The sequence below is a fragment of the Novipirellula galeiformis genome, assembly GCF_007860095.1.
Classification (GTDB): Bacteria; Planctomycetota; Planctomycetia; order Pirellulales; family Pirellulaceae; genus Novipirellula; species Novipirellula galeiformis.
In genome coordinates, this window is record NZ_SJPT01000005.1 from 519,043 (window position 1) to 576,713 (window position 57,671).

46 protein-coding genes (2 of these 46 only partly in view) are annotated in these 57,671 nt (G+C 56.3%); 23 read left to right on the forward strand and 23 right to left on the reverse strand.

What is annotated here, in order from left to right; all coding sequences use genetic code 11:
- On the reverse strand, positions 1–722 hold the beginning of the coding sequence (locus tag Pla52o_RS15960; RefSeq protein WP_146595574.1) for a peptide chain release factor 3. The gene continues 925 nt to the left of window position 1, outside the view; only the first 722 of its 1,647 coding nucleotides appear in the window; it begins with the start codon at positions 720–722; its stop codon lies off the left edge, out of view.
- A gap of 1,028 nt (positions 723–1,750) precedes the next feature.
- Here Pla52o_RS15960 and Pla52o_RS15965 point away from each other — a divergent pair.
- Positions 1,751–3,133 (forward strand): Gfo/Idh/MocA family protein, encoded by a 1,383-nt coding sequence (locus tag Pla52o_RS15965; protein WP_146595575.1) that lies wholly within the window; start codon positions 1,751–1,753, stop codon positions 3,131–3,133.
- A gap of 166 nt (positions 3,134–3,299) precedes the next feature.
- On the opposite strand, the gene Pla52o_RS15970 is transcribed toward Pla52o_RS15965, so the two are convergent.
- The 3 genes from Pla52o_RS15970 to rpmA form a co-directional block, all read right to left on the reverse strand.
- Positions 3,300–4,337, reverse strand: coding sequence for a hypothetical protein (locus Pla52o_RS15970; RefSeq protein ID WP_146595576.1), 1,038 nt, complete (start codon positions 4,335–4,337; stop codon positions 3,300–3,302).
- Positions 4,321–5,595, reverse strand: coding sequence for a hypothetical protein (locus Pla52o_RS26960; RefSeq protein ID WP_197169275.1), 1,275 nt, complete (start codon positions 5,593–5,595; stop codon positions 4,321–4,323). The genes Pla52o_RS15970 and Pla52o_RS26960 overlap by 17 nt, the downstream gene beginning before the upstream one ends.
- A gap of 415 nt (positions 5,596–6,010) precedes the next feature.
- Positions 6,011–6,256 carry a 50S ribosomal protein L27 gene (rpmA, locus tag Pla52o_RS15985; RefSeq protein ID WP_146595578.1) on the reverse strand — a complete coding sequence of 82 codons (246 nt, stop codon included), beginning with the start codon at positions 6,254–6,256 and terminating at the stop codon, positions 6,011–6,013.
- A 189-nt stretch (positions 6,257–6,445) separates the two neighbouring features.
- Here rpmA and tsaD point away from each other — a divergent pair, with 189 nt between their 5' ends.
- The 3 genes from tsaD to Pla52o_RS16000 all read left to right on the forward strand — a co-directional run bounded on the left by tsaD (position 6,446) and on the right by Pla52o_RS16000 (position 9,201).
- Positions 6,446–7,483: a tRNA (adenosine(37)-N6)-threonylcarbamoyltransferase complex transferase subunit TsaD gene (gene tsaD / locus Pla52o_RS15990; protein ID WP_146595579.1), complete on the forward strand. Its 1,038-nt coding sequence runs from the start codon at positions 6,446–6,448 to the stop codon at positions 7,481–7,483.
- Positions 7,473–8,108, forward strand: coding sequence for a futalosine hydrolase (gene mqnB / locus Pla52o_RS15995; RefSeq protein ID WP_231612395.1), 636 nt, complete (start codon positions 7,473–7,475; stop codon positions 8,106–8,108). Before tsaD ends, mqnB begins: the two co-directional genes overlap by 11 nt.
- Before the next feature lie 235 nt (positions 8,109–8,343).
- Positions 8,344–9,201: a 1,4-dihydroxy-6-naphthoate synthase gene (locus Pla52o_RS16000; protein WP_146595580.1), complete on the forward strand. Its 858-nt coding sequence runs from the start codon at positions 8,344–8,346 to the stop codon at positions 9,199–9,201.
- Between the two features lie 90 nt (positions 9,202–9,291).
- Here Pla52o_RS16000 and Pla52o_RS16005 read toward each other — a convergent pair whose 3' ends face one another.
- On the reverse strand, positions 9,292–10,080 hold the full coding sequence (locus tag Pla52o_RS16005) for a sugar phosphate isomerase/epimerase family protein (protein ID WP_146595581.1): 789 nt from the start codon (positions 10,078–10,080) through the stop codon (positions 9,292–9,294).
- Positions 10,081–10,103: 23 nt separating this feature from the next.
- Here Pla52o_RS16005 and Pla52o_RS16010 point away from each other — a divergent pair, with 23 nt between their 5' ends.
- The gene (locus Pla52o_RS16010) at positions 10,104–13,109 is read left to right on the forward strand and encodes a COG1470 family protein (protein WP_146595582.1); all 3,006 of its coding nucleotides are present in this window, start codon (positions 10,104–10,106) and stop codon (positions 13,107–13,109) included.
- Positions 13,110–13,139: 30 nt separating this feature from the next.
- Here the strand turns inward: Pla52o_RS16010 and cysN are convergent, their stop codons facing one another.
- From cysN to rsmG, 3 genes are all read right to left on the reverse strand, one after another.
- Complete coding sequence (gene cysN / locus Pla52o_RS16015) at positions 13,140–15,083, reverse strand: sulfate adenylyltransferase subunit CysN (RefSeq protein WP_146595583.1); 1,944 nt, start codon at positions 15,081–15,083, stop codon at positions 13,140–13,142.
- Between the two features lie 118 nt (positions 15,084–15,201).
- Positions 15,202–16,113 carry a sulfate adenylyltransferase subunit CysD gene (gene cysD / locus Pla52o_RS16020; RefSeq protein WP_146595761.1) on the reverse strand — a complete coding sequence of 304 codons (912 nt, stop codon included), beginning with the start codon at positions 16,111–16,113 and terminating at the stop codon, positions 15,202–15,204.
- Between the two features lie 217 nt (positions 16,114–16,330).
- Positions 16,331–16,996 (reverse strand): 16S rRNA (guanine(527)-N(7))-methyltransferase RsmG, encoded by a 666-nt coding sequence (rsmG, locus tag Pla52o_RS16025; protein ID WP_146595584.1) that lies wholly within the window; start codon positions 16,994–16,996, stop codon positions 16,331–16,333.
- Between the two features lie 150 nt (positions 16,997–17,146).
- Between rsmG and Pla52o_RS16030 the strand changes: the two genes are divergently transcribed.
- Positions 17,147–17,551 carry a gamma-glutamylcyclotransferase family protein gene (locus Pla52o_RS16030; protein ID WP_146595585.1) on the forward strand — a complete coding sequence of 135 codons (405 nt, stop codon included), beginning with the start codon at positions 17,147–17,149 and terminating at the stop codon, positions 17,549–17,551.
- A 24-nt stretch (positions 17,552–17,575) separates the two neighbouring features.
- On the opposite strand, the gene Pla52o_RS16035 is transcribed toward Pla52o_RS16030, so the two are convergent.
- Entirely contained in the window at positions 17,576–18,583 is a 1,008-nt protein-coding gene (locus tag Pla52o_RS16035) for a helix-turn-helix transcriptional regulator (RefSeq protein WP_146595586.1), read from the reverse strand.
- Between the two features lie 189 nt (positions 18,584–18,772).
- On the opposite strand from Pla52o_RS16035, the gene Pla52o_RS16040 reads away from it, so the two are divergent.
- Positions 18,773–19,756 carry a 2-hydroxyacid dehydrogenase gene (locus tag Pla52o_RS16040; protein ID WP_146595587.1) on the forward strand — a complete coding sequence of 328 codons (984 nt, stop codon included), beginning with the start codon at positions 18,773–18,775 and terminating at the stop codon, positions 19,754–19,756.
- Positions 19,757–19,957: 201 nt separating this feature from the next.
- On the opposite strand, the gene Pla52o_RS16045 is transcribed toward Pla52o_RS16040, so the two are convergent.
- The 4 genes from Pla52o_RS16045 to glgC all read right to left on the reverse strand — a co-directional run bounded on the left by Pla52o_RS16045 (position 19,958) and on the right by glgC (position 26,109).
- Positions 19,958–21,610: an AAA family ATPase gene (locus Pla52o_RS16045; RefSeq protein ID WP_146595588.1), complete on the reverse strand. Its 1,653-nt coding sequence runs from the start codon at positions 21,608–21,610 to the stop codon at positions 19,958–19,960.
- Complete coding sequence (locus tag Pla52o_RS16050) at positions 21,600–23,621, reverse strand: peptide MFS transporter (RefSeq protein ID WP_146595589.1); 2,022 nt, start codon at positions 23,619–23,621, stop codon at positions 21,600–21,602. The genes Pla52o_RS16045 and Pla52o_RS16050 overlap by 11 nt, the downstream gene beginning before the upstream one ends.
- 103 nt (positions 23,622–23,724) lie before the next feature.
- Positions 23,725–24,651: a GGDEF domain-containing protein gene (locus Pla52o_RS16055; protein WP_146595590.1), complete on the reverse strand. Its 927-nt coding sequence runs from the start codon at positions 24,649–24,651 to the stop codon at positions 23,725–23,727.
- 201 nt (positions 24,652–24,852) lie between these two features.
- Positions 24,853–26,109 carry a glucose-1-phosphate adenylyltransferase gene (gene glgC, locus Pla52o_RS16060; RefSeq protein ID WP_146595591.1) on the reverse strand — a complete coding sequence of 419 codons (1,257 nt, stop codon included), beginning with the start codon at positions 26,107–26,109 and terminating at the stop codon, positions 24,853–24,855.
- 593 nt (positions 26,110–26,702) lie between these two features.
- On the opposite strand from glgC, the gene Pla52o_RS16065 reads away from it, so the two are divergent.
- From Pla52o_RS16065 to Pla52o_RS16075, 3 genes are all read left to right on the forward strand, one after another.
- Complete coding sequence (locus Pla52o_RS16065) at positions 26,703–28,178, forward strand: Do family serine endopeptidase (RefSeq protein WP_146595592.1); 1,476 nt, start codon at positions 26,703–26,705, stop codon at positions 28,176–28,178.
- Positions 28,179–28,338: 160 nt separating this feature from the next.
- Positions 28,339–30,402, forward strand: a complete 2,064-nt coding sequence (mutL, locus tag Pla52o_RS16070; RefSeq protein WP_146595593.1) for a DNA mismatch repair endonuclease MutL — start codon at positions 28,339–28,341, stop codon at positions 30,400–30,402.
- A 301-nt stretch (positions 30,403–30,703) separates the two neighbouring features.
- Complete coding sequence (locus tag Pla52o_RS16075) at positions 30,704–31,606, forward strand: response regulator (protein ID WP_146595594.1); 903 nt, start codon at positions 30,704–30,706, stop codon at positions 31,604–31,606.
- 25 nt (positions 31,607–31,631) lie between these two features.
- On the opposite strand, the gene Pla52o_RS16080 is transcribed toward Pla52o_RS16075, so the two are convergent.
- Positions 31,632–32,801: an aldose 1-epimerase family protein gene (locus Pla52o_RS16080; protein ID WP_146595595.1), complete on the reverse strand. Its 1,170-nt coding sequence runs from the start codon at positions 32,799–32,801 to the stop codon at positions 31,632–31,634.
- Positions 32,802–33,069: 268 nt separating this feature from the next.
- On the opposite strand from Pla52o_RS16080, the gene Pla52o_RS16085 reads away from it, so the two are divergent.
- The 6 genes from Pla52o_RS16085 to Pla52o_RS16110 all read left to right on the forward strand — a co-directional run bounded on the left by Pla52o_RS16085 (position 33,070) and on the right by Pla52o_RS16110 (position 40,550).
- Positions 33,070–34,320: a hypothetical protein gene (locus Pla52o_RS16085; protein ID WP_146595596.1), complete on the forward strand. Its 1,251-nt coding sequence runs from the start codon at positions 33,070–33,072 to the stop codon at positions 34,318–34,320.
- Positions 34,321–34,484: 164 nt separating this feature from the next.
- A complete protein-coding gene (locus tag Pla52o_RS16090) occupies positions 34,485–35,510 on the forward strand; it encodes a sugar phosphate isomerase/epimerase family protein (protein ID WP_146595597.1) in 1,026 nt (341 codons plus the stop codon).
- Positions 35,511–35,606: 96 nt separating this feature from the next.
- Entirely contained in the window at positions 35,607–36,737 is a 1,131-nt protein-coding gene (locus Pla52o_RS16095; RefSeq protein WP_146595598.1) for a Gfo/Idh/MocA family protein, read from the forward strand.
- Positions 36,737–36,997, forward strand: coding sequence for a DUF4404 family protein (locus Pla52o_RS16100; protein ID WP_146595599.1), 261 nt, complete (start codon positions 36,737–36,739; stop codon positions 36,995–36,997). Before Pla52o_RS16095 ends, Pla52o_RS16100 begins: the two co-directional genes overlap by 1 nt.
- Before the next feature lie 147 nt (positions 36,998–37,144).
- A complete protein-coding gene (gene fdhD, locus Pla52o_RS16105) occupies positions 37,145–38,041 on the forward strand; it encodes a formate dehydrogenase accessory sulfurtransferase FdhD (protein ID WP_146595600.1) in 897 nt (298 codons plus the stop codon).
- A 151-nt stretch (positions 38,042–38,192) separates the two neighbouring features.
- Positions 38,193–40,550 (forward strand): FdhF/YdeP family oxidoreductase, encoded by a 2,358-nt coding sequence (locus Pla52o_RS16110; protein ID WP_146595601.1) that lies wholly within the window; start codon positions 38,193–38,195, stop codon positions 40,548–40,550.
- A 54-nt stretch (positions 40,551–40,604) separates the two neighbouring features.
- Here the strand turns inward: Pla52o_RS16110 and Pla52o_RS16115 are convergent, their stop codons facing one another.
- Positions 40,605–41,861, reverse strand: coding sequence for a hypothetical protein (locus tag Pla52o_RS16115; RefSeq protein ID WP_146595602.1), 1,257 nt, complete (start codon positions 41,859–41,861; stop codon positions 40,605–40,607).
- Positions 41,862–42,070: 209 nt separating this feature from the next.
- Here Pla52o_RS16115 and Pla52o_RS16120 point away from each other — a divergent pair, with 209 nt between their 5' ends.
- The 7 genes from Pla52o_RS16120 (at position 42,071) to Pla52o_RS16145 (ending at position 47,994) form a co-directional block, all read left to right on the forward strand.
- On the forward strand, positions 42,071–42,550 hold the full coding sequence (locus Pla52o_RS16120) for a nucleoside deaminase (protein ID WP_146595603.1): 480 nt from the start codon (positions 42,071–42,073) through the stop codon (positions 42,548–42,550).
- 392 nt (positions 42,551–42,942) lie between these two features.
- The gene (locus tag Pla52o_RS26965; RefSeq protein ID WP_197169276.1) at positions 42,943–43,116 is read left to right on the forward strand and encodes a hypothetical protein; all 174 of its coding nucleotides are present in this window, start codon (positions 42,943–42,945) and stop codon (positions 43,114–43,116) included.
- Positions 43,117–43,364: 248 nt separating this feature from the next.
- Positions 43,365–44,033 (forward strand): hypothetical protein, encoded by a 669-nt coding sequence (locus tag Pla52o_RS16125; protein ID WP_231612396.1) that lies wholly within the window; start codon positions 43,365–43,367, stop codon positions 44,031–44,033.
- A 210-nt stretch (positions 44,034–44,243) separates the two neighbouring features.
- Positions 44,244–44,495: a helix-turn-helix domain-containing protein gene (locus Pla52o_RS16130; protein ID WP_146595605.1), complete on the forward strand. Its 252-nt coding sequence runs from the start codon at positions 44,244–44,246 to the stop codon at positions 44,493–44,495.
- Positions 44,492–45,931, forward strand: coding sequence for a DUF3631 domain-containing protein (locus Pla52o_RS16135; protein WP_146595606.1), 1,440 nt, complete (start codon positions 44,492–44,494; stop codon positions 45,929–45,931). The genes Pla52o_RS16130 and Pla52o_RS16135 overlap by 4 nt, the downstream gene beginning before the upstream one ends.
- Before the next feature lie 41 nt (positions 45,932–45,972).
- Positions 45,973–46,326 carry a hypothetical protein gene (locus tag Pla52o_RS16140; RefSeq protein ID WP_146595607.1) on the forward strand — a complete coding sequence of 118 codons (354 nt, stop codon included), beginning with the start codon at positions 45,973–45,975 and terminating at the stop codon, positions 46,324–46,326.
- Between the two features lie 183 nt (positions 46,327–46,509).
- Positions 46,510–47,994, forward strand: a complete 1,485-nt coding sequence (locus tag Pla52o_RS16145; RefSeq protein ID WP_146595608.1) for a tyrosine-type recombinase/integrase — start codon at positions 46,510–46,512, stop codon at positions 47,992–47,994.
- 51 nt (positions 47,995–48,045) lie between these two features.
- Here Pla52o_RS16145 and wecB read toward each other — a convergent pair whose 3' ends face one another.
- The 8 genes in view from wecB to Pla52o_RS16185 are tightly spaced (at most 9 nt apart) and all read right to left on the reverse strand, a layout consistent with a single transcriptional unit that may run on beyond the window.
- Positions 48,046–49,137 (reverse strand): non-hydrolyzing UDP-N-acetylglucosamine 2-epimerase, encoded by a 1,092-nt coding sequence (gene wecB, locus Pla52o_RS16150; protein WP_146595609.1) that lies wholly within the window; start codon positions 49,135–49,137, stop codon positions 48,046–48,048.
- The gene (locus Pla52o_RS16155) at positions 49,134–50,255 is read right to left on the reverse strand and encodes a hypothetical protein (protein ID WP_146595610.1); all 1,122 of its coding nucleotides are present in this window, start codon (positions 50,253–50,255) and stop codon (positions 49,134–49,136) included. Before Pla52o_RS16155 ends, wecB begins: the two co-directional genes overlap by 4 nt.
- Positions 50,255–50,902, reverse strand: a complete 648-nt coding sequence (locus tag Pla52o_RS16160; RefSeq protein WP_146595611.1) for a hypothetical protein — start codon at positions 50,900–50,902, stop codon at positions 50,255–50,257. Before Pla52o_RS16160 ends, Pla52o_RS16155 begins: the two co-directional genes overlap by 1 nt.
- Positions 50,899–53,148, reverse strand: a complete 2,250-nt coding sequence (locus tag Pla52o_RS16165; protein WP_146595612.1) for a hypothetical protein — start codon at positions 53,146–53,148, stop codon at positions 50,899–50,901. The genes Pla52o_RS16160 and Pla52o_RS16165 overlap by 4 nt, the downstream gene beginning before the upstream one ends.
- 9 nt (positions 53,149–53,157) lie before the next feature.
- The gene (locus Pla52o_RS16170; RefSeq protein ID WP_197169277.1) at positions 53,158–54,288 is read right to left on the reverse strand and encodes a phage head morphogenesis protein; all 1,131 of its coding nucleotides are present in this window, start codon (positions 54,286–54,288) and stop codon (positions 53,158–53,160) included.
- Positions 54,281–56,359 carry a phage portal protein family protein gene (locus Pla52o_RS16175; RefSeq protein ID WP_146595614.1) on the reverse strand — a complete coding sequence of 693 codons (2,079 nt, stop codon included), beginning with the start codon at positions 56,357–56,359 and terminating at the stop codon, positions 54,281–54,283. Before Pla52o_RS16175 ends, Pla52o_RS16170 begins: the two co-directional genes overlap by 8 nt.
- Positions 56,360–56,361: 2 nt before the next feature.
- The gene (locus Pla52o_RS16180) at positions 56,362–56,874 is read right to left on the reverse strand and encodes a hypothetical protein (RefSeq protein WP_146595615.1); all 513 of its coding nucleotides are present in this window, start codon (positions 56,872–56,874) and stop codon (positions 56,362–56,364) included.
- A protein-coding gene (locus tag Pla52o_RS16185; protein WP_146595616.1) for a hypothetical protein crosses the window boundary here: on the reverse strand, positions 56,874–57,671 show its 3' portion. It continues 891 nt past the right edge of the window; 798 of the gene's 1,689 nt are visible here — the last part of the coding sequence; the start codon falls outside the window, past its right edge; it ends in the stop codon at positions 56,874–56,876. The genes Pla52o_RS16180 and Pla52o_RS16185 overlap by 1 nt, the downstream gene beginning before the upstream one ends.

Sequence of the window (57,671 nt, forward strand, 5' to 3'; positions counted from 1 at the left end):
GCATCGATGAGATCAGGGCGGATCGCCGGTTGGATCGATTCCAAGTCCGACCACGAGACCACCTTTGACGAGATTCGACGATTGGCGCGATGCTCATCAAATAAATGAACCGAATCATTATGAAGATCGACGAAACCGCGAAAGTCTTCGCCGCTGCCAAGCGGCCAATTTTGTGGCACCGGTTCGATCGAGAACTTGCGTTCAATCTCATCAAGGATTTCGAGCGGCGAGCGTCCGCGACGATCCACTTTGTTGACGAAGGTGAGCACGGGAATTTTTCTCAATGCACAAACGCGAAACAGTTTTTCCGTCTGCGACTCGATCCCCTTCGCGAGGTCGATGACCATCACGGCCGCATCGGCGGCCATCAGCGTGCGATAGGTGTCTTCGCTGAAGTCATGGTGACCGGGAGTATCCAAAAGATTGACCTGAGCCCCCGCAAACTCAAACGTAAGCGCGGTCGAGCTTACCGAAATGCCACGCTCCTGCTCCATCTCCATCCAATCGGACTTTGCCGTCCGCTCGGATTTCCGGCCTCGAACCGCCCCGGCGATCTCAATCGAGTTGCCAAACAGCAATAGCTTTTCGGTCAACGTGGTCTTGCCCGCATCCGGGTGCGAAATGATCGCAAACGTTCGTCTTCGCAGCCGCTGCGTTTCAATTTCTGCAATCGATTGAGCCGATCGGGCGACGGTGCTGGGTCGGGTAGGGAGGGTGCTCATATTTAAAACTGCATCAAAGTTGAAATGAAGTGCCTTGAAACACTCCGTTTGCTGCCCATGACGCAACGGCCATGAGTTGGGTGGATGAAAATCGACGGGTGGCAATCGCAGTCGGTCGGTTGCGATCGTGGCAGGGTGGATTCGAGGATGCTTCCTCAATCAATCCCGACAAACCGGCAGGCCCTGACGAGGGCTAGGATGCAGAAGAAGCACAGCGATTAGAGTGACTGTCGAGTAAAAAAGACAGTCGTACGGCGTCTCTCGCACTGCGTTGCGTTGCAGCGGTTCGCCGTTGGCTTTGGTGCTAAGGGGGAGTGGTCATGAAGAAACGATAACTTGCGAAAAGGGACGCGGCAACTGCAAATCTCGCATTCGGAGCATCCTACCCACCCCCCAATCATCGCAACGGTTGGGGATTTCATAGGACGGCAACGTGCATTCCCTTGGACCTATTTTGCGGACGAGCCAGTGGCCTTAGTTCGCCGCAGGTCGCTTTAGACGATTTCTTCGCACTGAGCGACACACAGGTGGCAGCCTGGGGGGACAAGCGGGGCAGAGCCCCGCCGGACATCGCATTTTGCCGAGGCCAACGCTGCGACCTCCAACGGACTGGCGGTCGCAAAATGGATCCCCCCCCCAGCCAAGCTGATCAGCTGCCGCAATCTTTCGAGCAACGCATCCAATCAATCACCCAATCACCCAATCACCCAATCACCCAATCACCCAATCACCCAATCACCCAATCACCCAATCACCCTGTCACCCTGTCACCCTGTCGCCCTGTCGCCCTGTCGCCCAATCGCCCTGCAAAGTGAAACGCAAAGAAGCAAACGAGCAACCGGCGGACCGACCCTGATTGCCTGCCTCCCCCACCTCGTTGCCCCTACTTGTTATTCCCGAGGCCGTGTTCGTCCGCGAAAGGTCGAATCGCGGTGGACAACCGGTTACCATGGGGGAGGGGCACAATTCAGTGCTACAACAAGCTCTCACCAATCGCCCAACCTTTCGCTGCTCAAGAGGACAACGAGATGCCCGATCGCTTCGAGACCCACAGCCAAGTCAAGGAAAACAGCCGACTGACTCGACGACGATGGATCGCCACCGCCGGGGCCGCCATTGCTGCGCCTGCAATCGTGCCGAGTTCGGTCCTCGGCGCGAATGCTCCGAGCAATCGCATCAACGTCGCTTTGATTGGATGCGGTAACCAGAGCCGAGCCGATTTACCGAGCATGTTGCGACAACCGGATGCCCAGGTTGTTGCGGTATGCGACGTCAACCGTGGCAGCGACGGCTACGCTCGCCCGGAACATTTCCTGGGGCGTGAACCGGCGCAAAAGAAGGTCAACGAATACTACGCTCAAAAAACTCGTTCGGGCGAATTCAAGGGCTGTGATGCTTACGCGGACTTCCGCGATGTACTCGCTCGCGAGGACGTTGACGCAGTCATGATCGTGCTACCAGATCATTGGCATGCGCTGGCCACAATCAAAGCCTGTGAAGCGGGCAAGGACGTGTACTGTCAAAAGCCGATGTCGCTCACCATTCACGATGGCCAGCAAATGATCAAAGCGGTTCGCAAGCATGAACGCATTCTGCAAACGGGAAGCCAGTACCGCTCCAACTCGGTGGTCCGCCGTATGTGCGAGCTGGTTCGCAACGGTCGGATCGGCGAAGTCAAACGAGCGGTTTCCATCATCAACGGCAGCGGTGCCGGCCCCGCCCCCGGTTGGAGCGAGATGCCCGTTCCCGCAGGATTCGACTACGACATGTGGCTAGGCCCCGCCCCCATGGCTCCCTATCACATCGACCGCTGTCTGTACCGATTCCGTTTCCACCAGGACTATTCCGGTGGCCAAGTCACCAACACCGGTGCCCACGCCACGGACATCGTTCAGTGGGCGCTCGGCAAGGACGGTACCGGTCCGGTGGAATTTGAGAACCAAGAAGGAACGGTCTGGCCACCACAGGGACATCTCTACACGACCGCCATGAAGGCTCACTTTCGAGCGCGTTACGCCGATGGAATTGAGTTCGTCTGCCGTACGCAAGATCCAGGCTTCGGAGCCCGTATCGAAGGAACCGAAGGATGGGTTCAATTCACGGTAAACAACATGAAGGAGGTCGAAGCATCGTCCGATGCCATCAAAAACTCCGTCATCGGCCCCGACGAGATCCATCTGCCGGTGAGCAAAAATCATTACCGAAACTTCCTCGACTCCGTGAAGTCGCGAAAGGATCCGATCGAGCCGGTCGAGGTGGGCCATCGCACGGCATCCATCTGTCACGCCGGAAATATTGCCATGCGTCTGAATCGAAAACTGCAATGGGATCCTAACGCAGAACGGTTTCTCGACGACGATCAGGCCAACGAGATGCTGCAAAGGCCCTATCGAAAGCCGTGGCAGCTATAGCACGAGCGTCAAACGAGTCTGGCGGAATCGCAATCGCCCGCTGCGATTGTGTGCCCCTACACTCGCCCCAGAGCCCAAATCAGAACGAGCTCCGTCCAACATCGATGTTGGAGCGGTGGGGGAAAAGACGCGGGTGAGCTTTGAGCTTTGTGCCGAAAAAGCAAGCTCACGCCTCGTCTTCGGAGGGAAAATTCCTGAGCAGCGTTTGCTCAGTTTTCTGTTTTTCACGCTTGTGCGTGTGCCAAAGCTTCAACGCCATCCACAGTGCGGCGAAGGTGCCCGCGAAAGCCAACGCGGCATAAAACAGCGGTTGCAGAAAATGATTGGAGAGGTGTTCCGCAGCCTTTCCCGTCGATTCGATCGAGCGTCCAACCAGCCCTGATTTTGAAACCACGATCGGGTTGCCATCGGCATCAAAAACCACTTCGTCGCCCCCGAGAATGCGCTCGGGTTCGGCCAGGATGACCGTGGTGGTCGCGACGGTGAACAGCGTCTTTCCTGGATTCGCTTCCACGAAACGTCCTGCAAACGCAACCACCTTTTCCGTGTCGTTGCGGATCAGTGACAGGACACCGCTTCGCTGAGCCGTCGGCAGGGCCGCAATCTCGTCGGCATGTCTCGCCACCACGATGGCTTGGTCGCTTGACATCCGGGTTGCCAATTCAGCCCCCTCGTCACCGAAATGTTTTAACAGCACTAACCCGGCACCAGGATGCTTCAATTCGGTCGCGAGCGCCTTGGAGCCAAAACGCGTTACCGCGGCGCCGAGCGTTTTGCCGGACTCACCGGCCGCCAGCTTGGCCAGCGCCGTGCGCACTTGTGACTCAGGAAGCTCCTGGAGTGCTTTAGCCACTGGCAAAATCGTGGCGGTATTGTCGAGCGCAAAGAGCACCTCGGGGCCATGCTTGGCGGTCAGCTTGGCGACTTGCTCGACCGCTTCTTCGCCACCCTCGCGGGCTGCGATCGTGGCCACACGCTCCATCACTTCCTTGCTGGCATTTTTGGCCAGAAACTCGCTGGCCTGCTCGGCACCCTCCTTGCCAAAGTACTTCGCCACCGCTTTGACTACCGATGTCGGAATCGAGCTAGCAACCCATCCACTCGCAACGGCTTCCCGATGCCTCACCATCGCCAGGGCCACGACCAGGGTCGCAATCACGACGTAGCAGCGGAGAAAAGAGAGTGCGTTAATAGGCTTCATCATGGGATTTACCTGGAGAGACGATTTTGGCAAAAAATTGGTCGCGATAGGCATCGGCTAACTGGTCACACACGATCGGAAGCGTCGACTTCAATCCAGTGGCATGGTGCTGGGATCCCAGCACCCGTGTTAGTTGTGCCGCGTCGATGGTCGGCGGATCTCGTGGGGCGCCTTCGAGCAGCGTCCGCTCGAGCTGCTCAAGATAATCGTGCAGTTGCTCGCTGACTTTGAGTTCAAAGTTTTCGGTCATCCACCAATCGATGATCAACCCCACCGCCAACCCCACTCCGAGCCCGACGACGGTTCCCACCGGTCCCACCAAGCTGCCACCGCCTGCGCCGGTCGCAGCGGCCCCCGCGGCTGTGCCTGCCCCAGCGGCGGCGCCGACTGCGGCCGTCGCCGAAAAACGAGCTAACAAACCTGCAGCGACCGTCGTCGCCGCGTAGCTACCCGCTTCGCTGATCAAAATCACCACGATCGCGTTGTAAACACTGGTTGCACCTTGGTCGGCCGAGAATGATTGCAGCCGCTGCGAAACCAACTCGTAAAACGGTTCATAGGAATCGAGTTGGACCTCCGGAAGATCGGCGATCTCAAGCGACGCATGCACGTTGACCAGCATTCGTTTCTGGTTGGCATCGATCTCTTTGCGAAAATCTTCCAAGATCCCTGCAATGTCGGACGCTAAGACCTGTTCGGAGAACAGATGCGTTTCAAACTTCTTGGCTACGTAGTCTTCGATCCGGTTGTCCTCGTTCCACCAACTCGCGGGCATCCGTTTGACGATGCCCAATCGCGTCGAGATGCTTGTCAAATCGTTCACAAAGGGAGCCACCCCGCGATGATAGCGGCGGACCAGCCGTTGGACTCGCTCGATACAACGCTCGGCGGCTTCGCGATTCAGGCGGTCGGTGACCTCGATCTCCGGCTCGACTTCACGATCAAAGAATGCCGCGCGGAGCACATCACGCGACGGCTCGATGACCTTGGGAACAATGATCTCGAACTCGTTTTCAATCACCGGCTCGGGCTTCGACACATTGATCGCGCTATAGGTCGCGATGCCCACCAAGCCAGCAATCACGGCAGCGAGCAAGACCGTCGCGGCGGCAGGGTTGCGTTTTCCCAAATCCTGGCTGGCGGGATTTCCAATCGGGCGTCCAGCTCGCGTGGTTGGCGGAGGTGGGGTCGGTGCGCTCGAGCTGGATGCGTTCGAGCTGGATGGACGCGATCCGGATGGGCTCGGTGATTCCGATTTCATGGTCGTTCGCCAAAGTCGTGATCAATCAGGAGCGGGAGACCTGTTCAGCGGGCTTGGGGTCCGTGAGGGCGATTCGTACAGCCTATGCAGGCAGCCCATCCAGCCGGCCCATGCAGGGCCTGTGTACCGGTGCCCAAGCGAACATTGGCTTCATTATACCGCATCCGAGGATCGGCACTGGTCGCTTACGAGCAGGTCAAGCAGAGGCCTGCGGCGCGGAGGTCCACTCGGCGTGCGGAGCCCGATTCGGCAGCGGGTGTCCATGCAAGGCGTGGGGAGTGGCCGCGATGAAACCACGAAAAAACCCAAGACTGCGACGCGCGCATGGCCTTGGGTTGATTCATTTGTGCCTCACGCGGGAGGCGATTGTCGATCACCGGCACGATTTCGAGCGCGGTGAAGGGGGGGCAACCGATTACTCGGTTACGATGTTGATCCGGCGGCCTTCACGGTCGAACATGACCTTACCATCGACCAAGGCGAACAAGGTGTAATCCTTGCCTTGGCCAACACCTTTTCCGGCGTGGAATTTGGTGCCAACTTGACGAACAAGGATGTGCCCAGCACGGACAGCCTCGCCACCAAACTTCTTGACTCCACGTCGCTGAGCGTTCGAATCGCGACCGTTTCGGCTGGAGCCCTGCCCTTTCTTATGTGCCATCAGTATCACCCTGGGGTTTTAGCGTATTTTGAGCCACGAAATGTAGCAACATGGCCACAATTGAGCAAGGCTGGCCTACCGCATGATCCACCAGAGATTTACGATTTAGATCGGTTTTTATGCCAATCGAGACGATTGGCACGACTTTTTACACAAATTTCGCTGCCGTCCCCCTCACGGGGCGGGTTTTTGACGGACTCTATTTTGCCCATTTTGACGATTGAATCGACCTGTGACGAGACCGCTGCCGCCGTCATTAGTGACGATGGGGCGGTGATGGGCCAGTGCATTGCGACCCAAGAGGCGCTTCACGAGCGGTTTCGGGGCGTCGTTCCCGAGGTGGCCGCGCGTGCTCATTTAGAGCGAATCCTGCCTGTGATCGACACCGCGATTCGCCAAGCGGAGGTTTCGCCGGATGATTTAGACGCCATCGCGGTCGCCGATCGGCCTGGCTTAGCAGGCTCGCTGCTGGTGGGAGTCGTGGCCGCCAAAACACTCGCCATTGCCTGGCAAAAACCGCTCGTGACGGTGAATCACTTACATGCCCACCTGTATGCCTGCCAACTCTCCTGCGAATCGTCGGTCTATCCCTGTGTCGGATTGATCGTCAGCGGAGGTCATACCAGTCTGTATTACTGCACCAGCCCCTTGGACCTCGAATACCTTGGCGGCACGATCGACGATGCCGCCGGCGAAGCTTTCGATAAAGTCGGCGCGATGTTGAGTCTAGGGTTTCCCGGCGGCCCCGCTGTTTCGAAACTGGCGGCCGAAGGCAAACGCGATGCCTACGCCTTTCCACGCTCGATGGTGCACGAGAAGCACTTCGATTTCAGTTTTAGTGGACTCAAAACGGCGGTGCGTTATGCGATCACCGGCCCCGGCCAACAAGATTTCGCATCGCTAAAGATCGATCCCACCATCAAAGCCGACGTCTGTGCTTCGTTCGAAACGGCGGTCGTCGATGTCTTGGTCCGCAAGAGTCGACGGGCACTCAAAATGCGTCATTGCAAACAATTGATTATTGGCGGGGGCGTGGCGGCCAACGGGTACCTGCGTGACCAGTTCCATAACGCGGCAGAGAAGGACGGCTTTGCGTTGACGATCGCGCCGCCGGAACTTTGTACCGATAACGCGGTGATGGGGGCGATCGCTTTAGAAAAAATGAGACGAGGCGATTTTGCTTCGTTCGATCTGGACATTACCCCAGGGTTGCAACGTGGGTTCTAACTTGCTGCTGATCCCCACTGCGATCGAGCGAGACAAGCTTGCTCCCCTCCTCGACGTCTCCGCCCATACCAACGGTTGGTCGATTGAGTTGTGTGGGTTTGGCCAAATCGCGGCTGCGGCACGAACATCGCAACTCGTCGCCACGTTTCAACCTAATCGCGTGTTGCTAGTGGGGATTGCGGGGACGCTTGACGATCGTGCCGAAGTCGGGTCGGCGTACCGCTTTAGCCATGTCACTTGCCACGGCATCGGTGTCGGCTCAGGAGACAATTTTCGCTCCGCGGGTGAGATCGGCTGGAGCCAGTTTGGTAGGATCGACGATGAGATCGAGCTTGATCGCTGGGGTGGGCCATCGCCTCGCTTGCATCCTGGTTTGCTCAGCGTGTGCGCGGCATCGGCTTCGCAGCTCGAAGCCAAGGTCCGCGCCAAACGGTTTCCTAAGGCCAGCGTCGAAGAGATGGAAGGATTTGGGGTGGCAATGGCCTGCCAACTGCACTGCGTTCCCGTTGAGATTGTTCGTGGCATTTCCAATCACGCGGGGGATCGCGATCACGCGCGATGGCAAACTGACAACGCGTTACAGGCTGCCGCAACGATCGTCCACTCGTTATTGAGCTCGAATTAGATAATCGTCGTTGATCGCTCCGCAATCAAAGTGAGAATCGAGAGTCGTTGATCGCTCCGCGATCAAAGCGAGAACTCAGAATCGCGGCGCAACCGACAACGAAATGCTTGATCGCAGAGTGACCAACGACGCTAGGCAGAAATCTTGGCCTCTACGGGACTTGGCCAGCTCGTTATGCTGTAAGAATCCGACTGGCATCGCTTGTTAAGAACGCTTTTTAAAAAGAGATCCAAACGTGAACCGCCCCATCGAACTTGGCATTTCGACCTGTCCCAATGACACCTTTGCCTTTCATGCCTTGATGAATCGCTTGGTGGATTGGCGAGGCCTCGATTTTCACGTCCGCCTGCTTGATATCCAACAGCTCAATGATGGCTTGTTTCGGAACGAGTTTGATGTTGCCAAGACAAGCTTTCATGCCGCTTTGTTGCTGAGCGAAGAAACGGTGGTCCTTCCCAGCGGTTCGGCGATGGGCTTTGGCGTGGGACCGCTTTTGCTGTCATCGGCTTCGAAGCCGACGGCCACCCCCGGCGATGCCGATCTGACGACACTTTGCCCTGGCGAGCACACCACGGCAACGCTGTTGCTGCGGATTTTTTATCCCAATGCAACGCACATCAAACAGGTGGTGTTTTCCGAGATCATGCCGATGCTCCAGCGTGGTGAAGCCGACTTTGGAGTCTGCATTCACGAAGGTCGCTTCACGTGGCAAGACCAAGGGCTCGGGTTAGTCGAAGATTTGGGGGAACGCTGGGAAACCGAATGCAAGGCTCCACTGCCTCTGGGCGGCATCGTCGCCCGCCGAGTACTGCCTCCTGAGGTGATCGCTAACGCACAGCAAGTGATCCATGACTCGATCGAATTTGCGATGGCCAATCGCAAGGTGGCGTTACCGACGATGCGGAAATACGCTCAAGAGTTTAGTGACGAAGTGTTGATGAAACACGTCGATTTGTATGTCAACGAATGGACACGCGACTTAGGTGATGTGGGACGGCATGCCATCACGATGTTGTCACGCCGGGCACGCGAGGCGGGAATTGGAACGGAAAAAGCGATCGAGATCTTTCAAATGCCAACCGTCAAGCGTTGAGCCGCCCGAATCGCCCCCCAACCGCATCGAACCTCACCCGGATGATTCGATGCGGATGATTCAAGTCTCGCATCACGCACAACGCCCGCCCTACAAATTCCGCAAATACGCAACGCCTTGCGTGAGTTCCTCTAGAACCGTTTCGGCGGCCATTTCCCGGCGTCCTACCACGAAGGGACCGCGGAATTGGAAATCCTCAAGCATCCCTAGCAGCTCGGGGAAATCGGCGGTTCCTTGCCCGAGCGGAACCGATAACCCACGTCCGGCAGCCAAGTCAATCACGCCATCAACCGCGCAAACGAGCTGAATTCGATTTCCCAATGCCTTGATAGCATCTCGGGGACTATGGCGGTTGATGATCAGTTGTCCTGGGTTGAAGGCGGCGGCGACGTAGGAGTCCTCGCTAGCATTCAGTAGTTCGGCCATCGTTTCGCCCGACTCGGTACCGGTCTCGGCAGCAAACATGGCTCCGATTCGAGTCCCATAGCTGCCGAGATCCTCCATCACGCTTTGCAGGGTGATGTAGCGAGGATCGTCTTTTTCCTCGGGAATCATCCCGATTTGGTTGACGACCACGGGAGCGCCCACGCGGTAGGCGAATTGCATTGCGGCCTTGGTCGCTTCGATGCGGCGGTCAAGATCTTGGGGGGTATCGTACCCTCGTCGCGTTGGGAAGCGGACCGACGCAACCCGCAAATCCAGATCATCCAGCATTTTCCGCAATTGTCGCAGCCCAGTGTCCGACAATTCAGAAGGGCGGATGCCGTTGCGGGCATCGATTTCGACTGCCCTCGCTCCCATTGCAGAGACAAGCTGTAGTGATTTGCGCAACGGCGCACGCAAATTGTCTATCCGCACAGCCACTTTGACTTCAGCCACAGAATTCCTACTTTCTTTTGCAAATGAACCTTCGAGTCAGCGGCATTTTACTGTGCCGCTTTCGAAACGAAAGCCAAGACGGTTTCATAAACCTGATCGTTTCCGCGGTCATGGTAGCGGTCGTGGTATGCTGCGCCGTGGTGGCACCCCAGACAATCGTGTTCGCTCAATCGTCGCCGGCTACCTCGGTAGAGCGCAACGATTCGCAGCGCAACCGTCCGCCCGCCCTGGAAGCGGGTGCTGCAGGCGAGCTACGCAGAACCGACGCCGTCGTGGCCGATGGGGCGACCGGTGAGGGGTCATCCCCTGCGGACTTGGGCTCCCCGACAAGCAAAAAATTGCCACGTTTCCTTTGGAATTTCGGCCGTGCCAACGATTCCAACTTCGATGATTGGCCCGATGGTTGGCAGCGACGCGTCGGGCGTCGCTATCCCAAATATGTGAAGGTCGCCATCGTCGCTAAAGACCTCGCGGTCCAGCAGCAATTGCGGGCCGTCGACACGATGATCATTCGCGAGTGGCCTCGTGTTCGCAAGCAGTTCAAGGCAGCGCCGGTGCTACCCCCGTCGCTCACCGACGCGTTGATCGATCGCTATTTCAAGATCGAGCTTGACGGCGGCTTGGTGATGGTTCAATCGCCTCCGGTGAAAACCAGTCACATGTATCAGTATCGCTTTAGCGTCAAAATTAAAACCGAGGGACTCAGGCATGACCGCGCCCGTGCCGAGTTTGTCTTCGTAGACGAACGCGGCGATGAAGTGGAGACGCACGCCACCGAGTCGCTTAGCGGAACAACCGCGTGGAAAGTGCTCGTGCTCGATCGCATTCGGGCCCCCAAAGCCGCGACCGGAGTGTTTGTTCGCTTGGTCGTCGAGGGCGCCGAGGATGGGCTGGAGGACATTCGCGGTGAAATTGGATTTGACGACATTAGCATCGAACCGTTTCCACAGCTTCAGCTTGTGACCGATGAAGCGATGGGAGTGCATGTGGTTGGCAATCCGGTCATGGTGAGCGCAACGGTGTTAGGATTGCCCCGCGGGGCCACGCAAGTTTTGTTTCGACTTCTCGACGTCGATGGTCGCGAAGTCGACCGGCAATTGTCGGACGTTCCCGGTGCCGAGGTTACCGATCCATCCGAAGCCTCGGCACGTTTGGATCCACCGCCGGGCGGCGCTAGGTCCAGCGCGTCTCAGGGGATGAAGGTGCAATGGGAAATCCCTCGGCTCAGCCCTGGTTTTTATCGTGTGATGGCGTCGTTACAGGGTCGCGAGCTTCGAACGCTCGCCACCGAAACCACGTTGGCGGTGATCGACCCCGAGATTGGGCAAGCGGGCAATGGAAGTTTTGGTTGGACACTGCTGGAAACCAGTCGCAACATGCCGCCGCGGGACTTGGCCAAATGGTTGGCATCGGTCGGCGTCGATTGGGTCAAAATCCCTTGTTGGATCGAGCCCACCGACACCGTTACGGCGGACCGAATGGTCGAAGCGAGCACTCGTCTGCAAGACGTCGGAATTCAAACGATTGGAATGTTGGACGTGCCTCCGGAGACCCAGGTGCCGCGCTATGACATTCGGGGCCGTCGCGACGTCGTTGCCTCGCAATTGTTTCGCGATGTGCGTGTATGGCAACCGTTGCTTGAACCCGTGATGTCGCGTCTGACGCTGAAAATCAAAACGTGGCAACTCGGTGGGGATTACGACTACAGCTTCCTTGGGCGGCGACACCTTCAAGAGTCCATCGCCGATATTTCGACCGGGCTTCAGGGCTACGGCCAACCGATTGAAGTGGCGATTTGTTGGCCATGGACCGAGCGGGATGTCGCACCGGCGGAAACGTCCTGGAGTGCCGTCTGTCGTTCTGGAGAGCCGGAGCTCACCGCCGAAGAGCTCGATGCGTACCTGACCCTTCAGCAAACCCAGTTCAACGGAAGCGGACCGCGAACGTGGGTCGTCGTCGAGCCGATTGAGAAAAATCAGTATGATCGCAATACGCGAATTTTGGATCTCACCGGGCGGATGGCGGTGGTGCGCAAGCATCATGTCCAGGCAGCCTTCGTCAGCAATCCACGGGACCCCGAGCGAGGCTTGCTGACCTCTCAAGGACGCCCCGAAGAGATGCTTTTGCCGTGGCGTACGACCTCGTTGATGATTGGTAATCTGCGACAGGTGGGTTCGCTAAAATTGCGTTCCAAAGCCAAGAATGTCGTTTTTGCCGGGGCCGATCGCGCGGTCATCATGCTGTGGTCACCCACCTCTTGCGAAGAGCAAATTTTTCTCGGTGACGATGTACACGTCGTCGATATCTGGGGCCGACAACAGCCTTTGCCCATTGAAATCATCGATGGCCAAGCGGCTCAGCGGGTCAAAATCGGGCCCCGTCCGATCTTTATCTCCGGAGCAGACCCCACCCTGCTTGCGTTCCGCATGTCAGTTAACGTCGAGCAAGAGCAGGTCGACAGCTTGCTCGGGCAAACGCAACCCATCGACGTCTCGTTCACCAACCCGACGCGCGAAGGGATGTATGGGACGCTACGGGTGCTGCCTCCCGAAAATTGGTCATTCAAAGAACCCTCGATGGCATGGGAGCTACCGCCAGGCAAAAGCACCTCGCTTCCGTTCCATCTTGTCTTGGGCAACAGCGCCAAGGTTGGGACCTACGAAGTGGCCCTGGATTTCGAGCACCAAACCGTACCGCCAAAACGATTCACGGTCTATCGCGAGCTAATGGTGGGCCCGATTGGATTGGAGATCGAAACGGAGACACGTTTATCAGCGGGAGGCCAATTGCGGGTCGAAATTGAAATGACCAATCACTCCGACGCCACTCAATCCTACGATTGCATGCTGTTCCCACAATCGGGGCGCCAGTATCAACGCCGCTTCATCACCATTGAGCCGGGGACAACCGAGCGGCGTGAATTCTACTGGAATAACGCCCAACCCTTGATGGGGACAACGATGCTGTTGCGCGCTGGCGAGCAAGACGGCAAGCGAATCCTCAACTACGAGATCCCCGTGTTGCGATAGCAGCAACATCGTCCGGAGGCCTGCGGGCCGCTAGCGGATGATCTCGCGCGAGCGGAGCAGTTGGACAATGGCATCCGCACACTCTTCGACGCTCTGTTGGCTGGTGTCGATGCTGAGATCGGGATTCGGCGGAGCTTCATAGGCGGCGGTGACACCGGGGAAGTTCAGCAGTTCACCGGCATCGGCCTTGGCGTATTGACCTTTCGTGTCTCGCGTTCGGCAAACGTTCACAGGGGTCGCGACGTGCACGACGAGAAAATGTTCCTGCCCAATCAACTTCGCCACTTTGCTTCGCACTTCCTCGGACGGGGCCACAAACGAGGCGACGCAAATGACTCCCGCTTGGTTGAGCGCGTGAGCGAGATGGCCGCTACGACGCAGGTTTTCGCTACGGTCAGCAGCGGAGAAGCCCAGATCGCGACTCAAGCCGCGGCGAACACTTTCCCCATCGATCATCGCCACCGCACGTCCTGCATCGAACAGCTTTCGCTCCACCGCCAAACCAACGGAGGTCTTTCCGCTACCGGTCAATCCCGTCAACAGAATCGTGGCCGGTTTTTGACCAAACCGCGCGGTGCGTTCTTCGGTCGTGACAGCGGAAACCTCATTGGGGTCGCCGGCATTGCTCGCTTCAAGCTCATCGTCCCAGACGCTCTTGGCGTCGCTATCGCCCGATTTGTCCAAAATCATCCCTGCGGCAACGGTCGCATTAGTGATCCGATCGACAACGATGAACGCACCGGTGCTACGGTTGCGACGATAGGCGTCAAAATGCAACTGTGCATTGAGCGAGATGCTGACGCGTCCGATTTCGTTTAGCTCTAATTGCGGCGCTGGCTCGCGATGCAATGTATTTACATCCACGCGATACTTAAGCGTATCAATCGTGCCGGGAAGGGTTTGGGTGGTGTGCTTGAAGAGGTAAGTCTTGCCGGGCACCATCGCACCGGCATCCATCCAAACCAGCATCGCGTCAATATGGTCGCGGCTTTTAGGCAGGTTGCCTGGGCGAACGAGCATGTCACCACGACTGGCGTCAATTTCGTCTTCGAGGGTGACCGTAACGGCCATCGGAGTGAAGGCTTCATCGAGATTGCCATCGTAGGTGACGATCTCTTTGACCTTGGATTTTTGTCGACTCGGCAAAACCATGACCTCTTCGCCGGGGCGAATGATGCCCGAGGAGATCGTGCCACAGAAGCCGCGGAAGTTCAAATTAGGTCGGCTGACGTATTGGACCGGCATACGGAAATCCTGCAGATTCCGATCGCTACCGATGTAGACCGTTTCCAAGAAGTTCATCAGCGTGGTGCCGTCGTACCAAGGCATGTTCTCGCTACGATCGACGAGATTGTCGCCTTTGAGCGCGCTGATCGGGATGAAGTGCAAATCGGGCAGGTCCAAACGAGTCGCAAACGCGCGGTAATCTTCACAGATTTCGTTGAAACGTTGCTCATCGTAATCGATGATATCCATCTTGTTCACGGCCACGACGACGTGGCGAATGCCGAGCAGCGACACGATAAAACTGTGTCGGCGTGTTTGCGTTAGCACCCCATGGCGTGCATCGATCAAAATGACGGCCAAGTCGGCCGCGCTGGCGCCGGTGGCCATGTTCCGTGTGTATTGCTCGTGACCGGGCGTGTCAGCGATGATGAATTTTCGCTTCGCCGTACTGAAGTAGCGATAGGCAACGTCAATCGTGATGCCTTGTTCGCGTTCGGCTTTCAAGCCATCGGTCAGCAGCGCGGGGTCAAAGTTTCCCCCGGTTGTACCGATCTTTTTGGAATCGGCTTCGAGCTGCGAAAGCTGGTCTTCATAAATCATCTTGCTGTCGTAAAGCAAGCGTCCGATCAAGGTACTTTTGCCATCGTCAACACTTCCGCACGTGATGAACCTCAGCAATTGCTTGTGCTCATGTTGCTTCAAGTAGGCTTCGATATCGGTGGCGATCAGATCTGATTTGTGAGACATGAGTGAAGTTTAGATTTTGAAGGATGCAGTTTGACGCAGGGATGGAGGAAGGATGACGGCGGGTGAGATCGATTCGTTCTCCGCTTTGCTGAAGCTCAGCAACCGCCCCATCAAACTTCTAGAAGTAGCCTCGACGTTTCTTTTCTTCCATGCCGGCACCACCTTCGTCTTGGTCGATGATCCGGCCCTGCCGTTCGCTGGTGGTCGCCAGCAACATTTCTTGAATCACTTCCGGAAGTGTCGTGGCGTCGCTTTCAACAGCTCCCGACAGCGGGTAGCATCCGAGTGTGCGGAAGCGAACCATGCGAGTTTCCTCCTTTTCGCCTTCCAACAATGGCATGCGATCGTCGTTCCGCATCAGCAGCACGCCGTTTCGGTTGACGACCTTTCGCGGCGCCGAGAGATACAATGGCACGATCGGGATCTGCTCCAAGTGGATGTATTGCCAAACATCCAATTCAGTCCAATTGCTCATCGGAAAAACGCGAATCGATTCCCCCTTGTTGACCCGACCGTTGTAAATATTCCACAGCTCGGGGCGTTGGTTCTTGGGGTCCCAGCGGTGAGCCTTGTCGCGGAAGCTAAAGACGCGTTCCTTCGCTCGGCTTTTCTCTTCGTCGCGACGGGCGCCTCCAAAGGCAGCATCAAAACCGTATTTGTTCAGCGCGGCTTTGAGCGCGTCGGTTTTCATCAATTCGGTGTGCCGCTCGCTGTCTTCCCACGGCTTGATGTCGTGCTCCAGCCCCTCTTGGTTGATGTAAACGAGCACGTCCAAACCGAGTTCCTTTCGCGCGTATTGCTCGCGAAACTCGATCATCTCGTGGAATTTCCACGTCGTGTCGACATGCAAAAGAGGGAAAGGGATCTTTGCGGGAAAGAACGCTTTTTGGGCCAAATGCAACAGCACCGCCGAGTCTTTGCCGATCGAATACAGCATGACGGGCTTGTCAAATTCCGAGACGACTTCACGAATAATGTGAATGCTCTCGGCTTCAAGTTGCTTGAGGTGAGTTAGGTTGTAGTCCGACATCGCGCCGAGGAATCGAGTGCAAAAGGGAATGACTTGGCCAATGGCGACCAGGTTCAATGCACGAGTATAGACGTTCACAGGCATATGCCTAGGTGAATCAGTCGCGAGTTCCTCGGGCACCGCTAGTTATAAGCGGGCACCCCTCGTTGTAGCGGGCAAGCCTCGTTGTAGCGGGCAAGCCTAGTTGTAGCGGGCAAGCCTAGTTGTAGCGGGCACCCTAGTTGTAGCGGGCACCACGGGGACCGGCTGGCCAGATTTGCAGGATGACCCCTTCGCTGGCCTCGTCATCACCCAATGGATAGGTCGCCACTCGCCGCAATTGCAGATTGGCAAGCGAACCGAGATGCCTCGCTTCCCCCCGCTCTTCCACCCATTTGGGGCCTTTGATCAGCAATAACCGATCCGCACTGGCCCAATGAGGCTCCATCCAACGACAGAATTTCGCAATGCTGCCGACAGCACGACTGACGATGCTCGAAAAACGGAAATCCTCAAGCAAATCTTCCCCTCGAGCGCCATAGACGGGGACCGGCAAGGCGAGTTCCTCGACGATTTCACCCAACGCATTAGCTCGCTTGGCGACCGATTCGGCCAGCGAAACTTCAATGTCCGGACGCAAAATCGCCAACGGAATCCCCGGAATCCCGTTCCCGCTGCCAAGGTCCAAGACTTCTTCGCCAGCTTCAAGCAGAGGTGCCAATTGCAAGCAATCTCGCAGATCTCGGCTGACGAACAGGTCCCAACTAGTGTGACGAGTCAGGTTCAATTGCTCGTTCCATCGCCACATCGCCTCGGCATAAGACTGCAGCTTGAGCGCGATCACCTCATCGATTTCCATCGAGTTAGCGGCAAGAGCAGCAGCGAATTCAGGATCCAAAGACATCGGTAAATAGCAGCACAGGGAAGCAGGGGGGGAACTGGCAACGAACAGCACTCTGCATCATCATGCATCAAGCCGCGATTGTGTACCAGACTACCGTAGCACGCTTGCCCTGCATTCCTGGTTTATTTTTACCCGTCAAAGCTGACGACCATGCTGACTGCCGTCTTTGTCTATGGAACACTCAAACAGGGTCAGTGCCGCGAGACGCTCTGGCCTTGCCTCCCCCGCTCGGTCCGCCCCGGTTGGGTGTCCGGTTCGCTGTTTGCTCGTCATGACTACCCGGCAATGACGCTCGGAGCCGACCGTGTGCTCGGGGAATGCTGGGAATTCCTCCCTGCCGAGATGCCCCGTGTGCTCCACGTGCTTGATCAAATCGAAGGCACAAACCAGCACGGCGTCGACGATCTCTATCACCGTGTGAGAGTCGAGGTTTATGCGGTCAACGGCCACCGGATCGGTCCCGCCTTTGGCTATCACTACGCAAGCGATCCGCTCGAGGATGGATTCACCCCGGTTTATCCCCCTGAGCCAAACGCGTTACTTCAGTGGCCGTAGCCAACGACTCAGTACGCCAACGACTCAGTACTTCGCCGCCATTGCTTGCACTGCTTCGGCGACCGCATCGCGGAATTCTTTTGGCTCTAGCACTTCGGCGTCCACCCCCAACGACAACACTTTCGGTAGCACCTCTCGCGGATGCGATGCCGGCACGGTCAAGATCGAGGTTCCATCGTCTTGCAGTTCCATTTGTTGCTCGGGATGCCAGGGATCTTCGCTGACCCAGGCTGCGGCCCGTTCGCCCAGGCGAATTCGCACCATCGTCGGAGACTCGCCCGAAAAAATGCCGATACTTCGCCCCAGTCGATCGGCCAACTCGATGCTCGGATCGGGTTTGAAGTATTCATCCAGTGCAACTGCATGGCGAAAACGATCGAGCTTCCAATTCCGCAGTCGCTGGCTCGGTTCTTTGACCTCGGGCGCCGTGGCGATCACATAGATACTGCTTTGATAGACCGCCAATCCGTAGGGTTCGATTCGCCGCGTCGAGACGGGTTTCCCCACCGAGGCGTACTGGATTTCGAGGACTCGATGCTCCAGCACGGCACGATTGATCGTTTTGAGCATCCCTTCGTGCTGCTCGTAAGTCTTATTGGGGGAGCCGAACACGTACAACGTTTTCCGATATCGATCGTAGTGCTCAAAGACGCCATCGGGGATGACATCGCGAACTTTGTTCCAAAACGTCTCGATCCCACGCCAATATTGAGTGCCTAAGAGGGGATAGAGCAACTCGCGTCCGATGGAAAGCGCAATCAACTCCGTTGCCGAGATACCGATCTCGTGCACGCCCTTGTTGTTCCGCCCCAGTTTAAAGACCTTGCCTCGTTCGAGCGTCTCCGATTGGATATCAAAACCGGCGGCCTGTAATGCCTCGACATCCCGTCGTACGGTTCGCTCGTGAAGGGTCGTTAACCCCAGGTCGCTGACAAGATCTTCCCTCAATTCATCGAGCGTCTTGCCAAACCGCGACGTCTCTAAGAGCTGAAGTAGCTTGTGTTGACGAATGAGTTGTTCGTTACGTGCCATCGAGAAACCCCTCCAAGGTTGAGAATATCGTCAAGAACTCTAGGCAATCTCCGCTTGCCGGACCGCCATGGATTGGAATGTGTCGGACCACAATTGCCAATCCGTCCTACTCCGAGAGGCGGTTTCCGCTACGATACATTCGCAAATAGCACGGTTCCATGCCTCTCATGCTCGCCACCAGGTTTTTCGATGAGCGATCTCCCCAAAATCTTTCTCACCCGCGAACTGCCGCCATCGAGTATGAAGCAACTGCGGGAACGTTCACAGTTGACAATGAATCACGAGGACCGGGCGTTAACCAAGCAAGAGCTGATCGCGGGCCTCCAAGGAGTGGACGGCTTGCTGTGTCAGTTGACCGACATCATCGACGATGAAGTTCTGGGGGCCAATCCAAACCTGAAGGTGGTTTCCAATTTTGCCGTCGGATTTAACAACGTCGATATCGCGTCGGCGAGCAAACGAAACATCGCCGTCACCAACACCCCTGGGGTGCTGAGCGATTCGACCGCCGATATGGCGTGGGCATTGATGTTCGCGGTCGCGCGGCGAGTGGTCGAAGGAGATCGTTTTGTGCGTGCGGGACGCTGGGAAGGCTGGGCTCCGCTGCAGTACCTCGGGTTGGATATCAGCGGCGCCACGCTGGGGCTAGTTGGATTAGGGCGGATTGGCCGCGCGATGATCCCTCGCGCCATGGGATTCAACATGAAGGTGCTGTATTGGAACCGTACGCGAATGGACATCGCTGAAGAGCATGAACTGGGAGTGGAGTACGCCGAACTCGACGAATTACTCGCCCAAAGTGACTTTGTTTCGCTGCATGTCGCGTTAAGTGAAGGGACAAAACATCTGATCAACGAACAGCGACTCGGGCAAATGAAGCCAACCGCCTATCTGATCAATACGGCGCGCGGTCCCGTCGTGGATGAAAAAGCATTGGTGCAAGCTCTTCAATCGAATGTGATTGCCGGCGCTGGATTGGACGTATTTGAAAACGAACCGAAACTGGAACCAGCGCTCTACGATTTAGAGAACGCCGTCCTTGCCCCGCATCTCGGCAGCGCCACGATTGCCACCCGCAGCAAAATGGGTGAATTGGCCATCGAAAATTGTTTGGCGGGGTGTGCCGGAAAACGTCCACCCAATTTGGTGAACCCCGATTACGACGACGCGTGAGAAGGGATCCGATCCCCTGCGAGCCGTAAACCCCCGTGAGTCGTAAAAACCCGTGAGTCGCAAAACCCTGTGAGCCGCAAAACGCCAACGGCGGGTTTCTGCGAGTCTTTTTCATCGCGACGACCATGGCGTCGGTTATCCACCCCGCCCATGTCAACGCCCATGTCAACGCCCCAGGTATAGCGGTTCGGACGGCGCTCGTTACGCCGTCTCATTCCAGCGGACCTCGGCCCAGTCCGCCATTTGAATGTGCTCACATTTTTTACAGCGAACCCGAACACCAAGCGAAGCGGGCATGATCCGCACTTTGCGTTCACATCCGCCGCAATCGATTCGCAAGCAATGTGGGGTTGCGATCAAGGCATCAAGCTTGGCTTGGGAAACGCCCGGCAGACTGATATCGCTACCAACCAGAACGGTCAACAACGACTCGGTCAACTGAGGGATTTCGGCAACACGGTCGGCCAATCGGCGGACCGTGTCCTCGAATGCGTTGCGGACCAAGCGGCCATTGCCAAAGTGACGGTCACGATTTTCATAGAGGTGTTGAAATCCGACCAGCAACCGATGACGCGACTCGCTAGGCAGTTTGTACTGGTTCTGCTGGCACATCGCTTGGAAGATTTTGGCGAGCTCGGTGGCCGTGTAGTCTTCGAATTCGATCTTGGTGTTGATCCGCGAGGAGAGCCCTGGATTGCTGCGGATCATCTTGCCCATCTCGCCGCTGTACCCTGCCAAGATCACGGCAAACGAGTCGCGATCGTCTTCCATGCGTTTGAGCAGCGCCTGAACCGCTTCGCGTCCGTACGCGTCGTCCCCCGAGGCGTCGACGAGACTGTAGGCTTCATCGATAAACAACACGCCCCCTTTGGCCGAGTCGCAGAGTTTGTTCGTTTTCGGTGCGGTTTGGCCAGCGTATTCGGCGACCAATCCGCTACGATCGGTTTCGATCAGATGCCCGATCGGCAACGTTCCGAGTGCGCCTAAGATTTGGCCGACGATCCGCGCGACCGTCGTCTTGCCGGTTCCGGGGTTGCCGATGAAGGTCATGTGCAAACTGATCGGCATCGTCGCCAAGCCCGAATCGTTGCGTTGTTGTTGTAGACGCAGAAAGTTGGCATAGCTGCGAACACGATTTTTCACGCTTTGCAATCCGATCAATGACTCGAGCTCTTTCATTGCGGCTTGCAAACGCCGCTCTCGATCGGCGGAGCTTTCGGGGGCCGCGGTTTCGCTAGCGTGGGCGTAAGCCTGCTGCTGCTCGTGTTGGTAGGCCGTTGCCGAGGGACCTTCGGAGGAAGCGTTTCCGAGCGGAGCAAGTGTCGCAGCGGGGTTAGCCGGATGCAGTGCCATGTCGAGATCACGTTGTAGCGTGTGCAGGACAACGGATTCCTCGGGCATCGTTTGCCCGTCACATTTCGCGACCAAATTCGCCAATCGCATCACGATCGTTTCGACTTGCACCTTGCTGTCGGCCAACGGTGCATAGCGGACGAAGGGAGCGACAAGCGATTCCCAAGACAGCAGGTCGGCCTGTTGGAAAAGCCCTGTTGCTGCTTCACGCAACTGACCGCCGCGGAGCTGTTCCCCCCACAGATATTCGATCATCGCGGCGGCAACCCGTTTTTCGGCCCCCGTCCAGCGGTCGTCGGCGCGAACGATCGTCACGTAGACCTTGATCAGCAAGCCACGGTGCAGATCCTCCATGAGTTCCACGAACCGATCCGGATTCCCTTCGATGAGATTCGGATAGCGCCGCACCATCCACTGGGCACAGTGGTGGTAGAGTTTGCCGCAGTCGCGAATCACGCGACGCAGCAGACCAATCATGCGGGCATCGTCGTTATCGTTCATCCTGCTCGTGCATCCAACGGCTTAGCCAAGGTGACAAAATCAAACAAGCCAGCCCCGAGAGGATTGCGGTAATGGCAATCGTTCCAAACACACCGCCGTACACGTGGACGGTCTCGGTAGGCAGCGGAATGACATTGCCCGTATCGCCTCCTTCACTGACTCCGGTTAATTGAGAGATAATTGCCGCTAAGTACTGGCTAAATGCGGTCGCCAAGAACCAACCGCCCATCACGGTGCTGACGAGATGTCGCGGGCTGAGCTTCGTCATCGTCGAAAGCCCGACGGGGCTGAGGCACAATTCGCCCATCGTTTGCAACATATAGCCCAGCAATAACCAGCTAATCGTTACCATCCCCCGTCCATTCGCAGTGACGGCGCCGTACCAGAACGCACCAAAGCCGATCCCCAGCAGGGTCAACCCGAGCGCAAATTTGACCGGCGAGGAGGGGTCCAGATTCCGCATTCGCAACTGCGTCCACAAGGTCGAGAAAACCAGCCCAAGCAACAAGATGAAAATGGGGTTCACCGATTGAAACAGACTCGTCGGCAGTTCGGACTCGCGCGAGGCGATCCCCATGCCGAGATTGCTTTCTCGAATCGTCCAATCAATCTGAAAATGACTGTCGGCATGTTCGGCGCGCAATTGATCGAGATCCGAAAGCGAGAAGATGACTCCCTCTTTCCACTCGTAACCGATTTGCTCCTGGGTCGGCTCAATCGAGACCGTTTGGCCCACCATCGCGTCGGTCACGATCTCGGTTTCAACAACGCGGTCCACATTGCGGTCGGTGAACAGGTTCACGCTGCTGCCGGCTTGTTCAAAGAACGCGAAAAATAACATCTGAAAGAAAATCAACACCAACGCGACAATCATGCGCTGGCGTGGAATGCGATCCAATTGGAACGTTTGCAAAATCAAGTAGCCAAAGGCAATGACTCCGATCACCGTCAAAACGAGCCCGGCCGGCTTGCTGATCTCTTTCATAAACACAGCGGCGATGTTGCGCACCGCTTTGACCGGCGCGGACGCGTCTTGCTGGGCGTCGCCCGTAAAATCCGCGATCGTTTCGTTAGAGATCAATTGGAGCGACTTACCGTCTTCGGTGAGCGGGGAAAAACCACTCACCAACAGGGTGAGAATGGGAATCGCAATCAACGTCCCGAGGTAGACCTTCCAATCATGACGACCATCCATCCCCTCGGGTCGTCGCCCTTTGTCCGCACTCAAACCGCCGCGTGAAAGGGCGATGCAAGCGATTGTCCCAGCAGCCAACAATGCGATGGCCACGAAAACGTTGACGGCGGTCGTCCAGGGATTATCGGGGCGAAAAACGAGCATGCCTCCCGCGCTCGCAATCGCGCCCAACGCGATCAAGCCTTGCGTCACCCGAGTGGGCATGACGAAGACTGCCAAACCAGCCAGCATACCGAAGGTGGCCAGCCCGAAACCGTAATGCCACCCATACGTCTCGCCAATATAGCCACACAGCAGCGGGCTCATCGCCGCCCCCAGATTGATCCCCATATAGAAGATCGTAAACCCACCGTCGCGTTTGCCACTGCCCTTGGGATATAGCGTTCCCACGATGGTCGAAATATTCGGCTTGAAAAAACCGTTGCCCACAATCAATAGCGAAAGGGCGACAAAGAAAGGCCACTGAGCTTCGTAGGTCATCAGCAAATGACCCGCAGACATGAGCACGGCGCCGAGAATCACGGCGCGGCGTTGCCCCAAGATACGGTCAGCCAACATTCCGCCAAAAAAGGGCGTCATGTAAACCAGGGCGGTGTAGGCTCCATAAACCGTATAGGCTTGCTCGTCGCCGTACTTCAAGAACCCTTTGATCATGTACAAGATCAGCAGCGCGCGCATCCCGTAATAGGAAAAACGCTCCCACATTTCGGCAAAGAACAGCGTGTACAAGCCGGTCGGATGCCCAAATAAAGTGGATTGACCTTCGTGCAGGTCGGCGTCCGATCGAGTGGGATTGGCGGAAGCGTCAGCGCTCATCGATTAATCAAACTTGAGAATGGCGGTTTCGAGAAAAGGGAATGGGCCGCAACGAGCATCACGCCGCGGCCGAACCAGCCACCGCACGACACTAGTAGACGGGCTAGCGTTTGGCGACTTCGGGGGCGCCGACCAGGGTGGTGGCTTTGCCATCGTGGTAATAGACTCGGTTGCGACCAAAGTTTTTGGCGGTGTACAGCGCTTCATCAGCACGGCGCACGACGGGGCTGGCGACAAGATCGTCTCGCGGTTCGCTCAAACCGACGCTAATCGCAATCGTCAACGACTGGCTTCCAACATCCATGGGATGCGACGCCATCGTCTTGCGAACTTGGTTCATCTTTTCAGCGGCAAACTTAAGTGGCCGAGTCATCAAAATCGCAAACTCTTCACCACCAAAGCGAGTCACAATCACCGCATCGTCGAGTTCCACGCGAAGGATCTTGGCAACTTGCTGAAGCACCTGGTCACCGACTTGATGCCCATGAGTATCGTTAAAGTTTTTAAAGTGATCGATGTCGACCAAGGCGAGCGAGAACGAGCGGCCACCATTGCGAAAGGCCAAGAACAGTTCATCGAGCTTCTGATCGAAGGCCCGGCGGTTGTACAAGCCGGTTAGCGCGTCGGTGCGTGCTTCGGTCAAGTAGCTTTCGATTTGCTTGGTTTGCTTATCGAGCTGACGCTCGGCAGACTCGAGTCGCGTTTGCAATTGCTCGTTGCTGTCCATAATCTGCTTCAGCAAGGCGACGATTTTGGGGGCGGCTTGATTCGACTTGGCATCGATCCGCACCGCGCTGCTCAGTTCGCCCAAACGATCCTGGTATTGCGAGACACTGCCCGAGTACTCGTTGGTCCACGCCCCCAATTCGTGCAGCATTTGCAGGACGCGTTCGCGGTCGTTTTTAGACATCGCCTCCCCCGCCATTTGACTCTGTTTGCGTCCGAATCGAAAACCCAATGCCAGACCGACCGCGAGCAGTACAAGGCCCGAAGCAATTCCGACCAAGGTTAGGATTAGGTTTCCCGTCATGATTTCTTCATTGATACGCTGGTGTCCAATATAGTGGACGAGAGGAGGAGGATGCGTTTATCGCGAACGGGATGAAATGAAAATCGCCACCACCGGCCGCGTCCGCTAGCGACTTGCGTGGTGGCGTTTGTGTCGTCGGTGTCGCAAGCTCACGCCTGCGAATGGACTTTGAGAACGCGTTGTGCCCCCCGGAGTGCATCGTTAGGAGTGTGCAATATCCGGCGTTTGCGAGGACTCGAGCTGTTCTCCTCGTGCGATCACGACCAACCCGCTATCGGTCACCGTGAAGCCACGGGCCGCATCGGCCGCCGGATCATAACCGATTTCGGTTTCGGGAGGGATGCGGACTCCCTTGTCAACGATCACGCGGCGCAGACGACATCGACGCCCAACTTCGACCCCTTCGAAGAGGATGCTGTCCTCGACGTGTGCGTAGCTGTTGATACGAACGTTGGGCCCCACAATGCTGCGGGCCACGCTTCCGCCGCTGAGGATCGCCCCTTGGCAGACCAGCGAATCGAGCGCCTCGCCACGTCGCGATGAGTTGCCTTCGCTTCCGAACACAAACTTGGGGGGAGGCAGCATCGGTTGAAAGGAACGAATCGGCCAATGTTGGTCGTACAAATTCAACAACGGATCGACACCGACGAGGTCCATATTGGCTTCGTAGTAGGCATCGATCGTGCCGACGTCGCGCCAGTAGGCGTCACGTTTGCGGTTCTCGTCCAAGAATGGGAAGGCATAAACGGCGTGGTCTTGAATCGCCGCAGGAATGATGTTTTTACCGAAGTCATGGTCGCTATCGGTCCGCGTTGCATCATCGCACAATTGTTCAAAAAGGAACCGTGCGTTGAAGACATAGATCCCCATCGATGCGAGACAAACATCGGGATCATCGGGAGTGGAGATCGGATCAGACGGTTTTTCTTGAAATCCGGTCAAGCGGTTGTCCAAGTCGACTTGCATGACTCCGAATTGCTTCGCCTCGTCACGACTGACGCGAAGCGCCCCGATCGTAATATCAGCCCCCATTTTGCGATGGAATTCGACCATCGGCTTGTAGTTCATCTTGTAGATGTGGTCCCCCGCCAAGATGACCACGTCCTTGGGTTGTTCACTCTCGATCGCGTAGATGTTTTGGTAAACGGCGTCGGCGGTGCCTTGGTACCAATTGTTGTCGATCCGCTGCTGCGGCGGGACCACGTCGATGAACTCGCCGAGCTCGCGGCAGAAGTAATTACGCCACGCCAAGTTGATGTGACGGTCGAGCGACTGAGCCTTATATTGAGTCAATAACAACATTCGCCGCATGCCGCTGTTGAGCGCATTGCTTAGCACAAAGTCGATGATTCGATACAACCCGCCGAATGGCACCGCAGGCTTTGCTCTATCCCGCGTCAACGGCTCCAAACGCGAACCGCGCCCCCCGGCCAAGATGACCGTCAAAGTATCTCGCATACGATTTTATTAGCTCCTTGCTTACGATCGTTTGCCCAATAGCCTAGCAGATTGTGATCCAGAAATGTCCAGCACGAACGAGGAAAGAAGCGGATTTTGGCCTATCGTTTGCACTCTAGGAATCGCGCGCCCACGCCCGGGCACCATCGTCATGAATGACGCCGCACTACTTTGGGAAAAGGGGGCCGTCTAGAGTGGATGGCGGGACTAAGTTTGTCGCCTCGAACGCACGAAATTTCTCGCGAAACGACGGTGTCTGGGGTGTGTGTCGTCCCGTTCCGGTGGCGGGGGCGTACCGTGAGCGAAAGCCGCGCGAGCAAGATCCTCACGAGCACGAGAAGAGAGAGACTTGGGAAAGAGACACGAGAAAGAGTGAGAGACGCCGCCCAGGGTGAATGGCTTACAAATGGATTGTAAAAAGGAGACTGGGGGATGACGGATTGGGGATGAAGCGTGGGTGCCCGATCACAAATCTCGAAATCGGTTTCCGCCAATGGCGGAAACGTAATCAGCGATTGGAAACGCGTCTCCGATTTGCTAAGACCCATTTTTAAATACGATTTACTGACCTGACTGTATAGGGAGTGACCTTGATGGACAATTTCTGGAAGCGAACAAGCGTTGCGTTGGGAGCAATGTTCTTTGGTTCGCTGTTGACGGTGGTCGTTTTGACTTTGCCAGAGTCGCTGCAACGCGACATTCATGCGCAAGATCAACCAGGTGCGCCGATTCAAGGCCAACACCTTGATACAGCACAAGACCTCTCACTCTCGTTTCGCAATGTTGCCGAATCGTTGCGGCCCAGCGTCGTCAGTATCAGCACCAAGCAAACACAAATGATTCGCGGTCGCCAGAGTCAACGCCGAGCGTTGCCGCCGGGTTTCGAAGACTTTTTCGGTTACCGCCCCCAAGCCCCACAACAGCGTGAGTCGGAAGGAATGGGCAGCGGCGTGATCGTTCGCAAGGACGGCTACGTGTTGACCAACAACCATGTGGTGGAGGGTGCTGACGAGATCAAAGTCCAACTCAGCGATGGGCGAATCGTTCAAGGGGAAATGGTCGGTACCGACCCGCAAACCGATTTGGCCGTGATCAAGATCGACCTGGATGGGTTGCAACCGGTATTGCTGGGAAGCTCGGACGATATCCGTGTGGGCGATTGGGTCTTGGCGATCGGCAGCCCATTTGGATTGGATCAAACCGTTACTGCGGGAATCATCAGCGGAAAGAACCGCGTGCAAGGCATCGTCGATGACGGAAACGGTTTCGAAGATTTTTTGCAGACCGATGCGGCGATCAACCCCGGTAACTCGGGTGGCCCGCTGGTGAATTTGCAAGGCGAACTCGTGGGCATCAATACCGCGATCCTGTCCCGCAGTGGCGCAAGCGCAGGGATTGGTTTTGCGATTCCCGTTTCGCTGGCCAAACCCGTGCTCGAATCGATCATTGAATCGGGCCAAGTGCGGCGTGGTTTCCTGGGCGCCCAGGTGGTCGATGTGACTCCCGAGAGCGTCCGCAAATTCAACCTTTCGGTCAACTCGGGGGCATTGATTGGTGGGTTATTGGAAAACCAGCCCGCGGCCAAGGCAGGGCTGCAACCGGGCGACGTGGTGACGACGCTCGACGGCCGTCCGGTCCGCTCGGGAACGCAATTGCGAAACTACATTGCCAGCCGTCCACCGGGAGCCGCCGTGGAAATGGGAATCATCCGCAACGGAGAGAAATCGCAAGTCACGGTCCAATTGCAGGAACGCACCGATGCGGCCATGGCCATGTTCGGTGCGGGCTCGATCTTCGGTGCGGATCTAGTCCCCGTCACTCCGGAAACCGCCCGCGAGTACGGCTACGAAGAGCTGCGAAGCGGCTTGATCGTGACCAGCGTCGAGGATGGCAGCGTTGCAGCGCAAGGCGAGTTGCAAGTGGGCGATGTGATTGAATCGGCGGCGAACATCCAAGTCTCCTCGGTCGATCAATTGTCGATGATTTTGGCGGAATCGCAAAAACAGCAACAACCCTTGCGATTGGTCGTCCGCCGCGGCAACTCGCGGATGCTGCTGGTGGTACGCTAAGACACAGCGGTAACGCGCTTGCGACGAGTATGATCGTTAAACTTCGCCCAGGGGAATCCCCTTCCCCCGGGCGAACATCTCTTGCCCAACTTCACGCCTCCGGTCGCTTAGGAGCGGTTTTTCGGTTGTTGATTTTGAGTAAAACGGTACATTCGTAAGCATGACTGCAATAGCCAAACCGCTGCCGACCATTCGCCAATTACCCCCCAATCTTGTCAATAAGATCGCCGCGGGCGAAGTCATCGAACGGCCCGCGTCGGTCGTCAAAGAATTGCTGGAAAACAGCGTCGATGCGGGCGCCTTTCGCATCGAGGTGACGATCAATGGGGGCGGCACCGAGCTGATTCGGATCAGCGACGATGGTTGCGGGATGACCAACGAGCAATTGCCGCTCGCCGTGGCCAGCCACGCGACCAGCAAACTGCCGGACGAGGAATCGTTATTCCACGTGCACACGCTCGGGTTCCGGGGTGAAGCCTTGGCATCGATCGGCAGCGTTTCGCAATTGACCATTCGTAGCCGCACCGTGGATAGCGATTGTGGTTCTGAATTAAATGTGCGTGGCGGTGTGGTGGAATCGCCCACCCCGTGCGGATGCCCGGTCGGCACAGTGATGGAGATTCGCAACCTGTTTTTCAATACGCCGGTACGCCATCGATTTTTGAAAACAGCACAAACCGAGCGAGGCCATATCGTCGAGGCGTTTACACGCATTGCCCTGGCCAATCCCCAAATCCATTTTGTGCTGACATCCAACGACAAGACCCTTTATGACTTGGCGCCAACGACTCGCTGGTCCGACCGAATCGCAGAGTTCTTTGGCGGCGAGATCGCGGATGCGTTGATCCCGATTGAAAGTGATGATTCGCAAATTCGTGTCAGCGGTTATGCGTGCGACCCCTCGGTCAGCCGTGGCAACAATCGCATGCAGTACATGTTCCTCAACGGGCGACATATCCGTGATCGCTCATTGCAACATGCATTGACCGAGGCCTATCGCGGTTTGTTGATGGTCGGGCGACATCCGGTTTGCTTCCTACGAATGGAAATGCCAGCGGACATGGTCGATGTCAACGTGCATCCGACTAAATTGGAAGTCCGTTTCACCGATGGCGGTCGTGTCTACGGTCGATTGCTGCAAACGCTGCGTTATCAATTCTTAAAAACCAACATGACGCATCGCGTCGGCCCCGCGTCAACGCCGCAAACGAGCGGCGACATCAGCGGTGGCGGTAGCGCCAGCAACGACGTGGTGACCGCAGGCGAAAGCGTGCTAGGGCTACCTAAGCAAATCGAAGCCGAACAGCGACAAGAAGTGATCCAGTGGGCGCGAACGGGGGAACACAACCCGGTGGCTGCAAGCTCGGTGCAATCGATGCCCTCGTTGTCCGTGCCTGGGTTCCGTCCCTACCCCAGTTCCACTCCGCTTTCGGCCCCCCCAACAAGCGACTGGACCCCAGCCGGTACCGCCAATGGCGGCGATACGGCGATGGGGGCCGTGCCCGCGGCCCCGCTCGATGGTGCGCCGGCAAGCGGCGAGTCGATGGGCGGCGAAGCGAGCGAACTCGCCCCCTGGGACTCCGCCCCGACAGCGTCTGCGGCCGAAGATGGCAACCCAACGGTTTGTTACCTCGGATTTCAAGTTCACAACCGCTACTTGGTCACTCAAGACGAAAAGGGAATGGTGGTGATCGACCAACACGCGCTCCACGAGCGAGTGTTGTACGAGCGAGTCAAAGACAAAGTGCTCGGCGGCTCCGGTCGCCTTGAATCGCAACGGCTATTGGTTCCCGAGCCGGTGTCGCTGACGCCTTCGGAGCGTACCGCCGCGTTGGACTCGAAAGAAACGCTAACGAGGATCGGAATCGACATCGAGGATTTTGGTGGTGAGACGATCTTGATCCAATCGTACCCCGCGATGCTCAAGCGGATGTCGCCGGGTGATATGTTGCGTACCGTTTTGGAATCGGTGATGTCGGCCGGGAAAGAGCCCGACGCCCAAGATTTGCTGAACCATTTGCTGAGCACGATCGCTTGCAAGGCCGCGGTGAAAGCGGGCGACCCGTTAACGAGAGAGGAGATCACCAGTCTGTTGGAACAGCGAGATTTGTATCAGGACACGCACCATTGTCCTCACGGTCGCCCCACCGCGTTGTTCTTCAGTCGCGACGAACTCGACCGCATGTTCGGTCGACTTGGGCCTCGCGGCCGCGCCAAAGGCTGATCCCACGGCCGAAAACTTGAGTTTTCGGTTGATCCGGTCATTGATTTCGCGGCATCGTGGGTGGCTGCGAACGCAAAATCAGCGGCGACTTTGCCCGCGCCGCTCCCACACCGGAGACGGGGTTCGTCTAAAATAGAGTTCGAGCGTGCCTCGTTGGCAGGACAGTCCTACCGAGCGGATTGCCCTACCTAGTCGGCCAGTCTTACCTAACAGATTGCTCGCAATTCGTTGTTAGCTCGACCCACCAACCAACTTGGTGATCACGCCTCGCGTCCGGTTTCACCTCAATGACGGGTTAACCATGGCTTCGATTCTGCTCTGCGAAGATAGTCCGACTCATACGCTCCTGATGCAAACGCTGCTCGAAGAAGACGCCCATCAAGTGCATTGCGTCGAAGATGGGCGGCAAGCGATCGATTGGCTTGCAGACCAACTCCCCGAGCTTGTCGTCACCGATTTGCGGATGCCCAACATGAACGGGGTGGAGTTGGTTCGCACGCTGATCTCCGATTACCCCCAGATTCCTGCCGTGGTGGTGACCGCGCGAGGCTCGGAGGATTTGGCGGTAGATGCGCTTGCCTTGGGGGCGGTGAATTTTGTCCCCAAAAATTCGCTCAATGTTTTGCTCAACCTCGTGGTGCGACAAGCGGTTGCCTTTTCCGGAAGCGATCGCTTTTCACAGTCCTTTGCAGGACAACTACATTCACCGGAGTTCTATTTCAAACTCAGCAATTCGATTGAGTCGATCAATCCGGTGACTCAAATTGTAATTCAAGCGTTGGCGGCATCGGGTAAATTGAACATGACCGAGCGGATCCGCATCGGATTTGCGGTTGCAAGCGCGTTGTTCAATGCAATGTGTTATGGCAATTTAGAACTTAGCGACGAAGATCCGATGATCGGCAAAGCGATTGCGGGCGACTCGGCGAGTCAAGACGAATTGCTAAGCTTGGCAAAGTCCGATGCGTTTCGCAAACGGAGCGTTCACTTGAAAGTGTCGGGGGGCGAAAAGGACACGCGAATTTCGGTTTCACATGATGGCCAAGGACGTTTGGCGCGTTTCAGTCCTGCCCCGGGAACCCCTGAATCGTTCGAGTTTGAGCAATGTCGCGGGATGATGTTGGTCACCAGCTTCATGGACGAGGTGATATTCAACTCCGGCTTCAGCGAAGTCGTGATGGTGAAGTATCACGACAAAAAATAGACACGCTCAAACCGTCATGACGCCCTCACGCGGACCATCCCGTTTGAGGGTCACTGTGGACGAGCGGGGCCTGCTCTTCGCCGAGGCTCTTGATCCGCTTGCTCACTTTGTCAACCGCCGCTTCATCGGTCAACACTTCCAACGAGACGCGGAACGATGCCGTATCGGCTGGCTCGATCGTCACCACTCGGCCCTGCTCGGTTTCAAACGAGCGTGTGTTCGGAAAGTTCGTTGCCGGTTCCATGCCGACAACGTAGCCATCGGTTTTCGCTCCGGTGTTCTTCCAGAAGATAAAATGAGGAAGCTTGGCGACATTGAAGGTGACCGCCAATCCGCGATTCTTTTCCGCCGATCGCAGCATCGTGGTGGTTTCGCTAGAGTCGTCGCCGAGCAGGGATGCAAAGTAGACTCGCTCTTGATAGCCCGACTCCGCTTCACCACATTGATTCCATTGATCCATTTCGCTTGCCGACAAAGCGTCTCTGGGAGCCAACACTTCACAGGCGGCTTCGACCACGGCGCCTGGCTTCAGCACCGGGGAACCGACATTGATGTGGTAGAGCAGTTGCATCGTTGCGGGGGTCGATAACTCATTGGTGACATCATCGAGCAAGTCCACGCGGTAGGTTCCGGCATGCACGCGCAGCCGGCTTTTGAGTCGTAGGCGTTTGAAGAACAAACGCGACTCAATGATCTCGCCGATCAATTCGAGTCGGCCCGATGCCTCGTCGTACTCAATCGACAACGAGTCGGCGGCCAGGTTTCCGATCCGTCCGTGCAAGGGGTACTTCAATTTGCCCGACTCGTCGAATTCAGGAGCTCCGTTGCTTTCGAGTCCACAGCGGACGACCAATTCATCGAAGCCTTCGAGCCAGCCCAATCCGCTGGGGTCAAACAGGGGCACCTGCGATGGGTGGACGGGGCCGGAAACGGGGGAATCCCAGCCAAAACGGATCCCCTCCGCCTCGATTTTCCAGATCGACATACCACGCGTGGGAAGCACGAGCACGCGCATCACGCCCGTATCGATTTCCACCACTTCGACATTATCTGACGCGCCGCCGACAAATCGGCCGTGCCTCGTTTTAATTTCGCCGGATCGCGTTTCCACGTTCATGGTGAGCGGCGATTCGCTGTCCCAGTCAATTTGTTGTTCGCGACGGTCCCAATTTCGGAGTGCGACAATGTCGGCCATGGCGTTGAATCTTTTAAAGCGCGAGCGGTGAAGCGTTAAAGGAGCGATAGAAAGGACTAAGATCGTCTATTTTGAAGGTCTCGTCGGTGGCGTTCTTGCCCCTTGACGAGGAACCAAATAAAACATGTTTTCCTCAAGAGCCGATTTAGGGCGGTAATATTCGCCCACGCAGCGTTTTCTTCTGCACTTAACCTGCATCGACGACCGAAGAACACGTTTCCCGTCTGAACATACTCTTTCTTTAAAAGATTCAAAGGTACGACGATCGATGAGTAACGCGAAGTTGGACGATGGCTTGGTCCAAGACGACTCTGTCGCGAGCATTCTGGACTCGGCCATGGACGCAGCAGGCGGGTTATTGCGACTCACCCCCACCTGGGTTCCGCGATCGTTCCTACACCCCGGACGTCGGATTAAGTTGCATCCCGGGGACTATTATCGATTTGGAGCCGATCGGGGAGGGATCGACGAGCGTTGGTTCGGCAGCACCACCGAAGCGGCCAACGAGGGTCGGGTTTGGCACGAAGGGCTGAGTTTTGTGTTGTTCGAAGGCAAAAAATTCTTGCTTCGTGATGCGGTCGCCGAACGCGGTAACGACCTTGTCGGCGAATCGATCTTTTCAAAATACGATCGTTGGCCGGTCTATTCAAAATTCTTTGACAACATGGGCCCCATTCCCCATCACATGCATCAAAGTTTCGAAGATGCAAAATTGGTGGGCCAAGAAGGAAAGCCAGAAAGCTACTACTTCCCACCCCAACTCAACAACGTCGACAATAACTTTGCCTACACGTTCATGGGACTCGAGCCCGGAACCGAAAAGGAAGACGTTCGTCGCTGTTTGGAAAACTGGAACGCTGGCGACAATGGAATGCTCGACCTCAGCCGCGCCTATCGGTTGAAGCGAGGAACCGGATGGTTGATTCCGCCGGGCGTATTGCACGCTCCGGGATCGCTGTGCACCTACGAACCGCAATGGGGCAGCGACGTGTTTGGGATGTACCAATCGATCGTCGAAGGCCGCTATGTGCCTTGGTCGTTGCTGGTCAAAGATATGCCCGAGGAAAAGCATCAAGACCTCGACTTCATCGTCGGCCAATTGGACTGGGACAAGAATGTCGATACCCACTTCAAAAACAGCAACTATCTCGAACCGGTTCGCGATGAAGCACGCAGCGGTGATGGATTTGAAGACCTTTGGATCGTCTACGGCACCGTCGACGGTGAACAACTTTTCAGTGCCAAAGAACTCACCATCCAACCCGGTGCGAAGTGCACGCTGCAGGACCCCGGAGCGAGTAGCTGGATTACGGTTCAAGGGCGCGGCCGCATGGGAGCCCTCGATTTGCAAACGCCAGCAATGATTCGCTTTGGCGAAAACACCTCAGACGAAGTTTATATTTCGCATATCGCCGCAACGGCCGGTGTCGAGATCGAAAACCTAGGCACCGAACCGCTGGTCGGGTTAAGGTACTTTGGTCCGAACACCCACAAGAATTTGCCAAAAGCCGGCAGCTAAGGATCGAGTGTCATTCTCACTGTCGAATTCACAGTCCGAGCTGCGGGCCTTTTTGCTGCGGGCCTAATTGCAGCGGGCCCGTTGCTGTGGCCGATCTCCGGTGCGGTGCACTTCGCTACCGCTCGATGCGCCCCCTCAAAATCCCTTCTTAGGAAATCAAATCGATGAAACTTCACAATGCGATGTGGCCAGGGCTTGTTGGCAAAGGTACCGACGAGGGGCAAGAGCCACCGATCAGTCTGGAACAGATGCTCGACCTGACCGCCGCCGCAGAAGTGAATGGACAAAAGTTCGATGGCATCGACTACTTTCTGTTTCTGCCGCACACCAATCCCGAAGCGAGCGATGACGAGATCCGCAGGATCGCCGATCTGATTGCCGGCAAAGGGCTGGCCGTTGGTTCGTTGGTCGCGCCGATTTGGCCTGGCACGATCGGAGATTCGGCGATGGGGGATGCCGCCCAACAAGCGAAGTTCCTTTCCGCGGTGAAAATGGCATGTCGGATCGCGGGCATCTTCAACGAGCATGGCGTTCGCCAATACGGCGTGATTCGTATCGACAGCGCCGAATTTGGGGTCGAGAAGTGGCGTGAGGATCCTCAGGCAAACACTCAAAAGATCGCTGGCACCTTCAAAGAGGCGGCGAAGATCGCGGCCGATCACGGCGAACGTCTCGCCGCGGAAGGCGAAATTTGCTGGGCCGGAATGCACAGCTGGAAAGACATGCTCGATCTGCTCGAAGCGGTCGGGATGCCCGAAACGCTCGGCTTTCAAGCCGACTTGGCCCACACCTATCTGTACTTGATGGGTTACAACGCCCCGGAGCATGCACTGTTGCACGAGGGCTACAGCGACGATGAGTTCGATGCCGCGTATACGACGATGACCGACAAGCTTCGGCCTTGGACGATCGACTTTCACGTCGCCCAGAATGACGGCAATGTTCACGGCGCCGGGTCGCACGACAAAACCGGAAAGCATTGCCCGGCGGATGATCCCAACGGTAAACTGGATATCGTCAAGTGTTCGGGGTATTGGCTCAAAGACGCCGAAGCGCGCGGCATCAAGCACATTTGCTGGGATGGATGCATGTTCCCCAACGCCACGCTGGAGGACCCAAACACCTGGAACACAATTCTTGACACCATGATTAAGGTGCGAGACACCCATTGCAAAACGCAATCGGCTTAAACATCTCACCGCTTCGCTCGGCCGACGCCACAGGTCATCCGCAACAGGCTCACTTTAACGGGCCTTACTTAACGATACGCAAAGGAAACGCACACGATGAAGCCGCTTAACATTGGCATGGTTGGATATGGGTTCATGGGACGAACTCACTCGAACGGATACTCGCAAGCCAACCACTTTTTCCCATGTGAGTACAAGCCGGTTTTGAAAGCCGTCTGTGCTCGCAACAAGGACAAGGCGCAAGCGTTCGCAGACACTTGGGGTTACGAATCGGTAGAGACCGATTGGCGTGAGCTGCTCAAGCGTGATGACATTGATGCAATCGATGTCTGCACCCCTAACAACTTGCACAAAGAGATTTCGATCGCGGCGGCCGAGGCCGGCAAAATGGTGCTTTGCGAAAAACCACTCGCGATGAACCAAACCGATGGCGAAGCGATGTGCCAAGCGGTCGAAAAGGCCGGCGTCAAGAACATGGTTTGGTACAACTATCGCCGTGTTCCCGCCGTCACGCTCGCCAAGCAATTGATCGATGAAGGTCGCTTGGGCCAAATTTTTCATTACCGTGCAAACTTCTTGCAAGATTGGACGATCAACGCCGACGTGCCTCAGGGTGGCGCAGCGACATGGCGGCTTGATGCCGAAGCGGCCGGTAGCGGCGTGACCGGCGATTTGCTCGCCCACTGTATCGATACCGCCCTGTGGCTGAACGGCCAAATCAAGGATGTCTCGGCCATGACCGAAACGTTTGTCAAAGAGCGGATGCACTCCGAAACCGGCAAGAAAGAACCGGTCAAAATCGATGATGCCTGCAGCTTCCTGTGCCATTTCGATAACGGATCCCTCGGATTGTTCGAGTCGACCCGCTATGCACGCGGCCACAAGGCCCTTTACACGTTTGAAATCAACGGCGAAAACGCCTCGATTCGTTGGGATCTTCACGATCTACATCGGCTCGAGTACTTCGATCACAACGATGACTCGATCGTCCGCGGTTGGCGCAGTGTGCATGTCAGCGACGGCGATCAACCCTACATGGGCAATTGGTGGGTGCCGGGATTGAACATCGGCTACGAACACACCTTCATTCATCAAGTGGCAGATTTCCTCAAGTCGCTTGAAACAGGCGAACAAATGCACCCGAGCTTCCGTGATGCCTTGGAAACTCAAAAGGTCTGCGATGCGGTCTTGGATAGTGCGGCTCAACGCGTTTGGAAGGAAGTTTAATGACTCGCGACGATTTACTTGCGGCACTGCAAATTGTTCATCAAGAATTGGAGCAAGCCAATGATCTTGATGATGCCGATGTCAGCCGTTTGCGGCAAACGATGTCGGAGATTCAAGAGGTGCTCGATAAGAGCGGAGAGGAAACGGGTTCGTTTAGTGACCAAATCAACGAATCGGCTCGCCGGTTCGAAGAATCGCATCCGGTACTGACCAACACGCTCGGCCGGATCGCCGACATGCTTCAGCAAATGGGGATCTAGGAGGCCCAGGATGCTGCACAATGCGGCTCCACAACTCCTTGGATTCAGCACGACCACGGCGTTTTGCGAAACGCCGAATCGAGCGCGGGAATCAGATTAAAGGTAGGGTTCCGGTAGAGCGAAATCGAACCTATTTCAAGGCAGTCCATGCGATCGAACACTCCTTCCCCCCTTTCGCAACCGACAACGCAGCGCCCCAGCGCAACGCAACATGCGAATGAACACGGCGCACGGGAATTCGATGTCCGACAAGTGCGCGGAGCAGCGGGGGAGGTTGTCTCGGACCTGATTGCCATTGAAGAGCCGCTGGAGATCCGAATTGTGATCGATGTGGACGGCAAAAAGAAAGATCGTTCGATCTCCATTACGATGCGGACACCGGGATCCGATGCGAAGTTAGCGGTCGGCTTTTTGGTCACCGAGGGAATCGTCACAGCGCGTGACGATGTGGTGACGGTTCGCCCCTGCCGCAGTGGTTCGGTGGTTCGAGTGCGATTGCACGATCGCTTGCCAGTCGATTTACAGCGGCTGCAACGACACTTCTTTACCTCTAGCAGTTGCGGTGTTTGCGGTAAAGCCTCAATCGAAGCAGTGTCGGTCCAGATTCAATCGCCACTGCAAGCCGCAGTCCCGCAAGTACCAGCTGAATTACTCGGGCGATTACCCGAGCGACTGCGCGAGGCTCAGACGCTGTTTGATCAAACCGGAGGGCTGCATGCCAGCGGATTGTTTAATTGCGTGGGCCAGTTGTTAGGAGTTGAAGAAGACGTCGGCCGCCACAATGCGTTGGATAAACTGATCGGCGGTCAATGGATGAGTGACGCCACCGTGTTTGCCCAGTCAATCTTGGTTGTCAGCGGCCGAATCAGTTTCGAGTTAGTGCAAAAGGCGCTCGTCGTTGGCATCCCGATCATGGTCGCGGTGGGAGCGCCTTCGAGCTTGGCAATCGAACTGGCTCAACGACATGGAATGACGCTCGTCGGATTTACCAAGTCAGATCGATACAACGTCTACCACGATGCCCAACGGATCGCGGCTCGTTAATGCCTTCGCACCATTCGTTTGGGCCATTGAGTTCACTACTCCCCCAATGTGTGAGCGGAGTGGCCCAGCGGGCCCTTTAGGCTCCGTTCAAGGGCGGGGGCGAATGCAGTGAAATTTGTCCCCAATCAATTTCCTCCACGGGAGCTCCACGATGTCCATCGCAGATCAAACCAACAACGTGGTTGCCACCGCGATCCCGACCAGTCACGGTGAGGTGTGGTTGTTGCCTGCGAAATCAGACGATGATCTCAAACTCAAACCCGTCAAACAGAAAGCGACGGGGGTCTCGGCCGTTTTAAACAGCTTTCGCTATGCCTGGGGCGAGGCTGGCGTGGTGCGAGGGACCTTGCCGCTGTTACAGCTGAACCAAAAATTAGGTTTCGATTGTCCCGGCTGTGCTTGGCCTGACTCGGACGCCAAGCGACCGACATTCGATTTCTGTGAAAACGGTGCCAAAGCCGTTGCCCATGAAGCGGATTCACGTCGACTCACCGCTGAATTCTTTCGCGCGCACAGCGTTAGTGAACTCTCCACACACACCGATTTCTGGCTCGAACAACAGGGACGTTTGACCCAGCCGATGGTGCTGCGAGAGAACGCGACGCACTACGAACCGATCTCGTGGTCCGATGCGTATGCGTTGATCGCCAAGGAATTGAATTCGCTCGAATCTGCCGATCGCGCGGCCTTTTACACCTCGGGCAAAGCGACCAACGAAGCCGCCTTTTCGTACCAGTTGTTTGCTCGTCAGTTTGGCACGAACAACTTACCCGACTGCTCGAACATGTGCCACGAATCGAGTGGTCGAGCGCTATCGAAAATGATTGGAATCGGCAAAGGAACCGTGAAGCTTGACGATTTCGAAAAGGCGGAATTGGTCTTCGTTGTCGGACAAAATCCCGGTACAAACCATCCTCGACAATTAGCGGCGTTGCAACAAGCCAAACGCAATGGAGCCAAAATCATCGCCGTCAACCCGCTGCCCGAAGCTGGCTTGATGGGATTCATGAATCCACAGGAAGCACTGGGCATGCTGGGGTTCGCCACCGAGCTAACCGATTTGTTTTTGCAAGTCAAAATCAATGGCGACATTCCACTGTTCAAAGGCATTATGAAACAAATGCTCGAGTGGGAGGAAGCCGATCCCGGTTCGGTGATCGATTGGGACTTTGTCAATGAGCATGCCGCAGGCTTAGATGATTTGTGTGCGGACCTTCGCAGTGCCGATTGGGATACTTTGGTGACTCGCAGCGGCGTGACTCGCGAATCGATGCGTCAAGCCGCTGATTGGGTTCGTGCGTCCGAACGAATCATCTTATGTTGGTGCTTGGGCGTGACCCAGCATACCAACGGAACCCAGAACGTTTGTGAAATGCTGAACCTGTTGCTGTTGCGTGGCGCGATCGGTAAACCTGGTGCGGGGCCGTGCTGTGTTCGCGGGCACAGCAACGTTCAAGGCGATCGCACCATGGGCGTCTGGGAACAGCCCAAGGACGCGTTATTAGATCGTTTGCAAGCGGTATTTGAGTTTGATCCGCCTCGCAAACACGGTTTTGATTCTCAGCGAGCCGCCATCGCGCTGCACCAAGGTGAACTCGATGTTTTTGTCTCCCTCGGAGGCAACTACTTAATGGCGTTGCCGGATACTCGCTATGCCGCCGAGGGGCTCGCAAGGACACGGCTCAATGTGCGTATCGGCACCAAGCTAAATCGTGCCGATCTCGTTGCCGGTGGGCAGTCGTTAATATTGCCTTGTTTGGGGCGAAGTGAACAAGACGTTCGACCGGCGAGTGACGGCACTCCGGCAAACAAACAATTCACCTCCACCGAAAATTCGATGGGAGTCATTCAATCCTCGCAGGGCAAATTGCCTGCGGCCTCTGCCGAGTTACGCAACGAGGTGGCGATTGTCTGTGAAATGGCTGCGGCCACGTTGGGCGATCGAGCCAATAACCCCTGGCAAGATTGGGCAAACGATTACGACTTGATTCGTGACGGCATTGCGGCCGTCATCGATGGATGTGAGAACTACAACGAAAAAGTTCGCCAGCCTGGCGGTTTTTACTTGCCCAACGCGGCTCGCGAGCGACAGTTCAATACCAGCACCGGAAAAGCAAATTTCACCATCAACCCGATCCCTCCGCAAACGATCCAACCGGGCCAGTTTGCGATGACGACGGTGCGCAGCCATGACCAATTCAACACCACAATTTATGGCAATCACGATCGCTATCGCGGCATTTTGAATGCCCGCCGAGTGGTGATGATGAACGGCGAGGACATGAATGAACGAGGGTTGCGTTCGCGTGACCCCGTTGCGGTTACCAGCCACCACGACGGAGCAACTCGCACGTTGCAGGACTTCCAAGTCGTCGAGTATCCGATCCCACGCCAATGTGTCGCGATGTACTTTCCCGAAGCGAATCCACTGATCCCAATGAACGCGACCGATGCATCGAGCAATTGCCCATCGTTCAAACACACCGTCGTGACGATTGAAAAGTGTTGAGCAGCTAAGAGCAGGATTAGCGGAAGTTGATATCGATCGAAGCTATGGGCAAGCCTATCGCGCCAACCAGTATTGCTTCTGAGCCGTATCGATCTCCTTGCGGCCCAGCAGACGCTGCTCAATTCGTCGCCCGCTACGGCGATCCGAGACGCCTTTGACGATCACCCGAACCGAGTTTCGCAAATCGCATTGGTGAGCGATCCGACTCGCCACCGCCAATTGGAAACGAGCTTGCGGATAAATCGGTACTGTTAATCGATCTAGCGACCATGAGTTCATCTCCAATCGATACCATCCGTCGTCGTCGTCATCGATCAAGAATGGATGCATTTCGGCAGGCACGTGCTCTCGTGCGGAGCGGTGAAGTTCGACCGTCGCGCGACTGCTGTGCGGCGAATAGAGGGCCCATGAAGTCCAATGGTCCCAATACCCCCAACGCTCGGTCGCGGGCATGACGATGGCAAGGATCACAAGCGTCGCTGCGAAACGTTGGCCAATGGAATGATTGAGCTTCGGAACGGTCGCTGACAACGCTGCGGTGCTTGCCGAATCACCGGGATCACTCGAAGGATTGGGATCGATCGGATTGGGACACCGTTGCAAAAACAGAAACCAAGCTTGCACGATCAAAAGCACGTTCCAAAGCAACACGCCATGGCTGTGGTTGAGGTTCCAAGGGCCGAGCATCCCAATCAAACTCACGTGCAATGCGATCACCAGCGCGCCCGCGAGTCGTCGCGTTCGAGTCATCAGCAATCCGATTCCAATCAACATTTCACTCAGCGGCAATAGCAACGCGATCATCGCCAGCGTGTTGTGCTCGAACCGATCCGCCAAATTTCCGACGCCCGGCAAATCGATGGCGGCAAGGAAATTTTGCCCCACCGTATGGGCGAATTGATAATCGATCTTGCCCAGCCCGCTGTACAGATACACGCTCGCCGCCAGCGGGATTAGCCATCGCCGTGCCGTTTCACGATCCATCGTGGCAAAGACAACCGCATAGATCGCACTTTGATACGCCCAAGGTTGCAAGCGGTGTTGGTTGAGTAAAAACGCGAAGCACAAAGCGGCGGCGACGATCCACCACAACCACCGGCGGGCACCCTCCGCAGATGCCAGGATCGCAGCGCACGCGGCCAACAACGTCAGACAAGGAATCCATTGGCCCCAAGGTGACCACGAATGCAAAAACGGCAGCATCGGGATCTGCAGTAACGGTTCATCCCCTCGCCACAATGGGAACGTGACCAGAATCAATGCGATCAACATGCCGGCCCACAGCCGAGAGAATCCCCATGAGCGCGTCACGGCCCCCGTCTCTTCAGTCTCTGTCACAAAAAAACGGCCTTATCTCGATACGTGCGTAAAATCGTCTCAAAAACGAAGCCTATTCGGAATCGGCTTCCACAGACACCCCACCGTTGTTGTCGCCCATCATCGCTGCGATCGCTTAGAATCCCCCCTCATCAAGCGGCAGGGTCTCAAGCAAAATGACGAACGCGTTCAAGGAGCTCATCATGACGAGTAAGACCGAGTTGCAGCACCTGCGGCGCTGCGTGGAATTGGCGACCGAGGCGTTGCTGGCCGGGGACGAGCCGTTTGGTTCGGTGCTAGTCGCTGCCGATGGAACCCAGCTAGCCGAGGATCGCAACCGTGTCGGTTTGGGCGACCCGACACGTCATCCTGAGTTCGAATTGGCCCGCTGGGCCGCCGCCAACATGACGCGCGAGGCGCGTGCGGCCGCGACCGTGTTCACCTCCGCTGAGCACTGCCCGATGTGTGCCGCTGCGCATGGTTGGGTCGGCCTGGGCCGAATCGTATACATCTGCTCGTCCCAACAATTGGCCGCTTGGCTCGAAGCACTGCAGGCACCCGCACCGCCGGTCCGTTGCTTGCCGATCCAAGAGCTCGTCCCTGGCGTTGTGGTCGAAGGGCCGATCGCGGCGCTCGCAGAGCAGGTTCACGAGCTGTTCCGCCGATTCTACGGCGCCACCTGATGCGGGCTCTGATTCAGCGGGCCGCGAATTGCGGATCGAGGTGTGAAAACCTAAGAAGAGACCGCGTTTTACGTTAAAAACGCGAAAAAGCTAATGCCCAGGGCGGGACTCGAACCCGCACAGCCATAACGGCCGAGGGATTTTAAGTCACCGGGACAGTGCCGAAAACACTGGTAAAAACGATGTTTCTGAAGCTGTTGTTTCCCATTTGTATCCGTCTGCTTGCGAGAAGTCTGCCGATGACGCGAGGTTGACTGAGTTGATCGAGGTCTGGAAAACGCTTGCTAACACCGACCAAGCCGATCTTCTATCATTAGCGAAGTCATTTTTACCTGGGAAGTGAGCGACAAACCGACTTTCCAGGTCCACCAACTAGCGAAAGGCTGAGTGAAATGAGTGTCAACGACGATATGAAGGATCCGAATAAGGTTGTTTTGTATTTAGTGATCGGTGCATTGCTTGCTGGTCTCCTGGCATTCTCCGTCAGCGGGAAAGAACGCTCCCGTTCAGGTGGATACGATGGTGATTCGGGACAGCAGGTCTACACACCGCGCGGTGATTGGTAAGCCAAAACGAACTGTCTGTGGGGTGCCCGTACCGTCCCCATTGATCGCCTGAGGATAGTTACATAGTTGCCGGAGGTCGCGACACTCAACATAACGCACCCCTCTACAGAGTGCCATGCCATCGTGTCAGGGACATCGCTTAAATAACCCTATAAAGCGGGTCTGATCCCCCGCGATTCAACCGTCATCGTAGCGACCGTGACCCCATGCACGGCGTTGCGATGGCTTCTTTACACATGGGGTTTCGAATGAGCGATTTAGAGCAGTGGCCGCTATTGGTGCAATTGGATTACTTTCGGCCTGACGGATTGCAAGGATGGACGCACAATCCAAGCAAGACCAACGTGGTCAGCAAGCTTCTCGGACGCTCCAAGAGCGACTTACCACATGACAAGCGAATCGACTGGCTACCTCGAGATTGGCCGAATGGGATCCCGGCACCGATCACGGTGACGGCGGTGGCGATATCACAGTGGTGCAGCTACATCACGAAATCGGTGCAATGCTGCCGCCGAGACAATCGTGACGGCAACCTGATCGGCGTTGCCTACAGCGATGAAGCCGAATCAATCGCGATGATCTGCCGAGCCGCTGGCGTGGTAAACGTGATGGCTGGCAAGTCCGCCAATGCGATGCCCGATGACATCCTTGACGGGTGCGTATCGCTGATCGATGCCCTTGCCACTGCCAAGAGACGAAATGGCGGACGACCGGAGGGGAGCGGAAAGCCATTGTCAAAAGATGAAACCGACGCGTTGCAGTTTTATGATGAAGGAAAGAAGCCGCGAGACATAGACAAAATGATGGTTGATCGCGGTGCTAAACGCGGGAGCGGTGAACCTTGGTGTTTTGGTACTTTTGATAAAGTGAAACGAGCGAGAAACGCAAAACGAAAGCGTGACGCGAAAACCCCGTAACGAAACTTCCGAAACGGTTTTATCACCTTTCCAATTCCGAAAAAAAATACTTGGCGGAACACAACAAACCACCACGGCAAACCACGAAAGAAAAAATTTTCTTTCACTGCGACCGTCACGAAACTAATTCCGTGACGATTCACCCCTGAGACTCTGCATCGTGGTCATCACGTCGATGACCAAAATCTACAAAATGCAGGGAAACGAAACGTGGAACAAAATCAATTGGCCGTCGATCGACGCGCGGCCGCCAAGATGCTGGGCATCGGTCCAACAAAGCTGTGGCAAATCACCTACCCCCGTGGTCCGGTACCGTCGTTTCGGGTTGGTCGTGCCGTGCGGTACTCGGTCGCTGACTTGCGGGCGTTTGTCGATGATCGCCGTCGTGAGACCGCTGAACGAATCGCCAAAGACATTGGCCTGATGACCGCCGCTGATTTGCTTGAGGGAGGCCGACCATGAGTAACGATCGAACACCCCTTGAAGATGACACCGATTCGGTCGCACACCCGGCGCCATCGACATCGCCGACGTTGCTGGACGTCGACGAAATGGACGCAAGCCGTCTGGTTCGGCCTGAATTGATCCTGACGTCTGACGTGTCCGCAATTGCGATTCCCCGTCTGGTGGAACGTGATGGACTACCTGAGGGCGAGTGGCTACACATGGTCCGCCGTGGTTCGGATCGGTATTGTGAGAAACTGACGTCACCGTTAGCGACTCCCAGTGGTGACGTCTGGCTGTCGCCCCTGCCCGCTGATCCGATACCGGCGGACGTTCGCGACTGGTGCCGATGGTCGATCGGTTCGCGCCGTGCGTGGCTTGCGGGTGCGACATCCACGACGACCGCAGAAACTTTGCGGCTGGTTGCCGATTGGATCGACCGCTACCTCGTGCTGCCAGATGACGGTGTCGGTCATGGTTTGACGCTATCGACTTGGGTGATGATGACCTACGTTTATCCGGCACTCCCTGCCGTGCCATTTCTGTATTTGGCTGGCCCGCCTAATTCGGGCAAAACGCGAGCGATGGATGTTCTATCACGTTTGGTCTTTCGCCCGATGGCGACGTCGAACGCGACCGCTCCAACGCTGTTTCGCACTCGACATGCCTTTGGTGGTGTTCTGCTATTCGATGAAGCTGAGCGATTGCGTGATACGAAATCACCCGACGTGGGAGAATTGCTTTCTGTGCTGTTGAGTGGTTATCGGCGTGGTGGGCGAGCAAGCCGCCTTGAAAAGGTTGGTGATGTTTTTCGGCCCGTCTGGTTCGATGTATATGGCCCGGTCGTTATCGGGTGCATCAAAGGTTTGCCGCCTGCGTTGTCGTCGCGTTGCCTCACGGTTCGCATGACGCGAGCGGGGAAGACTGATCCCCAGGTTAGCCGTGACATCGATGACCGGCATGATGCTGCCGCTGTGCGGGATGCGTTGCACTGCTGGGCACTGGATCATGGTTTCAATGCCCTGAACCAAACTACGCCGCCGACCGGGCTTGCGAATCGTGACGCTGAGTTGTGGGGCCCCTTATTGCGGATCGCTGCCGATACTGGCGACGCTGATCTGGTTCGCTTCATGGGCAACCATGCCCAGGCGATGACCGTTGCCGCCGCTGATGACGTGACGCCCGAGGCGGATCCCGTTTTCGTTGCCGCGTTGCATCGACTCTTGACCGAAACACAGCTACCGACTGCGGGTGAGGTATTGCGCCGCGCAAAAGAAATCGACGACGAAATCATCGACGACAAATGGTCTGCAAAGGGTGTGGCCGGAGTCTTGAAGCGATACGGTTTCAGAACCTTTAAGAGCAACGGTCGTCGCGTTTACCGATTGGCTGCGGAGGATGTTGCAACGATTGCCGAGCGTTACGGTTTCGATATCGACGGGGGTGATGCGTGATACAGGTACACACCGCTGGGGAGTGCCCTACATGCCCTGAAGTGCCCTATCGTCCCTCAAACGATGGAAATCTCGAACTTGATATTGCTGTTGCCAATGGCGGGTCGGGGCACATGGGGCACGTCCGGCACTTAGGGCACGATGTGGGCAGTGTGCCCGCGTTGATGACCGGGTTGTTTGGTTCGGGTTCTTCATCTTCACCATCGCCAAGTTTTACAACGACGACATCGACATTATTGGTTTGCTGTTGGTGTGGTTCGCACAACTTGGTCGATGAACATGATGGCATTCGATGCGGATCGTGCCAGCGAATGGTCTGGAGTGACACCGGTGCATCGTTGACCCGATGCGACTTCATTGGCTATTTCAATGGCTCGATGGAATACGATCCCTGATTCATGGGGAAGCGATTCGATGACCCTGCAAATATTGAGCAGGGGTAGTACCCTCACATTTTCAGACCGAGATTTTGATAGGTTTTTCATTGCAACGGCTAGGCTTCGCGAGCCGAACACCGGGCATCACCACCCGGCTCGCCGTTGTTTTTCAATCCATTGGTGACGTGAAAGGTGATTCACATGGCACGAGTTTTTAAGCGGTCGACAGTCAAGGGTGCGCCCTTCTATGCGACATGGACCGAAACGCTTCCCAACGGTCGGACTCGCAAGCGGACGGTATCCACGCGGACACCCGACAAGCGAACGGCTGAGCAAATACTGACGAAGCTGAAATCGGATGCAGCTGTGCGGTTTCATGGGCTGGTTGATCCGATGGCGGATCGGATCGCGACCGAGGCCAACAAGCCAATTGAGACACATCTAACCGACTTCAAAAACAAGTTGGTTGCGGCAGGTCGATCAAGGGATCACATCGACCGGACACTGATGCACATCCGCGAGTATGCGGCATTCTCGAACGGTCATTGCCCTGCCGACTTCACCGCCGACCAAGCGAATAAGTGGGCCGCAAAGTTGGCCGATGACGATATGGCTGCAAGGACAATTCAAGCCCGCCTGACTTCGTTGAAATCTTTTTCGTCGTGGCTGGTGAAGCACGACAAGTTGGATCGCGATCCGTTCGCGTCCGTTTCCAAGCCGAACCCGAACGCCGATCGACGACGTGAACGTCGGATGTTGCTTCCCACTGAATGGCGGTGGTTAATGGCCGGGACCGCTGCGGGGGATGACTTCCGGGGATGCCCGCCGATCGACCGGCAATTGATTTACCGCCTTGCTGTTCAGACGGGTTTACGTTCAAGCGAGTTACGTAGTCTTGGGCGCGGTCACTTCCACCTTGATGGGAAACGCCCATTCGTCAAAGTGGCATCGAAATCGACCAAGAACAAACAAACCGCTCACCAATACGTTGACCCGGTTTTGGCTGCCGATCTGGCTGCGCACCTTTCGACCAAGACACCTATGGCCGCTGCATTTGCTCTGCCGACCGAATACTTCATGGCGAACATGCTGCGGGCTGATCTGAGCAACGCCAGGGTACTTTGGTTGCGAGACGCAGACGATCCCGATGAACGTGCCAATCGCGAGGAATCGCTATTCCTGACACCCCAAAACGAAGCCGGAGAAACTCTCGACTTCCACGCACTTCGGCACTCATGTGGGGCGTGGTTGGCGATGCGGGGCGTTGAGGCGAAAGTGATTCAATCGGTCATGCGTCATTGCTCGATCACACTGACAATGGACACCTATGGGCATTTAATCGCTGGTGCCGAGGCTGCCGCCGTTACCGCGAACGCGGACCTAACCGCCGTGCCCGCGATCATTGCCGCAACCGAGGTAATTGCGGACGAGAACAAGGGTGAATTCTCTGCTACTGGTACCGAGGATTGTTTCCCATTTGTATCCCAACGGGACGGCAAGCGTCGCAATGACGATGAACGACGGCGAAACGGAAGAAGCCGAAAAGCCACTGCCGACAATTCGATGGCATCGCAGAAAAAACGGCAAAACGATGAGCCGCGAACGCTGATGAATGTTAGTGAAAAGTGCCCAGGGCGGGACTCGAACCCGCACAGCCATAACGGCCGAGGGATTTTAAGTCCGTAGGGATTCGCCTGACACGCGTGTTTTACGCTGATTTCCGAATCGAGCCAGTGTTTACGCCAGTGATTGTTTCGGAGATTGTTTCGGATAGGGTCGATCGACGGGAATGGCATCGCCGATTCGCAGATTGTCAGACAGTAAACAATCGACGATCCGCCGAGACGCCTTGCCGTCACCGTAGATCGTTGATCGCGGCTGCCGTGGGGATGCAATCGCGGCGGCACCAGCCCGAGTGATGGATTCGCACTTTGTGCCAGCCAGGGTGGCGAGTCCTTGCTCGACCGCTTCGGGGCGTTCGGTGGTTTCTCGCAGGATGACGGTGGGAATACCGAGCGTGACCGCTTCTTCGCACAGTCCGCCGGAGTCGGTGAGGATGGCGGAACATCGCGAGAGAAGATGCACCGTTTCACGGTACGAGAGCGGATCGGTCAGGTGGACGTTTCGGCCTCGCACGTTGTCGCGGACGATATCACGGACGGAGGGGTTGGGGTGGATGGGCCAGTGAAACACATTCTCTGGATGTCTCACGGCCAGCGCGGTGATCGCCCTGCAGATCCTCAGCAGTCCCTCACCGTGGTTTTCGCGGCGGTGAGAGGTCACCAGCACGCTGCCGTTCGGTTCAACATCGGGCACGGACGAAAGCAACGCGTCGATGCCGGTGTTTCCGACAACTCGGATTTTCTCCATTGACACGCCCTCTTTTCGCAAGCTGTGTTGGGCATCCGCCGTGGGAGCGAAGTGCCAATCGGCAGCCAGGGTGATGGCTCGGCGATTGAATTCCTCGGGTCGCGGTGATTCGAGATCGTAGGTCCGCAACCCTGCCTCGACATGTGCGACGGAGACACGACGACCGAACGCGGCGAGGGCTCCGGCTGCGGCGCTGTTAGTGTCGCCTTGGACGATTGCGCAGACGGGATCTGTGCGGTTGATTACGTTGTCGATCGCAGCGATTGATTCGGCCAGGCTTTCGCAACAGAGCATGTAGGTCGGGAGGATCCCGAAGCCGCTGAGCACCTCCGTGACCATCTCGTGATGCTGCCCGGTGCAGCACACGACAGGCTCGATCCCACGTGATTGCAGTTCCAGAATCAACGGGGCGAGTTTTATGGACTCGGGTCGTGTGCCGATGACGATGAGGGGCTTCATATCGCAAAATCCAATTCGGGTGCGGTTTCGACCGGTGACGCGTCGGGGAATCTTTCGGCCATGGCGGTTGCGACAGATCGCCGGAACGAGCCTACGTTGACAATTGCCGCGTTGGGGTCTGGCTTCCACCGCGTTGATGGCTTTTGTGTGTAACGCATCCAATTGCCGAGTTGCTGCGTTTGGTCGAGGTCAAAATGGTGATTGATGTACAGAGATTCGATAGCTCGAGGGCGATTGAGCGGGTCAAATTTGTCGATCGTCTGCTGCAGCAGCTGCTTGTCGAACACAACTGGCCCGTGATGGCTGTAGTTTCTCGACGGCCGGCCGGATTCGTGAAGGGCTTGCGTGGTGCGGCGTAGCACCTCTCGCCAAGTGCCGTTGGCTTTCGCTTCTGGATGAGCACACAGCAATCGAGTGCGACGGTGGATTGCTGCCTCGGCGAGCGTGATATCACGCATGAAGAATGTGTCGTCATACAACCAAAGGAATCGATCGGTGACGAGTGGGCTGTCGATGATTCTTTGCAGCTTAACGATGCTGTCGGTCCACTTGGCCCACTTTCCCGTGCCATACTTTCGCTTGGCCTCGGCCTTGGTCCACTTCGGCGAGTGGATAAAGTCGCCGCTGTACCATGGCTCTCGGTCGCCACAGAGGACAATGTTATCCAGCCCAGTGAAATGCTTAGCAACCGATCTCATCGAGTATTTCAGCTCGTCGCCATCCGCACCGCCAGACCAGTAGACCCACACCGCAGATATTTTATCTTCGCCGGATGGCCCATTCTTTTCCGCGTTTTGGATTGCGATTCGTACTAAACTTCGTGCAGCGTCCTTCGTGACGGACCCGCTCGGTAGGTTGCGATTGGCTGATTCGGCAATTAACCATCCTACAATGGTGTCGATGTTTTTACGGCATCCCTCGACACCCCACGCGTCCATTTTCTCCACTCGCAATTTGCACTCACATCCGAGCATTTTCTTTAGTTCGGTGCCTGGACCGTGGGAAGGATTCGCGGGGACGGGTGGCTTCGCGATCGCAATCACGCCGCTCGGTTCCCCGCAGATGGGACAGGCTTCGGAGTTGTCGGCGAAATGGATGTTGCACGATTTGCATTTCATTACATCACCACCGCTTCGATGTCGATTGTTACCCACCCCTCGTGGTAAAACTCGAAAGAAATCGTTGTATCAAAGTCAGCTTTCCACTCCGCGAAGCTTGCGTATTCGTGCCACTCCGGGCCGAAAACGCCGTCAACCAACTTAGCGCACGATTCCATATCCCTACCAAAATAAGGAAGGTCACCCGTGTATTGAGTGAGTCCGGTAATTGGACGGGGCAACCTATAGGCAGGCTGTACGCCTAACGTCCACGGGGAAGGGTCGCCGCCGTGTAACGCTCCCACCAATGGATTGAATTCAACAGCATCGCGTGAGCACAGCAAGTTGCCGTTGTACCAATAGCCGATCTTTACGTCGGCTGTGTGGCTGATCTGACCGACGCCCCAAGGTACGTTGCTTTCGTCTACCGCGATCTTCGCGTAGTAAGTCCCGTTGATGTCCTCAATTCCGATGTAGCTCTGCTGGTCACAATAGTAGTCTGTGCCATTACAGGAATACCAATTAACCGGCACATTCCAGCGGTTCTCGTTGTAGCCCGAATACGTGATTTTCGCGTAGAGGTTGCCCGGCAATCGGAAACCGCAAAATTCGGTAACGCTGCCGGACGAACTTACCGAACCGCTCGATTTTGAAGACCCTAAACTCATTGCCCAGCCCCAGGGTAAGCGGATCGCAGGAAGTTTTCGTTGTGCTCGAATTGCTCGCGTGTGCGGTTCGGGAATCGTTTGCCAGCGAATCCACGACGAACGGCGGTTAATCTCAGCGTGATCACCGCCTCGCCAAAGTCGTGGTCGGATAGCCTCACTCGGATCGTGTCTTTATCGACGCTCGCGCCAACCACCACGGGGACGTCTGCGACGGCACCACAAACCGCGATTGTCCCCTTTTCGCAGACCTCGAAGAAATGCGGATCCACCGCGACGGTAAAATCAGTTTCGCGTGTCTTGATCGTCATCACGTCATCAAACCGGACCTCTGGAGCTTCGAGCGTGAAGAGTGCCGTGTATCCTCCATGAGTCCACGATGCTGGAACGATCGCCGTTGATTTGTCGCTCTCGGAATCAATGTGGCTGTCTGATTCGCTGTGGGAGTCAACGTGGCTATCGGAGATCGATTCGCTGTAGCTTTCTGACTCACTGTAGCTTGACGAGCTGCTGGAGCTGTCTTTGTCGGCGTGGATTACGTAATATTTCCCGCCCTGAAACAAAGCAAGCCCGGTGTCTCCTGTCGTGAGCGAATCAAACATGCCAAGCGGGTCAAGGACACTGTCGACCTCGATTTCATCGCCGCTCATCGTCTCTAGTTTTGCCGCAGCCGACCCCAGATCTAAGTCGTCCAGGAGCAAGAACGTAACGAGAGTTGTGACGTCAGGCCCCAAGCTTACAAGACATTTTGATTCGCCAGTTTCGGCGGGAGCGCGGACGATCGAAACCGGTCCGACGTGCGATGACTCAAGAACAACGCTGCTGTAATTGATCCTAGCCCTCCGGTGCGATACGTTTCCGATGTTCACTTTGGCGACGCACTCGCCAGTCATCTGCAACTCGGTTCGCTCGTTGCTGGACACATCGAATCGGACAACGCCAAACCAAGGGTTGGCATTGCCAACGCTTGGTGTTTCCGCCGCGATCATTGAGCATGACGTGAGAGACTCTCGATCGCACAGTGACATTACGTCGCCACGCTCGCGAGCTCCACCAGATTCGTTGGCGGCCTCAACAACATCGGTTGATTTCGGTCTCTCAGGGACACGAGCAAATGATTGCAGAGGCTCAGGCACCTGAATGCCGGTCACGTATCGCGTTACCGTTGAATTGCGAGACACTAGCCAGCGGATTTTTCCAACTGGCATCTCAACCGGAAATTCAACCAGGCCCACTAGATGCTTGTAATGCTGCGAATTGTTGATCGCGACAATCGTGAGGTAGAGTTCCGCTAGCCGGTCGGCTTCGTCTCCGATGTCGTCGGAATTGCACGGGTACGCTTCGTCAGGGTCGAGCGTGGTCGTGTTGGAAAATCGTGAACCATAGATTGCGACCTTTGAGCCAACCCTCGCGGATGCGTTTCCGGTTCGCTCGATCGACAGCGGCGGAAGCGGGATAAACGACCGATCGTACGAGTGGTATTGCCGGAACCGAATCTCCAGAGATCGGGCATCGCGGGGGAACGCCGGAACCTCGTGCAACAAATCGTTGGTGATGCTCGTGTCTGACAGGCTCAAGAGGCCCGCCATCTGAACAGACACAGCCGTCTCGATCTTAACGAGTATCAAATCACCCAAATATGGGTCGAACGCAATCGTGTGTCCCGTGTGAGCGGCTAGATAGTCAATCGCCTCGAGCGTTGAGCCGCCATCGCAATAGAGATTCTCTGGCGGCACCGGCGTGCCACTGGCCACGGGGTACGCGAGCGATTCGATGCCTGTCCCCGTTAAGTCAGACTTTAGTTCGGATAGGATTTCCGCCGCGGTCTTGAGCGTGCTTGTGCCGTGGTTGTAAAACTGCCCAGCGGCTGAGCGACAATTAAAGCGACGGTGGGTGGTCGTTTTTTGGTGCAAATACCGAGCGTCGGCAACGATCATCACCACTGGAGATTCGGGGATTTCCGCAGCGGCGAACGATTCGACCAAGCAGTAATTTTTGAGGGTGACCGTTTTGGACGCCCCCCCTCCGGCCTCTCCGTTCGTCCAGACGATATTAAAAACGCCGATGCGAGATACAAGGGCCGCGTGTTGAGCGGTGAGCAGGAACCGCCCCATTGATGGCTTGATGCCGATTTCGCAGTCAAGCGAGTTGATTCCGTCCGCCCAGTCGGGATACGACGCGAGCTGATCAATGACGAGATCGGCGTCAATGACTGGTTGCGAGTCGATTGTGATCTTGGTGTATTGCATTTCCGTCGATTATGTCCCGACCAATCCTCGCGACCCGAAGCCAGGAACGCTTGGAAAAGGGATGTGTGAAATCCGATACTCTGGGTGCTCGGGCGGCTGGCCAGTCTTGAGCCACTGCTGCGCCTCCTTGACGCCCTGTCTTGCGGCGGCTTCGATCGTCATAGGCGAAACACCACAGCGGCAGTTGTAGCCCCATGGCGGCGTGTAATAATCCCAGAACGGATCATCGCGACGATAGATGCCTGTCCCATCGAGCCCAAGCGTACCAAGTTGCTCGTGTTCGTGCCTCACTCGGAGGTCATGGATTGGCACATATTTTTGATAGGGAAACATCGCGTCAACAATGGGGTCACGCATAATTGTTTCGCGGCCGTCGCGAAAGGCACCTTGCACGTTGGTGCGGTAGACCGTTTCGAGGTGGGCGCCACCGATCGGGGAGGATCCGAGTTCGATCTCAAGATGCTCCTTGAAGCCCTCCAGTGATGTGCCCTCGCGGATGTCTTCGGCCAGCACGTCGCGAATCGATTCGATGGTTTGCTCTTCCATCTCGCCCGCGACGGTGAAGGCGGTCTCACGAAATCGCTCGCTCACCGCGTCAAAATCGTCTCGCTTCATCACGTTCCGCTCGAGCATCCGGTTTGCGGCTTCTTCGATTTTAGGGAAGCGGATCTCTTCGGGCCCGTCGTCGAAGACACCAGGCCATCGGATCGCAGGCGGTGGCAATTGCGGCGGGTCCGGTGACGGCGTGAGAGGTGATCGTGGCAAGAAAGGAGACGGAAGGTTTGGCGTCAGCGGCAGGTTCGGAAAGCGGTCGCGGATATTTTCGGCGCGAGGGTCTTTTTCGAGCGTCGTGGTTTTCGACTTCTTCGGATCCGCTGGCAGTTTTCGAAACATCCAGTCATAGCCGGCCACCCACGAAATGACGCTAGTGTAGTGGAGCGATTCGCCAATGATCGGCAAGCCACTGCGGAGGATCTGCCGAGTGCCAAGCAGCGTTTCACCGACTCGTTCAAACGATCCTCGCCAGAACGAGAGGATGTAACGTGAGAGCTGCCGCCGCAGGTCATCGAGCCACGTTGCAGCCGTGATCATCGACCGGCCAAGGATCTGGCGAGTTGTCCGATCGGCTGCATTACTCATCTTCACCACCTTCATTGATTAAATCGATTTCGACATATTCAACGGTTTTCATCCGGTGTTTCACTTTGCCCCTGGCGTCGCGGTAGGCCACTTTTTCTTTGACCTTCTGGACGCCCTTGACTCGGAACTTCGAGCCGCGAGGAAGCAATACTTCTTGCTCTCCCTTAAGCCCGCCAGCGTGGTCGCCAACGTCGATCGCGGAGGATCCTTTCGGCACGTTGACCTTGAACATCCGGGCGCCATCGCGAGCGAAATTATCAGCTCGGCTCTTGTCCTTGCTGGTCGATGTGTATGCGTGGTCGGAAAATTCAAGTCCTTCGATATTCCCGCTTTTCAAAGCTTCGTCGATGGCTGGAATCTTGGCAGCTCGAAACAATTGCTGATCGGTAGTGGTTTTGCTTTTGGCAATAGCTGAGTCCAGTTTCTGGATTGTTGCCTTGTTGCGAGTCCCCTTTCCGCTTCGAAGGTCGCCGTTGATCTCTTGGAATTTCCGGGTTGAGTACGCAGTCACTGCGTCCGCTTCCTGCTTAGTCAGTGGCTTAGCCTCTGGCTTCGCTTGTGCTTTTTCACGCGGCTTCGGCTGCTGTTTTGTTCGCTCGCCTGCCTTGTCCATCTTTTGGGTGTTACCGCTTTTCTTGGTGGCTCCACCTTTGCCGCTTCCGATCCCCAGTTCCTTGCCGTCCGGCCCGCCCGCTCTCGCTTTACCATCGGGACCGATGAAGACTTTTTGGCCATCGTCTCCACTTCGCCAAAAGCCTTTCGACTTGTCGGCATCGGCACCCATTCGCAGCACACTTCGAGCCGCGTCGACAATCCGGCTGGCATCGAGCACGCCGCGGCCAACTGCGTCAACGGTGTCGAGACCGAAACGCTGCGGTGACTGCTCTTGTCCGCCCCCTTGTTGCGGCTGCCCGTCTTCGCCTGGCCCCGCGTTGCTCTGTTGCTCCATCATCTGCTCAGCTAGCGGCTTGTGCTTGATTTCGTAATCGATCGCACGTCCCCAGTTGAGCATCACCAGCCGATCGAAGCATTGCTCGCGAAGGTCGGAGGTGATCGAGTCTACCCAGTCATCGAGCGACGCGCAAAACGCCCCCATCGGAATCCGCTTTCCTGCCCAACCGCCGCCGCTGCCATCGGAATCAATCACGTCATCGGGGATGCCGATGCCCCCGCGAATCTCGGAGTCGAGATCCTTGGGGTATTGCAGAATGTGCTGAGGGTTGGCGGGCACGGTCGCGCGGGTGAGCGGCCATTTCTCGTTGCCCAGCTCGTCTCGAGTACTTGGCCGTGTCGTCACCGCTCCGGCTTGCAATTGCTCGATGATCTGGCGTGCAATGTCGCGGTTCGGGATCGGGTTGCCTTGATCGTCGTAAAAGTCGGAGCCCTCGGGGTAGCCCAGGTCGGTACCGCCGTACGCGTCTTTGTGCATAAATAGCCGGCGAACATCGACGGCTCCGCCAGGATGGCATTTATCAGCCCACGGTGAATACGCTCCCAGTAGTGCGCTCTGGCCATACGTCTCACCCGGCTCAGGTGCGTGAGCGTGGAACCATGCGTAAGGGAACGGCAAGTCAACGCTACCCACGTCAGCGACGCGATCAACGCGGACGCCCCATGGTTGGCTATCGGATTGGATCAATCGGCAGTCGACCGCCTGGCGGGGCTCGAGTCGATCGATCTCAACCAGCCCCTCACCTGATAGACGCATCGTGATCTCGCCAGCCGACCAACCCCAGACCTGTGCCGAGAGGATTCCCGAAAGGTGGTTGGTCCAGATCCGCTCGAGCTGGCGAAGAATGAATTTTGACACCTCGGGCGAATCGGATTCAATGCCGGGAATCCAGTTTTTCCCCTCTTTGTACGCCCACTCCACGCCGCTCACGGGTGCCGCGCGCATCGCCAGCGACAATCGCACTTGGCCATCGAGAAGCATCGTGCGAATCACGTCGAACGTAAACAGCGGCAAATCGCGTTGCTGGTTAAAAAATCCGTAGCTAACCGGTTCATATTTTCCGGTCTTTGGCTTCGTGTCGACTTCTGGTTTTCGTCTGCGATTGAATAGGTTGATCATGGTTAGCTTGCGGCTCGTGTTTTCTTGTCGACGTATCGTTGCATCGCATCGCTGCGAGCCTTGTTTGCTTTATCTTTGTCGCCTGTGGCGAGCATGACGATGTCGTGGATGTAGGCGTAGTCGGTTGGGTCGAAATCGCCTCGATGTAGCGTGTCCTGCGCCTTGACGCGGTGGATATTCGCCAGCAATCCGGCTCGTTCGGTCTCGCTCAGCTGCCAAGGATTGATTCCGTACCAGAATGCGATCTCCGATTCGTCGGCGGTCTTCTTTTGTAAGATATCGATCGAGTTAAAGACAGCGATCCAGACAAGGAAGGCGGCTGTAGGGGTGCAGCCATCAAACCCTAGTGACTGCAATTTCTTGGCGAGTGACCTGAAAAACGCAGCGGTCGGCTTGACTCGACCGCCCTTTGTTTCAAGTCGATGCGAACGCTCGAGCGAACGGAATAATTTTTCACTTTCGAATAACTCAAGCGTTTCCGTTTTTTTCTTAGGTAATTTGAATTCAATATTCATTACGCTGGCTCCTCCTCCTCTTCATCAGGGACGAACGGTACCGGCGTAGTTGGCGAAGTCGACGGATTCTCAAGAGCCTCGTATTCATGTACCCACCGCATCGAGTAGACCGGCTGACAATAGACCATCCCCAGGTACTTACGCACGGTCTTGTCTTTCTTCTTGATCAGAGGCGTTTCGGTAAAGTCGTTAAGATCGACGTCGGGGATCGGGTATCCAACTCGCTCGCAGTAGCCCTCCCAAGTGAAAGTGATGCCTGGGTGCCCCCGTGACACAACTGCGGCCGCCGCGCCGAGGTTGATCTCCGGAAGCGTGGCATCTTCGTCAAGGAAGTCATTGGTGTTGCGATTAACGACCGTCTCGCCAAGCGTGATCTGAACCAAATTGAGGTAGCTGCGATCGTTGGTCAGGTTCGCATCAAAATGGATGTAGCTATTTTCAGCGGTTGGCTTCGTGTTGCAGAGCCCCGTGCTTTCACCATCCGGTGCGTTGGTCGGCAGATCGTTGTCGAGCGTGTAGCCTGGGTCGTCAGTGTTGCAAAGGTCGATCAGCTTTTCGTCGTCGTGGTGGTACTTGAGTTGCGAGATACCACGCTGCGACGTGATGTCATTCATGCTGGTTTTCCAGTCGGCCCAGTCGATTTCGAGCGAACGGAACATGCCGTTATCATTGAGCACGAAATCAAAATAATTGCTGCCTTTCGGGATCGTTCGCCACTGGGCCGTGAAAGCCAGCTTGTTGCCGAACAGCTCCTCGTCAATTTCAAGGTGATCCAGGAATCTCGTCATGTTGGTCGG

Coding starts and splice junctions, on each gene's coding strand:
- mutL (WP_146595593.1), top strand. CDS start 28,339: ATGACTGCAATAGCCAAACCGCTGCCGACCATTCGCCAATTACCCCCC.
- Pla52o_RS16120 (WP_146595603.1), top strand. CDS start 42,071: ATGACGAGTAAGACCGAGTTGCAGCACCTGCGGCGCTGCGTGGAATTG.
- Pla52o_RS16155 (WP_146595610.1), bottom strand. CDS start 50,255: ATGAAATGCAAATCGTGCAACATCCATTTCGCCGACAACTCCGAAGCC.
- Pla52o_RS16040 (WP_146595587.1), top strand. CDS start 18,773: ATGAGCGATCTCCCCAAAATCTTTCTCACCCGCGAACTGCCGCCATCG.
- fdhD (WP_146595600.1), top strand. CDS start 37,145: ATGCGATCGAACACTCCTTCCCCCCTTTCGCAACCGACAACGCAGCGC.
- Pla52o_RS16135 (WP_146595606.1), top strand. CDS start 44,492: ATGAGTAACGATCGAACACCCCTTGAAGATGACACCGATTCGGTCGCA.
- Pla52o_RS16160 (WP_146595611.1), bottom strand. CDS start 50,902: ATGAGTTTAGGGTCTTCAAAATCGAGCGGTTCGGTAAGTTCGTCCGGC.
- Pla52o_RS16125 (WP_231612396.1), top strand. CDS start 43,365: ATGAGCGATTTAGAGCAGTGGCCGCTATTGGTGCAATTGGATTACTTT.
- Pla52o_RS16030 (WP_146595585.1), top strand. CDS start 17,147: ATGCTGACTGCCGTCTTTGTCTATGGAACACTCAAACAGGGTCAGTGC.
- cysD (WP_146595761.1), bottom strand. CDS start 16,113: ATGTCGGACTACAACCTAACTCACCTCAAGCAACTTGAAGCCGAGAGC.
- glgC (WP_146595591.1), bottom strand. CDS start 26,109: ATGCGAGATACTTTGACGGTCATCTTGGCCGGGGGGCGCGGTTCGCGT.
- Pla52o_RS26965 (WP_197169276.1), top strand. CDS start 42,943: ATGAGTGTCAACGACGATATGAAGGATCCGAATAAGGTTGTTTTGTAT.
- wecB (WP_146595609.1), bottom strand. CDS start 49,137: ATGAAGCCCCTCATCGTCATCGGCACACGACCCGAGTCCATAAAACTC.
- Pla52o_RS15965 (WP_146595575.1), top strand. CDS start 1,751: ATGCCCGATCGCTTCGAGACCCACAGCCAAGTCAAGGAAAACAGCCGA.
- Pla52o_RS16055 (WP_146595590.1), bottom strand. CDS start 24,651: ATGACGGGAAACCTAATCCTAACCTTGGTCGGAATTGCTTCGGGCCTT.
- Pla52o_RS16175 (WP_146595614.1), bottom strand. CDS start 56,359: ATGATCAACCTATTCAATCGCAGACGAAAACCAGAAGTCGACACGAAG.
- Pla52o_RS16085 (WP_146595596.1), top strand. CDS start 33,070: ATGAGTAACGCGAAGTTGGACGATGGCTTGGTCCAAGACGACTCTGTC.
- cysN (WP_146595583.1), bottom strand. CDS start 15,083: ATGTCTCACAAATCAGATCTGATCGCCACCGATATCGAAGCCTACTTG.
- Pla52o_RS16180 (WP_146595615.1), bottom strand. CDS start 56,874: ATGAATATTGAATTCAAATTACCTAAGAAAAAAACGGAAACGCTTGAG.
- Pla52o_RS16065 (WP_146595592.1), top strand. CDS start 26,703: ATGGACAATTTCTGGAAGCGAACAAGCGTTGCGTTGGGAGCAATGTTC.
- Pla52o_RS16145 (WP_146595608.1), top strand. CDS start 46,510: ATGGCACGAGTTTTTAAGCGGTCGACAGTCAAGGGTGCGCCCTTCTAT.
- Pla52o_RS16075 (WP_146595594.1), top strand. CDS start 30,704: ATGGCTTCGATTCTGCTCTGCGAAGATAGTCCGACTCATACGCTCCTG.
- Pla52o_RS15970 (WP_146595576.1), bottom strand. CDS start 4,337: ATGATGAAGCCTATTAACGCACTCTCTTTTCTCCGCTGCTACGTCGTG.
- Pla52o_RS16090 (WP_146595597.1), top strand. CDS start 34,485: ATGAAACTTCACAATGCGATGTGGCCAGGGCTTGTTGGCAAAGGTACC.
- rpmA (WP_146595578.1), bottom strand. CDS start 6,256: ATGGCACATAAGAAAGGGCAGGGCTCCAGCCGAAACGGTCGCGATTCG.
- Pla52o_RS16045 (WP_146595588.1), bottom strand. CDS start 21,610: ATGAACGATAACGACGATGCCCGCATGATTGGTCTGCTGCGTCGCGTG.
- Pla52o_RS16170 (WP_197169277.1), bottom strand. CDS start 54,288: ATGAGTAATGCAGCCGATCGGACAACTCGCCAGATCCTTGGCCGGTCG.
- Pla52o_RS16050 (WP_146595589.1), bottom strand. CDS start 23,621: ATGAGCGCTGACGCTTCCGCCAATCCCACTCGATCGGACGCCGACCTG.
- Pla52o_RS26960 (WP_197169275.1), bottom strand. CDS start 5,595: ATGAAATCGGAATCACCGAGCCCATCCGGATCGCGTCCATCCAGCTCG.
- Pla52o_RS16035 (WP_146595586.1), bottom strand. CDS start 18,583: ATGGCACGTAACGAACAACTCATTCGTCAACACAAGCTACTTCAGCTC.
- Pla52o_RS16110 (WP_146595601.1), top strand. CDS start 38,193: ATGTCCATCGCAGATCAAACCAACAACGTGGTTGCCACCGCGATCCCG.
- Pla52o_RS16010 (WP_146595582.1), top strand. CDS start 10,104: ATGAACCTTCGAGTCAGCGGCATTTTACTGTGCCGCTTTCGAAACGAA.
- rsmG (WP_146595584.1), bottom strand. CDS start 16,996: ATGTCTTTGGATCCTGAATTCGCTGCTGCTCTTGCCGCTAACTCGATG.
- Pla52o_RS16080 (WP_146595595.1), bottom strand. CDS start 32,801: ATGGCCGACATTGTCGCACTCCGAAATTGGGACCGTCGCGAACAACAA.
- Pla52o_RS16100 (WP_146595599.1), top strand. CDS start 36,737: ATGACTCGCGACGATTTACTTGCGGCACTGCAAATTGTTCATCAAGAA.
- Pla52o_RS16165 (WP_146595612.1), bottom strand. CDS start 53,148: ATGCAATACACCAAGATCACAATCGACTCGCAACCAGTCATTGACGCC.
- Pla52o_RS16095 (WP_146595598.1), top strand. CDS start 35,607: ATGAAGCCGCTTAACATTGGCATGGTTGGATATGGGTTCATGGGACGA.